The organism is Sandarakinorhabdus sp. (assembly GCF_032115815.1).
GTDB lineage: Bacteria > Pseudomonadota > Alphaproteobacteria > Sphingomonadales > Sphingomonadaceae > Sandarakinorhabdus.
Window position 1 is genome coordinate 1 of record NZ_JAUMBI010000088.1, and the last position, 52,495, is coordinate 52,495.

Annotated in this window: 55 protein-coding genes; 30 read left to right on the top strand and 25 right to left on the bottom strand. The window is 65.3% G+C overall.

What is annotated here, in order from left to right; translation table 11 throughout:
* On the bottom strand, positions 1-397 hold a 397-nt coding region (locus RT662_RS05340; protein ID WP_409530140.1), incomplete at its 3' end, for a twin-arginine translocation signal domain-containing protein.
* Between the two features lie 93 nt (positions 398-490).
* On the opposite strand from RT662_RS05340, the gene RT662_RS05345 reads away from it, so the two are divergent.
* On the top strand, positions 491-1,039 hold the full coding sequence (locus RT662_RS05345; protein ID WP_313669673.1) for a TlpA disulfide reductase family protein: 549 nt from the start codon (positions 491-493) through the stop codon (positions 1,037-1,039).
* Between the two features lie 192 nt (positions 1,040-1,231).
* On the opposite strand, the gene rho is transcribed toward RT662_RS05345, so the two are convergent.
* Positions 1,232-2,488 carry a transcription termination factor Rho gene (gene rho, locus RT662_RS05350; RefSeq protein WP_273434825.1) on the bottom strand — a complete coding sequence of 419 codons (1,257 nt, stop codon included), beginning with the start codon at positions 2,486-2,488 and terminating at the stop codon, positions 1,232-1,234.
* Between the two features lie 137 nt (positions 2,489-2,625).
* Positions 2,626-2,946: an alkylphosphonate utilization protein gene (locus tag RT662_RS05355; RefSeq protein WP_313669674.1), complete on the bottom strand. Its 321-nt coding sequence runs from the start codon at positions 2,944-2,946 to the stop codon at positions 2,626-2,628.
* An 81-nt stretch (positions 2,947-3,027) separates the two neighbouring features.
* Here RT662_RS05355 and RT662_RS05360 point away from each other — a divergent pair, with 81 nt between their 5' ends.
* Positions 3,028-3,405, top strand: a complete 378-nt coding sequence (locus RT662_RS05360) for a histidine triad nucleotide-binding protein (RefSeq protein ID WP_313669675.1) — start codon at positions 3,028-3,030, stop codon at positions 3,403-3,405.
* On the opposite strand, the gene RT662_RS05365 is transcribed toward RT662_RS05360, so the two are convergent.
* Together RT662_RS05365 and RT662_RS05370 are read right to left on the bottom strand one after the other, a co-directional pair.
* The gene (locus RT662_RS05365) at positions 3,402-4,781 is read right to left on the bottom strand and encodes a protein adenylyltransferase SelO family protein (protein ID WP_313669676.1); all 1,380 of its coding nucleotides are present in this window, start codon (positions 4,779-4,781) and stop codon (positions 3,402-3,404) included. The two genes, RT662_RS05360 and RT662_RS05365, sit on opposite strands and share 4 nt — an antisense overlap.
* Before the next feature lie 30 nt (positions 4,782-4,811).
* A complete protein-coding gene (locus RT662_RS05370; protein ID WP_313669677.1) occupies positions 4,812-5,423 on the bottom strand; it encodes a TetR/AcrR family transcriptional regulator in 612 nt (203 codons plus the stop codon).
* Positions 5,424-5,588: 165 nt separating this feature from the next.
* On the opposite strand from RT662_RS05370, the gene RT662_RS05375 reads away from it, so the two are divergent.
* From RT662_RS05375 to RT662_RS05385, 3 genes are read left to right on the top strand one after another with little or no spacing between them, the layout of a single operon-like run.
* Entirely contained in the window at positions 5,589-6,512 is a 924-nt protein-coding gene (locus RT662_RS05375) for an alpha/beta hydrolase (protein WP_313669678.1), read from the top strand.
* Positions 6,512-7,519, top strand: a complete 1,008-nt coding sequence (locus RT662_RS05380) for an NADP-dependent oxidoreductase (protein ID WP_313669679.1) — start codon at positions 6,512-6,514, stop codon at positions 7,517-7,519. The genes RT662_RS05375 and RT662_RS05380 overlap by 1 nt, the downstream gene beginning before the upstream one ends.
* On the top strand, positions 7,516-7,878 hold the full coding sequence (locus RT662_RS05385; protein ID WP_313669680.1) for a hypothetical protein: 363 nt from the start codon (positions 7,516-7,518) through the stop codon (positions 7,876-7,878). The genes RT662_RS05380 and RT662_RS05385 overlap by 4 nt, the downstream gene beginning before the upstream one ends.
* A 6-nt stretch (positions 7,879-7,884) precedes the next feature.
* On the opposite strand, the gene RT662_RS05390 is transcribed toward RT662_RS05385, so the two are convergent.
* Positions 7,885-8,355: a vgr related protein gene (locus RT662_RS05390; protein WP_313669681.1), complete on the bottom strand. Its 471-nt coding sequence runs from the start codon at positions 8,353-8,355 to the stop codon at positions 7,885-7,887.
* Between the two features lie 179 nt (positions 8,356-8,534).
* Between RT662_RS05390 and dnaK the strand changes: the two genes are divergently transcribed.
* From dnaK to pgl, 4 genes are all read left to right on the top strand, one after another.
* Positions 8,535-10,436: a molecular chaperone DnaK gene (gene dnaK / locus RT662_RS05395; protein WP_313669682.1), complete on the top strand. Its 1,902-nt coding sequence runs from the start codon at positions 8,535-8,537 to the stop codon at positions 10,434-10,436.
* Positions 10,437-10,506: 70 nt separating this feature from the next.
* Positions 10,507-11,649: a molecular chaperone DnaJ gene (gene dnaJ / locus RT662_RS05400; protein WP_313669683.1), complete on the top strand. Its 1,143-nt coding sequence runs from the start codon at positions 10,507-10,509 to the stop codon at positions 11,647-11,649.
* Positions 11,650-11,688: 39 nt separating this feature from the next.
* Positions 11,689-12,462 (top strand): SDR family oxidoreductase, encoded by a 774-nt coding sequence (locus tag RT662_RS05405; RefSeq protein WP_313669684.1) that lies wholly within the window; start codon positions 11,689-11,691, stop codon positions 12,460-12,462.
* A gap of 3 nt (positions 12,463-12,465) precedes the next feature.
* The gene (gene pgl, locus RT662_RS05410; protein ID WP_313669685.1) at positions 12,466-13,167 is read left to right on the top strand and encodes a 6-phosphogluconolactonase; all 702 of its coding nucleotides are present in this window, start codon (positions 12,466-12,468) and stop codon (positions 13,165-13,167) included.
* A 114-nt stretch (positions 13,168-13,281) separates the two neighbouring features.
* Here the strand turns inward: pgl and pbpC are convergent, their stop codons facing one another.
* Together pbpC and RT662_RS05420 are read right to left on the bottom strand one after the other, a co-directional pair.
* The gene (gene pbpC / locus RT662_RS05415; protein ID WP_313669686.1) at positions 13,282-15,369 is read right to left on the bottom strand and encodes a penicillin-binding protein 1C; all 2,088 of its coding nucleotides are present in this window, start codon (positions 15,367-15,369) and stop codon (positions 13,282-13,284) included.
* Complete coding sequence (locus tag RT662_RS05420; RefSeq protein ID WP_313669687.1) at positions 15,366-20,999, bottom strand: alpha-2-macroglobulin family protein; 5,634 nt, start codon at positions 20,997-20,999, stop codon at positions 15,366-15,368. Before RT662_RS05420 ends, pbpC begins: the two co-directional genes overlap by 4 nt.
* A gap of 127 nt (positions 21,000-21,126) precedes the next feature.
* Here RT662_RS05420 and RT662_RS05425 point away from each other — a divergent pair, with 127 nt between their 5' ends.
* A complete protein-coding gene (locus RT662_RS05425; RefSeq protein ID WP_313669688.1) occupies positions 21,127-22,197 on the top strand; it encodes a glycerophosphodiester phosphodiesterase in 1,071 nt (356 codons plus the stop codon).
* 63 nt (positions 22,198-22,260) lie between these two features.
* Here RT662_RS05425 and RT662_RS05430 read toward each other — a convergent pair whose 3' ends face one another.
* The 12 genes from RT662_RS05430 to RT662_RS05485 form a co-directional block, all read right to left on the bottom strand.
* On the bottom strand, positions 22,261-22,698 hold the full coding sequence (locus RT662_RS05430; RefSeq protein ID WP_313669689.1) for a PaaI family thioesterase: 438 nt from the start codon (positions 22,696-22,698) through the stop codon (positions 22,261-22,263).
* Complete coding sequence (locus RT662_RS05435; RefSeq protein WP_313669690.1) at positions 22,695-23,147, bottom strand: PaaI family thioesterase; 453 nt, start codon at positions 23,145-23,147, stop codon at positions 22,695-22,697. Before RT662_RS05435 ends, RT662_RS05430 begins: the two co-directional genes overlap by 4 nt.
* Entirely contained in the window at positions 23,144-23,566 is a 423-nt protein-coding gene (locus RT662_RS05440; RefSeq protein WP_313669691.1) for a SufE family protein, read from the bottom strand. Before RT662_RS05440 ends, RT662_RS05435 begins: the two co-directional genes overlap by 4 nt.
* Before the next feature lie 49 nt (positions 23,567-23,615).
* A complete protein-coding gene (locus RT662_RS05445) occupies positions 23,616-23,849 on the bottom strand; it encodes a hypothetical protein (RefSeq protein WP_313669692.1) in 234 nt (77 codons plus the stop codon).
* Between the two features lie 17 nt (positions 23,850-23,866).
* Positions 23,867-24,118: a hypothetical protein gene (locus RT662_RS05450; protein WP_313669693.1), complete on the bottom strand. Its 252-nt coding sequence runs from the start codon at positions 24,116-24,118 to the stop codon at positions 23,867-23,869.
* Positions 24,119-24,174: 56 nt separating this feature from the next.
* Positions 24,175-24,501 (bottom strand): hypothetical protein, encoded by a 327-nt coding sequence (locus tag RT662_RS05455; protein ID WP_313669694.1) that lies wholly within the window; start codon positions 24,499-24,501, stop codon positions 24,175-24,177.
* A 13-nt stretch (positions 24,502-24,514) separates the two neighbouring features.
* Positions 24,515-24,793 carry a hypothetical protein gene (locus RT662_RS05460; protein ID WP_313669695.1) on the bottom strand — a complete coding sequence of 93 codons (279 nt, stop codon included), beginning with the start codon at positions 24,791-24,793 and terminating at the stop codon, positions 24,515-24,517.
* 10 nt (positions 24,794-24,803) lie between these two features.
* On the bottom strand, positions 24,804-25,184 hold the full coding sequence (gene pspC / locus RT662_RS05465) for an envelope stress response membrane protein PspC (protein ID WP_313669696.1): 381 nt from the start codon (positions 25,182-25,184) through the stop codon (positions 24,804-24,806).
* A gap of 49 nt (positions 25,185-25,233) precedes the next feature.
* A complete protein-coding gene (locus tag RT662_RS05470) occupies positions 25,234-25,422 on the bottom strand; it encodes a PspC domain-containing protein (RefSeq protein ID WP_313669697.1) in 189 nt (62 codons plus the stop codon).
* A gap of 30 nt (positions 25,423-25,452) precedes the next feature.
* On the bottom strand, positions 25,453-25,716 hold the full coding sequence (pspB, locus tag RT662_RS05475) for an envelope stress response membrane protein PspB (protein WP_313669698.1): 264 nt from the start codon (positions 25,714-25,716) through the stop codon (positions 25,453-25,455).
* Between the two features lie 3 nt (positions 25,717-25,719).
* The gene (pspA, locus tag RT662_RS05480) at positions 25,720-26,397 is read right to left on the bottom strand and encodes a phage shock protein PspA (RefSeq protein WP_313669725.1); all 678 of its coding nucleotides are present in this window, start codon (positions 26,395-26,397) and stop codon (positions 25,720-25,722) included.
* Between the two features lie 113 nt (positions 26,398-26,510).
* On the bottom strand, positions 26,511-26,648 hold the full coding sequence (locus tag RT662_RS05485; protein ID WP_313669699.1) for a hypothetical protein: 138 nt from the start codon (positions 26,646-26,648) through the stop codon (positions 26,511-26,513).
* A gap of 177 nt (positions 26,649-26,825) precedes the next feature.
* Between RT662_RS05485 and pspF the strand changes: the two genes are divergently transcribed.
* Positions 26,826-27,872, top strand: coding sequence for a phage shock protein operon transcriptional activator (gene pspF, locus RT662_RS05490; RefSeq protein WP_313669700.1), 1,047 nt, complete (start codon positions 26,826-26,828; stop codon positions 27,870-27,872).
* Between the two features lie 3 nt (positions 27,873-27,875).
* On the opposite strand, the gene RT662_RS05495 is transcribed toward pspF, so the two are convergent.
* Positions 27,876-28,502, bottom strand: a complete 627-nt coding sequence (locus tag RT662_RS05495; RefSeq protein WP_313669701.1) for an inner membrane-spanning protein YciB — start codon at positions 28,500-28,502, stop codon at positions 27,876-27,878.
* 79 nt (positions 28,503-28,581) lie between these two features.
* On the opposite strand from RT662_RS05495, the gene ccmA reads away from it, so the two are divergent.
* The 3 genes from ccmA to RT662_RS05510 all read left to right on the top strand — a co-directional run bounded on the left by ccmA (position 28,582) and on the right by RT662_RS05510 (position 30,388).
* The gene (gene ccmA / locus RT662_RS05500; RefSeq protein WP_313669702.1) at positions 28,582-29,154 is read left to right on the top strand and encodes a heme ABC exporter ATP-binding protein CcmA; all 573 of its coding nucleotides are present in this window, start codon (positions 28,582-28,584) and stop codon (positions 29,152-29,154) included.
* Positions 29,154-29,780 (top strand): heme exporter protein CcmB, encoded by a 627-nt coding sequence (gene ccmB, locus RT662_RS05505; protein WP_313669703.1) that lies wholly within the window; start codon positions 29,154-29,156, stop codon positions 29,778-29,780. The genes ccmA and ccmB overlap by 1 nt, the downstream gene beginning before the upstream one ends.
* 86 nt (positions 29,781-29,866) lie before the next feature.
* Positions 29,867-30,388: a cytochrome c family protein gene (locus RT662_RS05510; RefSeq protein WP_313669704.1), complete on the top strand. Its 522-nt coding sequence runs from the start codon at positions 29,867-29,869 to the stop codon at positions 30,386-30,388.
* A 36-nt stretch (positions 30,389-30,424) separates the two neighbouring features.
* Here RT662_RS05510 and RT662_RS05515 read toward each other — a convergent pair whose 3' ends face one another.
* From RT662_RS05515 to chlG, 4 genes are read right to left on the bottom strand one after another with little or no spacing between them, the layout of a single operon-like run.
* Positions 30,425-30,916, bottom strand: coding sequence for a TspO/MBR family protein (locus RT662_RS05515; protein ID WP_313669705.1), 492 nt, complete (start codon positions 30,914-30,916; stop codon positions 30,425-30,427).
* Between the two features lie 41 nt (positions 30,917-30,957).
* Entirely contained in the window at positions 30,958-32,205 is a 1,248-nt protein-coding gene (locus RT662_RS05520) for a geranylgeranyl diphosphate reductase (protein ID WP_313669706.1), read from the bottom strand.
* Positions 32,202-33,521 carry a BCD family MFS transporter gene (locus RT662_RS05525; RefSeq protein WP_313669707.1) on the bottom strand — a complete coding sequence of 440 codons (1,320 nt, stop codon included), beginning with the start codon at positions 33,519-33,521 and terminating at the stop codon, positions 32,202-32,204. Before RT662_RS05525 ends, RT662_RS05520 begins: the two co-directional genes overlap by 4 nt.
* Positions 33,518-34,435, bottom strand: coding sequence for a chlorophyll synthase ChlG (gene chlG / locus RT662_RS05530; RefSeq protein WP_313669708.1), 918 nt, complete (start codon positions 34,433-34,435; stop codon positions 33,518-33,520). The genes RT662_RS05525 and chlG overlap by 4 nt, the downstream gene beginning before the upstream one ends.
* Before the next feature lie 375 nt (positions 34,436-34,810).
* Between chlG and bchF the strand changes: the two genes are divergently transcribed.
* The 16 genes from bchF to RT662_RS05610 all read left to right on the top strand — a co-directional run.
* Positions 34,811-35,356, top strand: coding sequence for a 2-vinyl bacteriochlorophyllide hydratase (gene bchF, locus RT662_RS05535; protein ID WP_313669709.1), 546 nt, complete (start codon positions 34,811-34,813; stop codon positions 35,354-35,356).
* Positions 35,353-36,633: a ferredoxin:protochlorophyllide reductase (ATP-dependent) subunit N gene (locus RT662_RS05540; RefSeq protein WP_313669710.1), complete on the top strand. Its 1,281-nt coding sequence runs from the start codon at positions 35,353-35,355 to the stop codon at positions 36,631-36,633. The genes bchF and RT662_RS05540 overlap by 4 nt, the downstream gene beginning before the upstream one ends.
* Positions 36,634-36,636: 3 nt before the next feature.
* Positions 36,637-38,223: a ferredoxin:protochlorophyllide reductase (ATP-dependent) subunit B gene (gene bchB / locus RT662_RS05545; RefSeq protein WP_313669711.1), complete on the top strand. Its 1,587-nt coding sequence runs from the start codon at positions 36,637-36,639 to the stop codon at positions 38,221-38,223.
* Positions 38,213-41,908, top strand: coding sequence for a magnesium chelatase subunit H (locus RT662_RS05550; protein WP_313669712.1), 3,696 nt, complete (start codon positions 38,213-38,215; stop codon positions 41,906-41,908). The genes bchB and RT662_RS05550 overlap by 11 nt, the downstream gene beginning before the upstream one ends.
* An 11-nt stretch (positions 41,909-41,919) precedes the next feature.
* Complete coding sequence (bchL, locus tag RT662_RS05555; RefSeq protein WP_313669713.1) at positions 41,920-42,819, top strand: ferredoxin:protochlorophyllide reductase (ATP-dependent) iron-sulfur ATP-binding protein; 900 nt, start codon at positions 41,920-41,922, stop codon at positions 42,817-42,819.
* Positions 42,816-43,526: a magnesium protoporphyrin IX methyltransferase gene (gene bchM / locus RT662_RS05560; protein WP_313669714.1), complete on the top strand. Its 711-nt coding sequence runs from the start codon at positions 42,816-42,818 to the stop codon at positions 43,524-43,526. The genes bchL and bchM overlap by 4 nt, the downstream gene beginning before the upstream one ends.
* A 229-nt stretch (positions 43,527-43,755) precedes the next feature.
* Positions 43,756-44,535 carry a photosynthetic reaction center subunit H gene (puhA, locus tag RT662_RS05565; protein ID WP_313669715.1) on the top strand — a complete coding sequence of 260 codons (780 nt, stop codon included), beginning with the start codon at positions 43,756-43,758 and terminating at the stop codon, positions 44,533-44,535.
* 43 nt (positions 44,536-44,578) lie between these two features.
* Entirely contained in the window at positions 44,579-45,214 is a 636-nt protein-coding gene (gene puhB / locus RT662_RS05570; protein WP_313669716.1) for a photosynthetic complex putative assembly protein PuhB, read from the top strand.
* Positions 45,211-45,768, top strand: a complete 558-nt coding sequence (gene puhC, locus RT662_RS05575; RefSeq protein ID WP_313669717.1) for a photosynthetic complex assembly protein PuhC — start codon at positions 45,211-45,213, stop codon at positions 45,766-45,768. Before puhB ends, puhC begins: the two co-directional genes overlap by 4 nt.
* Positions 45,768-46,061, top strand: a complete 294-nt coding sequence (locus RT662_RS05580) for a hypothetical protein (RefSeq protein ID WP_313669718.1) — start codon at positions 45,768-45,770, stop codon at positions 46,059-46,061. The genes puhC and RT662_RS05580 overlap by 1 nt, the downstream gene beginning before the upstream one ends.
* Positions 46,061-47,140, top strand: coding sequence for a magnesium-protoporphyrin IX monomethyl ester (oxidative) cyclase (gene acsF / locus RT662_RS05585; RefSeq protein ID WP_313669719.1), 1,080 nt, complete (start codon positions 46,061-46,063; stop codon positions 47,138-47,140). Before RT662_RS05580 ends, acsF begins: the two co-directional genes overlap by 1 nt.
* A 13-nt stretch (positions 47,141-47,153) precedes the next feature.
* Positions 47,154-48,002 (top strand): putative photosynthetic complex assembly protein PuhE, encoded by an 849-nt coding sequence (gene puhE, locus RT662_RS05590; protein WP_313669720.1) that lies wholly within the window; start codon positions 47,154-47,156, stop codon positions 48,000-48,002.
* A gap of 20 nt (positions 48,003-48,022) precedes the next feature.
* Positions 48,023-49,246 (top strand): 5-aminolevulinate synthase, encoded by a 1,224-nt coding sequence (gene hemA, locus RT662_RS05595; RefSeq protein ID WP_313669721.1) that lies wholly within the window; start codon positions 48,023-48,025, stop codon positions 49,244-49,246.
* Positions 49,247-49,380: 134 nt separating this feature from the next.
* Positions 49,381-50,337 carry a sodium-dependent bicarbonate transport family permease gene (locus tag RT662_RS05600; RefSeq protein ID WP_313669722.1) on the top strand — a complete coding sequence of 319 codons (957 nt, stop codon included), beginning with the start codon at positions 49,381-49,383 and terminating at the stop codon, positions 50,335-50,337.
* A complete protein-coding gene (locus RT662_RS05605) occupies positions 50,334-50,648 on the top strand; it encodes a DUF190 domain-containing protein (RefSeq protein WP_313669723.1) in 315 nt (104 codons plus the stop codon). The genes RT662_RS05600 and RT662_RS05605 overlap by 4 nt, the downstream gene beginning before the upstream one ends.
* Positions 50,649-50,782: 134 nt before the next feature.
* Positions 50,783-52,495, top strand: a 1,713-nt coding sequence (locus tag RT662_RS05610) for a TonB-dependent receptor domain-containing protein (RefSeq protein WP_313669724.1), incomplete at its 3' end; no start/stop codon positions are given.

A 52,495-nucleotide genomic window follows, 5' to 3' on the forward strand; every position in this document is an offset into this window, starting at 1 on the left:
CGACGTGGAGGTGGATATCCTCCAGCGCCAGATTCTCCACCAGCTTGCCGGCTTCATATTCGGCAGCGATCTGCTGCAGCCCCTTGTCGATGGCGGCAACATCGTCGGCCGAAACGATGCCTTGTTTGCCCAGCATGGCGACGTGGGCGCGGCTGCCCTGGATGTCCTGGCGCCACAGGCGTTTGTCCACGCCGATGGAGGCGTTGATTTCCTGCATGATCGCCGAAGGGCCGGCGCCGAAGCGGCCGCCCCACAGGCTGTTTGCGGTGCCAGCTGGCGTTGTCGGGTCGCTGCTCATGGTGGTGGCCGATAGTGGATTGCTGCCGCCCCCGCAACCAGCCGCGACCGCGCCGCCCAATGCTGCCAGTTTGATTGCGTCGCGCCGTGAAACCGTCATCGTCTTGTCCCCTTTGCGGGGCTTGGTGCCACAGTGGGTTGGCAGTCGCCACTGCGCTGTTTATCGGGGCGACAACGAATGAAGGACTTTGACATGCGCAAGACCCTGCTGCTGCTCACCACGCTGGCGCTGGCCGGCTGCAACCAGGCGGCCCCCACGGCACCGGAAAAGCCCGCTGCCACCGCTGCAAAGCCGGGCGAAGCGCCGATCAACACCATCGATCGCAGCCACGCCGGCGAACCCGGCCCGGCGGCGGTGACGTGGGAAATGAAGGGCGGCACCAAGCAGCAGCTGGCCGATCACAAGGGCATGAAGATGCTGGTCAATCTGTGGGCGACCTGGTGCGCGCCGTGCATTGCGGAGATGCCGGCGCTCGACAAGCTGGCCGGCGAAGTACCGGTGATGGTGCTGCCGATTTCCGAAGACATGGAAGGCTGGCAGGCGGTCGACAAATTCTGGGGCAAGGACAAGTTCAAGAATATCGAAACCGGGCTGGACCAGCCGGGCAGCTATGCCGAGGCGATCAAGGCCAAGGGGCTGCCGGTGACGATCCTCTATGATGAGGAAGGCAAGGAAATCTGGCGGGTGTCGGGGACGCTGGATTGGGGGTCGGCTGAGGTGCGGAAGGCCATCACTGGCTGACCTTGTCCGTGGGAGCGCGGCCGGCGGCGGAGTCGCCGAGTCCGCTCTGGGCGTCAAGGGAAGTGGAAGGAAGAGCGTGGCGGAGCCACGCCGTCAGACGAATCAAAAAGGGCGGCCTGTTGGGGCCGCCCTTTTGGTTCGCTGGCCGACCGTTCGGCGGGTCTGGAAATAGCTCTGCTATTTCCAGCCGCCTCACTTATTCATCGCATTGAAGAAGTCCGCGTTCGTCACCGAATCCTTCATCTTGTCCATCAAAAACTCGATCGCATCGGTCGAGCCCATCTGCATCAGGATGCGGCGCAGCACCCACATCTTGGACAGCGTCTCCTTGTCCACCAGCAGCTCTTCCTTGCGGGTGCCGCTCTTGCCAATGTCGATGGCCGGGAAGACGCGCTTGTCGGCGATCTTGCGGTCAAGGACGATTTCGGCGTTGCCGGTGCCCTTGAACTCTTCGAAGATCACTTCATCCATGCGGCTGCCGGTGTCGATCAGCGCGGTGGAGATGATGGTGAGGCTGCCGCCTTCCTCGATGTTGCGCGCGGCGCCAAAGAAACGCTTGGGGCGCTGCAGGGCGTTGGCGTCCACACCACCGGTCAGCACCTTGCCGGACGACGGCACGACCGTGTTGTAGGCGCGGCCCAGGCGGGTGATGTTGTCGAGCAGGATCACCACGTCGCGCTTGTGTTCCACCAGGCGCTTGGCCTTCTCGATCGCCATTTCGGCAACCTGCACGTGGCGGGTGGCGGGTTCGTCGAAGGTGGAGGAGATGACCTCGCCCTTCACCGTGCGCTGCATGTCGGTGACTTCTTCGGGGCGCTCGTCGATCAGCAGCACCATCAGGAAACATTCCGGATGGTTGGCGCTGATCGCCTTGGCGATATTCTGCATCATGATCGTCTTGCCGACGCGCGGCGGGGCGACGATCAGGCAGCGCTGGCCCTTGCCCAGTGGCGCGACAATGTCGATCACCCGGCCGGTCTTGTCCTTGGAGGTCGGATCGCCGAGTTCGAGGTTCAATTTCTCATCGGGGTACAGCGGGGTGAGATTGTCGAAATTGACCCGGTGGCGCACGGCCTCGGGATCGTCGAAATTGATCGCCGTCACCTTGTTGAGGCCGAAATAGCGTTCGCCGTTCTTGGGCGAGCTGATCTCGCCTTCCACCGTGTCACCGGTGCGCAGGCCATAACGGCGCACGATCTGCGGGTTGACATAGATGTCGTCGGGGCCGGCGAGATAGCTGGCATCGGCCGAGCGCATGAAGCCGAAGCCATCGGGCATCACTTCGATGGTGCCAGCGCCCATCACTTCGGTGCCGGCTTCGGCGGCGGCTTTCAGGATGCCGAAAATGATATCCTGCTTGCGCAGGGTGGAGGCGTTCTCGACGCCCATTTCCTCGGCCATCGCCACCAGTTCGGCGGGCGGAGTCTTCTTGAGTTCTTGGAGGTGCATGTTGGTCTTTCGGCTTCGCGGCGGCGAGCGCGTGGCTCTGATCGCGGCGAGATGCAAGTGAAGCCTGCCGCACGCCAGGACGGGTGCGAGCAAGGGGTGAATAAGCCCGCCGGGCTGCGGACGCAAGAAATCTCTGATCAGCGCTTCTTGACGAACTCGGCGCGCAGCACGAGGCCCTTGATGCCATCGAACTTGCAGTCGATTTCCTGGGGATCGCCGGTCAGCCGGATCGACTTGATCAGCGTGCCGCGGCGCAGCGTCTGGCCGGCGCCCTTCACGTCGAGATCCTTGATCAACGTCACCTGATCGCCATCGGCCAGCAGATTGCCGACGGAATCGCGCACTTCAACCACGTCGGGATCGGCAGCGGATGCGCGCGCCCGCAGTTCGGCGGCGGGCAGCCATTCGCCGCTGACCTCGTCATAGACATAATCTTCGTCGGATGAGTCGGCGGACATGGGGGTAATCCTTGCGGGCAGGTCTTGCCGGTTGCGGCAGCAGTGATACGAACAGGCGGCAATTGCGTGGGAGCCTTTAACATGCCTGTGGACGCCCTTGGTGCCTATGACGAGAATAATATCTTCGCCCGCATTCTGCGCGGCGAGATCCCGTGCAAGCGCGTCCACGAAACGCCGCACGCGCTGGCCTTTCACGACATCAACCCGCAGGCGCCCACCCATGTGCTGGTGATCCCAAAGGGGCCGTATCGCAGCTGGGCGGATTTTTCGGCCACCGCGAGCGAGGCGGAAATCGCCGGCTTCGTGCGGGCGGTGGGGGAAGTTGCCAAGCTGCTGGGGCTGGAAGAGCCGGGCTATCGCCTGCTCGCCAACGCCGGGGTGAATGCCCACCAGGAAGTGCCGCATCTGCATGTGCACATCTTCGGCGGCAAGGCGCTGGGGCCGATGCTGGCGCGCTAACCCTGCGCGTGCGCCTCGCCCATGCGCCTGATCGCGGTGATCTTGGCGTGGAGCGGCGCCCAGTCGTCACGCTCGGCGATGGGTGCCCACAGGGCTTCCACCTCGTCGATCAGCATGGTGCAGGGCGCGTCGTCGGCCCAATAGTCGTGGGCCGGCGCGCCCACTGCGAAATCTGGGATCAGCGTCAGGAAATTGGTGAAGCCGTCGTGGCTGTAGTGTGGATCGGCGACCGAAGCCCCGCGCCGCACGCCGCCGCGCCAATCGAAGAAGAAGCGGTCCGGGTCCATCTGGGTTGTGACCAGTGCCTTCTGGATAGCTTCCACCAGCACTTCGTCCTCGCTCGGCCCCAGCCGCTTGACGCCCAGCCGGCCCAGCACCGCGTCTGACAGCGCCGCGCGATAGCGTAGCGGGTAGGTTTCGAGCGGGCCTTTCAGCTCATCGGTCTCGGCGATCAGCCGCAACGCGCTCCCCAGCTGATACAGGTTCCATTGCAGGGCTTCGGCCTGGCGGCCAAAGGCATAAAGGCCGGAATGATCGAAATAGGCGGCGGTGAAGCCGGCATCCCAGGCCGGGGCAAAGCGCCAGGGGCCGTAATCGAAGCTCTCGCCGGTTATGTTGATATTATCGGTGTTGAGCACGCCGTGGACGAAGCCGGCGGCCATATACTGCGCCGCCATCCGCGCCGCGCCCTTGACTGCATGATCAACCAGCGCTGCGACCGGGGTGGGGCCGCTGGCTTCGGGCGCGAGGTGGGTGAGGCAATAGTCGACCAGCTTCGTCAGCCCGTCGCGGTTCTGGTGGAAGGCCTGGCGCTGGAAACTGCCATAGCGCACGTGGCTGTGATTGAGGCGCACCAGCACGGCGGCGCGGGTGGGCGAGGGTTCGTCACTGCGGATCAGTTTTTCGCCGGTTTCGATCACGCTGAATGTGCGGCTGGTGGCGACGCCGAACGCCTCCAGCATTTCGGTGGCGAGGATCTCGCGCACCGCACCTTTCAGCGTGAGGCGGCCATCGCCCATCCGGCTCCACGGCGTGGTGCCGCTGCCCTTGGTGCCCAGATCCATCAGCCGGCCGCGATCGTCGCGACACTGCGCGAACAGGAACCCGCGGCCATCGCCGAGATCGGGGTTGTAGGTGCGGAACTGGTGGCCGTGATAGCGCAGCGCCAGTGGCCCGGTCAGGCTGCCCGGCAGCGGCACGAAACGGCCGAAATGCTGCACCCACGCATCGTCACTCAGCCCGGCCAGCCCCACCTGCGCGGCGGCGCGGTCGTTGCGGAAGCGCAGGATGGTCTGCGGAAACGGCGCGGCCTCGACCGGATCAAAAAAATCCGCACCCAGTTCGAGGATTCTGGTTTCAGGGGTGAATTCGGCCATGAGCCTGAACCTATGGCCGCAGCCAGCGCGTCAATCCAGAGGATATCCGCTGGCGGCGCGGATGTAGCGCACGGTCTCGCGTTCAACGCGGTCCGCCTCTTCCGGAGTGGCAGCGCACAGCCAGCGATCGATCGCATCGCCCACCACATGATGGGTGAAGCTGGCGGCAATGTCGATTTCCACGCCGGTCACGCCGCGCTTGGCCAGGGCGGCCTGCATGTGGCGCTTGATCCAGTCGGTCGTGACGGCCTTGGCGGCGTGATAAAAGGGTTCGGCGTCGGGGTTGGAGGCCATCGCTGCCTTTGGCCCGCAATCGGCGCATTCGGCTTCCGCGCCTTCCCAGATCATGTTGTCTCGCACGAAACGCAACACGCGCGGCACGGTGATGCCGGGCTCCAGATCTTCGAGGGTGTAGCCCTCTTCCATTGCGGCGATCATTGCTTCGCCATGGCGGCGGCCCAATTCCTGGAGCAACGCCTTCTTGGAACCGAAATGATAAAAGATGGAGCCTTCCGAAACGTCGGCTTCGCGGGCAATGTCAGCGGTGCCGGTGTTGGCAAAGCCCTGCCGCGAAAACAGCATGTGGGCCGCAGCCAGCACCCGTGCCTTCGTTTCGGTCGGGTCATACCGGCGGGCACGCATGTCGCCCGCGCCTGATGCGGCACGGGGGGCGGCGCGGCTTCCAGTGCGGGCCGTGCCGGCATTGGAGCTGCGGGAATCGAGAGCGCGCGTTGCCACTTTTGCTGTTCTTCCTTACCCCCACGGTAATGGCTTCCTATAACAAGAGAGTTGAGTCAGAGTCAAAACATGGCCGTCGCCCCCCTCTCTGCTCCGGCCTCGCGGCCCGAACCGGCCCCTGGCTGGCAGAAAGGCTATGCGTTTACAGGCGATAGCGTGCGGCTGTGCTGGCGCGAACATCATGATCCCGGCGTGCCGGCCGATCGCCCGGCGCTGCTGTGCCTGGCCGGCCTGACGCGCAACGGTGCCGATTTTGCCCCGCTGGCCGAATCGCTGGGAGCCGATTGGCGCCTGATTGCGCCCGATCTGCGCGGCCGCGGCGAATCGGGCTGGGCGCGCGATTCGCTCACCTATGTGCCGCTCACCTATCTGCGCGATCTGTCGCTGGTGCTGGATGCGGCCGGGGTGGGTCGCTTCGTGGTGATCGGCGCCTCAATGGGCGGCCTGCTGGCCCTGCGGATGACAACCGCGCACCGCGCCCGCATGGCCGGCGTGGTGCTGAACGATATCGGCCCGGCCATCGAGCCGGCGGGCCTCAAGCGCCTGCAGGCCAATGTCGGGCGCGGCGGCAATTGGGATACGTGGGTGCATGCCGCCCGCGATCTGGGGGTGCGCAACGCCACCGTCCATCCCGATTGGGGGCTGCACGAATGGCTGGCCTTTGCCAAGCGCCTGTGCCGGGTCGGACCGCAGGGCCGCATCATCTTCGATTATGATCCGCGCATCGCCGAACCCTTCCGGCTGCCGCATGGTGATGCCGGCGCCGACGATTGGGCCGCGTTCGACAGCCTCAAGGGCCTGCCGGTGTTGTCGTTGCGCGCCGGTCTTTCGGATGTGTTTTCGGCCGCGACCCAAGCCGAAATGCAGGCGCGGCTGGCTGGCCTGACTGCGGTGACGGTGCCGGGCGTTGGCCATGCGCCGACGCTGGCCGAACCGGTGGCGGCAGCTGCACTGCGCGATTTTCTGGACGACATCAAACGGGGAGAAACCTGATGCAACGCAAGGTGTGGAAGCTGGCGCACCGGCCGGTGGGCGATATCGCCGACAGCGACCTGGAACTGGTGAGTGAAACCCTGCCGGAACTGGCCGAAGGCCATTTCCTGCTCGCCGTCATCTACATGTCGCTCGATCCCACCAACCGCATCTGGATGAGCGATCAGGAGCAATATATGCCGCCGGTCGAAATCGGTGCGCCGATGCGCGCTGGTGTGTGCGGGCGGGTGATTGCCAGCCGCAAGGCCGGTGTCGAGGTTGGCCAGATCATGGCCGGGCTCGGTGAATGGGCCGATCATATCGTCTCTGATGGCAGCTTCATGTCGCCGCTGCCGCAGTTGCCCGGTACTTCGCTGGCGGCAGCCTATGGCACTTTGGCGCTCGTTGGCCCCACGGCGTACTTTGGCCTGCTGGATATCGGCCAGCCCAAGCCGGGCGAAACCCTTGTTGTCTCGGCGGCGGCCGGCGGTGTTGGCCAGATCGTCGGCCAGATCGGCAAGATCAAGGGCTGCCGCGTCATCGGCATCGCCGGCGGCAAGGCCAAGTGCGATTATGTCGTGAACGAACTCGGCTTCGATGCCTGCATCGATTACAAGAACGAGGATGTTGGCGCTGCGCTTGATCGGCTGGCGCCCGGCGGCATCGACATCAATTTCGAACAGGTCGGCGGGCCGATCATGGTCGAAGTGATGAAACGCATGAAACTGTTTGGCCGCATTTCGCTGTGCGGGATGATCTCCAGCTACAACGATGTGACGCCCACCGAACCGCCGGGTTTCTGGACGATGATCCTGATGCGGCGCCTGGCGATCCGCGGCTTCATCGTCACCGATTTTGCCCCGCGTTTTGGCGAAAGCGGCATGGCGCTGGCTGGCTGGATGCTGGGCGGCCAACTGAAAACGCGTCAGGACATTCGCCCTGGCCTCGAAAACGCCGTAAGCGCCGTGAAAGAGCTCTACACTGGCGGCAATTTTGGCAAGCTGCTCATCGAGGTATCGAAACCATGACGATCAATCGCACCCTGGACGAAGCCGAACTGGTGGTCGCCCGCAATCTGCTGGCCGAGTTCAGGGCGCGCATTGATGAGGCGGCAGGGGAAGATGAGCGGCTGCGCTTTGCCCTCAACCGCAAGATCTACAAGGAACTGACCTATGACGAGCGCGGCCGGCCCAATGCCCGCCAGTCGCTGAAGGCGCGCACGGCCAAGGCGCAGAACGGCCAGTGCGCCATCTGCGCCAAGCCGCTGCCGGAGCATGACACCGTGCTCGATCGTCTGGCCGCCGAGAAGGGCGATGTGGAAGGCAATGTGCGGGTACTGTGCCGCCCGTGCGATCTGACCATCCAGCGCGACCGCGGCTACGCCTGAAGCGGATCATTCCCAACCGGGAAACGGCAGGATCGGCACCAGCCGCGCCAGCGTGGCGGCATCGCCTTTTGCCCGCGCCCGGAAGGCATGTTCGACAATGCAGGCTTGTTGCTCGATTCCATATCGGTGGAACGGCTTGCCCGTCGTGATGGCATAGCCATAGCGCGCAAAGGGCGGCCGGCGCAGCGCCAGATGCCCGCCGGTCTGCACTTGCCAGACATGCACCAGCTCATGGATGAAATGCGCCTGGCTCGAAACCGGCTCGGCGGCATAATCGGCTGACCAGTTGAAGCCATTGGGATGGCACCAGACATGGCCATCGGGTGCCATCGTCACCCACCACGGGTGCAGCGCCCAAAATTTGGCCCGGCGCACGGTGACGGCAGCCGTATCCAGCGCCGTGCCGAACACGCTGGCTGCCAGTTCGATCTCGGCGCTGGTCAGCGCGCGGATGGTCGCAGGGTGGGGATTCGACATCACCTGTGCAGTTAATCGCATCGTGCCCGTCTTGCAGCCCCGGAATCGCTCCCTATATCGCCCCTACAGCATTCATCGGCCGGGGCACCGGCCAACAGGATCAACCGGGGACGGACCGTGCCGCGCTGCCTTCATGGGGCGCTTGGAGTTCGGGCCCATAGAACAGGAAGTGACAGACCATGGCGAAAGTTATCGGGATCGACTTGGGCACCACCAACAGCTGCGTGGCTGTGATGGAAGGCTCTGCGCCGAAGGTGATCGAAAATGCCGAAGGCGCGCGCACCACGCCGTCGCAAGTCGCCTTCACCAAGGATGGTGAGCGCCTTGTTGGCCAGCCGGCCAAGCGCCAGGCCGTCACCAACCCGTCGAACACCGTGTTTGCGGTGAAGCGCCTGATCGGCCGCCGCTTCGATGATCCGCTGACCACCAAGGACTCCGGCCTGGTGCCCTACACCATCGCGCGTGGCCCCAATGGCGATGCCTGGGTGAATGCCGGTGGCCAGGATTACAGCCCGTCGCAGATTTCCGCCTTCATCCTGCAGAAGATGAAGGAAACCGCCGAGGCCTATCTGGGCGAAACCGTGACCCAGGCCGTCATCACCGTGCCGGCCTATTTCAACGACGCCCAGCGCCAGGCCACCAAGGATGCCGGCAAGATTGCCGGCCTCGAAGTGCTGCGCATCATCAACGAGCCGACGGCCGCCGCACTGGCCTATGGCCTCGACAAGAAGAACGACGCCAAGACCGTTGCCGTTTATGACCTTGGCGGCGGCACCTTCGATATCTCCATCCTCGAACTGGGCGATGGCGTGTTTGAAGTGAAGTCCACCAGTGGTGACACCTTCCTGGGCGGCGAAGACTTTGACGCCAAGCTGGTCGAATTCCTGTCGGCCGACTTCAAGAAGGCCGAAGGCATCGACCTGACCAAGGACAAGCTGGCCCTGCAGCGCCTGAAGGAAGCCGCGGAGAAGGCCAAGATCGAGCTGTCGTCTTCGGCTGCGACCGAAGTGAACCTGCCCTTCATCACCGCCGATCAGAACGGGCCGAAGCACCTCGTCAAGAACCTCACCCGCACCGATCTGGAAAAGCTGGTGCTCGACCTTATCGAGCGCACCCGCAAGCCGTGCCTGGATGCCATCAAGGAAGCCGGCGTGAAGGCCAGCGATCTGGATGAAGTGATCCTGGTGGGCGGCATGACCCGCATGCCGCGTGTGCGCCAGTTCGTGAAGGAATTGTTCGGCAAGGAGCCCAACACCAGCGTGAACCCGGATGAAGTGGTGGCCATGGGCGCCGCCATCCAGGCCGGCGTGCTGCAGGGCGACGTGAAGGACGTGCTGCTGCTCGACGTGACCCCGCTTTCGCTGGGCATCGAAACGCTGGGCGGCGTGTTCACCCGCATGATCGATCGCAACACCACGATCCCGACCAAGAAGAGCCAAGTCTATTCCACCGCCGACGACAATCAGTCGGCCGTGACCATCCGGGTGTTCCAGGGTGAGCGCGAGATGGCGGCGGACAACAAGATCCTTGGCCAGTTCGATCTGGTCGGCATTCCGCCCGCCCCGCGCGGCGTGCCGCAGATCGAGGTGACCTTCGACATCGACGCCAACGGCCTCGTCTCGGTCAACGCCAAGGACAAGGGCACCGGCAAGGAACAGCAGATCCGCATCCAGCCGTCGGGCGGCCTTTCCAAGGACGACATTGATAAAATGGTGCGCGATGCCGAAGCCTTTGCCGAAGAAGACAAGAAGCGCCGCGCTGCCGCCGAAGCCCGCAACCAGGCCGACAGCCTGGTGCATTCGACGGAACGCCAGTTGGCCGACCATGGTGACAAGCTGGCCTCGGACGTGAAGGCCAGCATCGAAGCCGCCGTTGCCGATGTGAAGGCCGTGCTCGATTCGGGTGATGCCGATGCCATCAACGCCAAGGTGCAGGCGCTGGGCCAGGTCGCCATGAAGCTGGGCGAGGCCGTGTATCAGGCCGAGCAGGAGAAGGCCGACGCCTCCGGCAGCGAAGCCAAGCCGGCCAGCGACGACGTGGTGGACGCCGAGTTCACCGATGTGGACGAAAACAAGAAGTAAGTCAGTCGCCGGGGTGCGCTTGCCGCAAGGCAGGCGCACCCCGTGCTTTTGTGTTGGGGGCGACTGAGCCATGGCCACTGAGATCGACTTTTATGAACTGCTGGAGGTGGAGCGCGGCGCCGACGAATCGGTGCTGAAATCCGCCTATCGCCGGCTGGCGATGAAATGGCATCCGGACAAGAACCCCGGCGATGCCGCCGCCGAGCAGAAGTTCAAATCGATCAGCGAAGCCTATGACGTGCTGAAGGATCCGCAGAAGCGCGCGGCCTATGATCGCTTTGGCCATGCCGCCTTCCGGCAGGGCGGCGGCGGTGGCGGCGGCGCCCAGGATTTCGGCGGCTTTGCCGATATCTTCGAAAGCGTGTTCGGCGAATTCATGGGCGGCGGCGGTGGCCGTGGCCGGCGTGGTGGCCCCACAAGGGGTTCCGATCTGCGCTACGATCTCGAAATGACGCTGGAGGAGGCCTATAATGGCCGTCAGGCGACGCTGACCATTGATGTGGCAGCCGCCTGCAAGCCCTGCGGCGGCAACGGTGCCAAGCCCGGCACCAGTGCCCGCGCCTGCACCACCTGCGGCGGCAGTGGCCGGGTTGGCATGCGCCAGGGCCTGTTCATGGTGGAACGCACCTGCCCGGCCTGCCACGGCCAGGGCCAGATCATCGCCGATCCGTGCGACAGCTGTGGCGGTGCCGGCCGGGTGGAGCAGCAGAAGACCATCAACGTCAATGTGCCCAAGGGCGTGGACGACGGCACCCGAATCCGCGTTGCCGGCGAAGGCGAGGCCGGCACGCGTGGCGGCCCGGCGGGCGATCTCTACATCTTCGTGCACCTGAAATCGCACGACGTGTTCAAGCGCGACGGCACCACGCTTTACGCCATCGCACCATTGTCGATCACGCTGGCAGCGTTGGGCGGCGAGATTGATGTGCCCAGCCTCGACAAGCAGCAGACGACCATCAAGATTCCGGCCGGCACCCAGACCGCCAAGCAGTTCCGCGTGCGCGGCAAGGGCATGCCGTCCCTGAATGGCGGCGGCTTTGGCGATCTGGTGATTCAGGTCGAGGTCGAAACCCCGGTCAAGCTCACGGCTCGCCAGCGCGAACTGCTGGAGGAATTCCGTGCCATCGAAGGCACCGAAGGCGGTCGCAACACGCCGAAGAGCCAAGGCTTCTTCGACAAGCTGAAAGGCGTGTGGAGCGAACTGACGGAATAGGGCTGGCCGTCACGCCGCTGGCTGCGCTAAGCCGCCAGCATGAGCCATCGTCTTTCCGCCCGCCGCTATCTCGTCACCGGGGCCGCCCGCGGCATCGGCCTCGCCATCGCCACGCGGCTGGTCGCCGAAGGGGCGCGGGTCATGCTCGCCGATGTGCTGCCGGAAGGCGCGGATCGCGCCGCCGAACTGGGTGACGCCGCCGCCTTCATCCATTGCGACGTGACCAGCCGCGATCAGATCGCCGCCGCCATCACCGCCACCGTCGAGCGCTGGGGCGGACTTGATGGCCTGATCAACAATGCCGGCATCGCGGTGAAGGGCGACATCCTCACCGAAACGCCGGAACAGTTCGACCGGGTGATCGCCACCAATCTCACCGCCGCCTTCCACGCCACGCAACTGGCCGCGCCGCACCTGATCGCGGCTGGCGGCGGCGTGGTCGTCAACATGTCGAGCGTCAACGCGCTGCTCACCATCCCGGCGCTGCTGGCCTACAACGTCGCCAAGGGCGGGCTGAACCAGCTCACCCGCAACACCGCCATCGCGCTGGCGCCGCACAATATCCGCGTGGTTGGCATCGGGCCGGGCACCATCCTCACCGATCTGGCCAAGCAGGCGGTGATGGCCAGCGAGGAGGCGCGCCGCCAGATCATGTCGCGCACGCCGATGGGCCGCGCCGGTGAGCCCGAAGAAATCGCCGCCATCGCCGCCTTCCTGTTGAGCGACGACGCCAGTTACATTACCGGCGAGACCATCTATGCGGACGGCGGCCGGCTCGGCCTCAACTACACCGTGCCCGTTTCTGGAGAATGATGCGTGATTGATGCCGAATGGTGGGAATATGACGACGCCGACGAGATGGCCGAGGCTGTTGCTGGCGACATCGCCTATATCATCGGCCAGGCGCTGGAAGCCCGCGGCCGGGCGCTGGTCGCCTTTCCCGGCGGCGCCACCCCGCTGCCGGCGCTGAAGCTGCTGGCCGACATGAAGATCGAGTGGGCCGATGTGACCATCCTGCCCACAGACGATCGTCTGGTGCCGGTAACCGATCCGCTGTCCAATGCGGGCGCGTTGGCACGGCTGTTCCTGCCCAAGAAAGCCCGCGTGGTGCCGTTGACGGCGGGCGAGAAGGACCCGGTCGCTGCCGGCCGCGCGGCCGATGAACGCATCGCCGATCTCGACTGGCCGTTGGACGTGGCCTGGCTGGGCGTGGGTGAAGACGGCCACACCGCCTCCATCTTCCCCGGTCCAGATTTCGATGCCGCCATCGCTGGCCCCAAGGCCCGCCGTGCGCTGGGCGTGCGCCCCGATCCGCTGCCCACCAACGCCCCGGTGAATCGCGTGACTCTTACGGGCCCCACATTGGTTACGGCCCGCACCGTCACTTTGGTGCTGCAGGGCAAGGCCAAGCGCAAGGTCGTGGAACAGGCGCTGAAGCAAGGCGCGTCGAGCACGCTGCCGATTGGCCGGCTGCTGGCGGAACTGGACATGGACATCGATATTCATTGGTGCCCGTGAGCTAAGCCATTGACGTCACTCCGGCGAAAGCCGGGGCCCATCTCCCGACCTTGGTTGCAGTCGACACGTTGGGGCGATGGATACCGGCGTTCGCCGGGATGACGAAGCTGGGCGCTACCGCACTGTTACCCGCACCCGGTCATAGGTCGTCCGCCCGTCGGTCAGGCTGATCTCGTGCCGGCCTGGCACCGGTGCCCAGCGCGCCGGCAGGTCGGGCAGGCGGCGGCCATCGACGGCGATGAACAGGCCCGGTCGTGCCCCAAGGCTGCGGATCACCAGCAGTTGCCGCGCCGGCGGGATATCAGGATCGAGCGCGATCAGGCTGCCGTCACTGGGCGCGACCAGGCGCGGGGCCTGCTCGGCGGGTGTGGCGAGCGCAAACACCGGCTGCCAGGTGCCGGGCAAGAACAATTCATCGCGCGGCGGTTCGACGGCCGGCTGAAAGCGGACCGGGCGGCGTTCGATGCCCGCAGGCAGCGCCCAGCCGGCCGGCGGCGCGCCATCGTGCAACGCCAGCATGATCGCCGCCCAGGCCGGCGCCGCGCCGCTGGTGCCGGAAACGCCGATCATCGCATCGCCTTCGAAATTCCCTACCCACACCGCAACGGTGAAGCGGCGCGAAAAGCCAATGCACCAATTGTCCCGCATGGCCTTGGACGTGCCGGTCTTCACCGCCGCCGGGAACGGCAGGGTCAGGCCCGATTCCTCACCAAAGCTGGCGCTGCGGGCGGCGGTGTCGGCCAACAGGTCGCGGATGATGGCGGCAGCCTGAGGGTCGATCACCTGCGCGGTTTCCGGCCGCGCCGCTGGATCGAGTGTCAGCGGCCCGCCGCGCCCGTCCAGCGCTAGGGCGCGGAAGGCAGCGGCCTGTTCGAGCAGCGTCACTTCGGCCGAACCCAGCGCCAGGGAGAAGCCATAATAATCCCCTGGCCGGTCGATGCCGCGATAGCCCACATCCTGCAGGCGCTGTCGGAACGGCTCGACCCCGGTGAGCAGCAACGCGCGCACCGCCGGCACATTCAGGCTGTTGCCCAACGCCGTGCGCACAGACACGGCCCCCCGGAAACCGCGATCATAATTCTGCGGGATGTAAAGCCCGGTCGCGGTTTCGAGATCGACAGGGGAATCATCCAACAAAGATGCGGCCGTGAGCAGCCGGCGTTCCAGCGCCAGCGCATACAGCTGCGGCTTCAACGTCGATCCGGCCTGGCGCGGCGCGGTGACGCCATCGACGGCCGCGGCCCGGCTGGCCGCGCCGGCGCTTCCCACCCAGGCCAATATGCGCCCGGTCTCATTATCCACCACCAGGGCGGCGGCATCGCGGACGTTGCGCGCGCCAAGCGCCGCCAGTTGCCGATCGAGTGCCGCGCGCACCAACCGCTGCACATCGGCATCGATGCTGCTGCGAACCACGCCGCGCGTGCCCGGCAGCAGCAGGCGATCGGCCAGATGCGGAGCCAGATCGCCCGTCTCCACGCGCTGGCGCGGCCCCAGCAGGCGAGCGGTGGCCAGCGCGATGGCGGTGCAATCAATATCGGGCGCGGCCCTGCAGGCGCGATTGAGCACCGCGTCTGCCGGGGCAGACGGACGGCGGGCGAGCGCCACCAGCACGGCATTCTCAGCGGGTGCCAACGTCGCCGCCGGCCGCCCGGCGAGCAGGCGTGCGGCGGCATCAATGCCGACCACGTCCCCGCGCAGCGGCAGCAGATTGAGCCAGGCCTCCAATATCTGCGCCTTGCTCCACCGCGCCTCCAGCGCACGGGCGGCGCGCATCTGGGCGAGTTTCTGCAGCGCCCCACGTTGCCCGGCGCGGCCGAGCGCGGGATCGATCAGCGCGGCGACCTGCATCGAAATGGTGGAGGCACCGCGCGCGCCGCGCGCCCGCGCCGCGCCGGCCACGGCCCGCCAGTCCACGCCGTGATGCTGCCAGAAGCGCCGGTCTTCCGCCGCCACCAGTCGGCGGACGAGATCGGGGCTGATGGCGGACAGCTTCAGCCAATCAAGCCGACGCGTTTCGGGATCGGTGCGGCGGCGGGCGAGTTCGCGGCCCTGCCGGTCAAGCAGCACCGCCTCGCTGCCAGGCTGGCTGGCCAGTGCGGCAAAGGCGGGCACATGCGCTGGCTGCGTGCGCCACAGCAACAGGCCGAGCAGTACCAGCAGTACAAGGGGCAAGGCGCGGGCGCGCCGCAATCCGGGCCTCATTTCGGTTCGGCAACCACCAGTGTACCGCCGGGCATCAGAGCGTTGATATCGGGCGCATACATCGCCTCGGCCTGGGCGGGCGGTAGGATGAAGCGGCCGCTGCTGCCCAACCGTATGCGATATTCGACAGTGACCGGCGCAGCGCCCAGTTGCTGCCAATAGGCACGATAATGGCCGGTGCGACGCTCCACCCAGTCGGGCGTCTGGCCGGCGCTGGCTTCGCCTTCGTTCAGCAGTTCAGAGCGGCCACCAAGGCCGCCGCCCAGAATGGTCGCGCCGGCCGGCACCGGATCAGTGAGCGCCACCCAGGCTGTTTGCGCGCGGGCCTGGATAGTGAGGCGCACCGCCAGCACATCGCCCCGGCTCCAGCGGCCGGGAACCGCCTGGCGGACGGGAACGATCTGGCGGCGCAGGCTGAGGCCGTTGGCGACGGGCTTGCTGGCAGGCACCGCGGCACTGATCGACACCATGGCCCACGGCTGGCCGCTGCCGGCGTGGCTGATGGTGAGCGGTGCCGTGGTGGCGGGCAATCGGATGGGGACTGGATTGGGCCACATGGCAACCTGCCGCACCGCGCCCAGCGCAACACTGGTGCGGCCGCTGACTTGGTCCTGCTCGAACCGCGTCGCAAAGCCAGCCAGTGCCAGCCGGCCCAGCGCATTGGCCGGCGTCGTATCCCAATGGCCTTGGCTCTGGCCCTGCACCAGGGCGCGGGCGAGGCGCGGGGCGTCGCCGGCCCAGGCCGGATCGGCGGTGGCGACCAGCAGCAGGCGCGCCAAGGCGGCGTCGCGTCCGCTCATCAGGCTCCATTCGTCGGCCGGCCCGGTGAAGCGCATCACCGTGCCGCGATCATCCAGCCGGGCGCGCAGCCGGGCCAGCACTTGCGCTGCGGCCGGGCCATTGCCGCTGGCCAGCTGCACGGCGCGCCAATCGAGTAGCGCTGACGGCCCCCACTGATCGGGCATAGCGTTGAAGCCGGCGAGCATGCGGCCCACGGCTTCGCCTTCGCCGGCCAGTGCGGCCAGCGCCGCCAGTCGGTCACCGGCGACGCGCCCTTCAGCGACTGGGCGCAGTCCGGCCAGCATTCGCGCCTGCTCGGCAGCCGGCAGCGGCCAGCCGGACAGGCGGGAAAGGCGCAGCACATAGGCGGTGAGATCGACATCGCCGCGCATCCCGGCATTGGGGAAGAAGCGCAACAGGCCGCGATCATCCATCCAGGTGGCAAGGCTGGCGACCTCGCGATCCCACATCGCGCGGTCTCCCAGCGCCACCGCCTTCGACAGACGTTGTTCAATGCAATCATAGGGATAGGCTGCCATATAAGCGCGCATTCCCGAAAGATTGCCGCCCAGCGATGGCGACAGCGCCACCGTGACGAACGCCGAATCCGGCAGTGCACCGGCCGGCACGGCTACGGCGAAGCCAGCGCGGGTGAGGGCGGCAGTGATCACAGCGGGCGGCACGGCGGGTTCGACGATCTGTTCCACCTGCACCGCATCGGTCGCGCCGCCGCCGCTGGCGCCAAGCTTCCACATCAGCTTGCCGGCGGCCGGCGCGGTCGCGGCAAAGGCGATGGTCTGCGCGGCACCGGCGGCCAGGGTGATGGGCTTCGCTGGCCAGCGGGTCGTGTCGGCACTGGCGGTAATGGTGACGGGCAGGCTGCGCGCTGTCGTGTTGCGCACCACCATCGTCGCCACATAGGCATCGCCGGTGCGCACCAGCGGCGGGATGCCGGGCAATATCTGCAGATCCTGCGTCGTGCGGATACTGGCGCTGCCGGTGCCGAACAGGCCAGGGCCGGCGCTGGCGATGGCAACAAGGCGGAAGCCCGACAGGCTATCATTCAGGCGGAACGGCACCCGCGCCTGACCATTGCCATCCAGCTTCACGCGGCCCACCCAGACGATCACCGGCTGGAAATCGCGGCGCTGCATGGCGAGCGCGCCGCCGCCACCGCCAGCTGCCACGGCCTTCGCGCCATAATGGCGCTTGCCCACCACCTGGCCCTGCGCGGTGGCGAGCACGACACCCAGCGGCCGCGGCGCCATCATCGCATCGAGCAGCTTCCAGCTTTCGTTGTCCTTCAGCTGCAGCAGGGCTTCATCGACGGCGGCAAAGGCGATTTCGGCGTCGGCAGGCAGGCGGGTGCCGGCCGCCTGCGGCTTCACGGTCACCAGCGCACTGGCCTGTTCCTTCACCGCATGGGTCTGCTTTTCGGGCACCACCTGCACCGCCAGCCGCCGCGCATCGTGGCCCACTTTCAGCTGCGCCAGCCCGAGCCGGTAACTCGGCTTGGCGAGATCGACGAGCGCTGTGGGGTACGCGCCTTCGCGGCTCAACCACGGCAGGTTCCAGCGCCGCGCCAGATCAGCCAGCCACAGGCGCCAGCCTGCCACGCGGCCACGCACGGCCAGCACGGAGACATAGACATTGGGCGCATATTCGCCCTTCATCTTCACTTCCACCACCGGGTCCTTGCCGGAAAGCGTGGTGACGAAACTCTCCATCACGCCGCCGCGCAGCACGGTCACCAGCGCGGTGGCGGAGCGGAACGGCATGCGCACCTGCAGGCGGGCGGTGCCGTTGGCGGCGACTTCGGGCGCTTCCGGCACCAGGTCCATGCGGTCGCCATTGTCGCCGCCGAACCACCAATCATCATCGCCGGCCAGCCACAGGCTTTGCGTCGCGCGTGCCGTCCGGCCGGCGCTGTCGGTGGTTTCGGCCAGCGCCAGCACTTCGCCCGACACGCCGGCATCGAGCACGCACGTCGCCCGGCCGCGATCATCGCTGCTGGCGCTGCACGTCGCCTTCAGTTCGCGGGTTTCACGCGCATTGTCATAGGCATAGAAGCCGCCAACCAGCCGCTTGCGGGTGGAGAGGATTTCGCGCGCGAACAGGCGCACGCTGATCTTCTGGCCGCGCACCGGCTTGCCGGCTAGATCGAGCACCACCAGTTTCAGCCGCAGATCATCGGCCTTGCTCAGCCAGCCATCCGTGGCGATGCCGATGCGCACGGCGGCTGGATCCAGTTTCAGGCGGGTGACCTTGGTCGCCACTTCGCCATTGGCATCCGGATAATCCATTTCCGCCACCAGCGTGGACGGTGCAGTGATGGCCGGCCAGCTGGTCGCCGTCACCCGCGCCGTGCCAGCCGGCCCCAGCGTCAGCGGCTGTTCGGTGGCGCGCTGGGCGCTGGCGGTCGCCCCGGCTTCATTGCCATCGCCATCCAGCGCGGCGAGGCCCGGCTTCACGGGTTCCGCATCGAACCGCCAGCCGTCATAGCCGGGCATCTCCACGCTGCGCGGTACGACGCGGGTGCGCAGCGTCACCGGCGTGCCGCCGGCACCGCCGCCCGACAGATAGGACAGCGCCAGATCAAGAGGCAGGCTGCGCGGCGCAACCGGGATCGCCTTCGGGCCGCTAACGCCTGCGCGGCTGGTCGGCAGGCGGAAATCCTCGACCTGGAAGCGGCCAACGCTGCGTTCCTCGTCGCCTGCCAGCCGCAGGTCCCAATCGCCGGCCGGCGCGGTTGCTGGCAGATCGACATGGCCGACCGGATCGCTGCTGGCGTCCAGCGTGACGGGCAGCACGGTGTCGCTGGCCCAATGGCGGGCGGTAAGGGTGCGCGGGCCGGCGGGCGCGCGGGCAAAGCCGGTATCGCGGCTTACCCGTTCGAACAATTTCAGGTTGATGCGCTCACCCGGCCGCGCCAGCGTGCGATCCAGCACGGCATGGGCCAGCGCGCCGCCCTGCCAGTCGCCAGTTGGCAGGTTGAAGTCATAACCCTGAATGCCGCGCCCCCAGCTCGACAGGGCAAAGCTGTAATCATCCGCCGTGCGCGCCGAGATGAGCAGCGGCGCCGACTGTCCGCGTTCGCAGCCGGTGTAGCTACTCGGGCGCGGCAGGCCGGCGGGGACCGGGGTACGGCCCCGGCTGTCACTCTTGCCCTGCCACAGCAACTTGCCCGAACAGCCATCGGAAACGCGCACGGCGGCACCGGCCACCGGCGTTGCATCACTCAGCCGCGTCACCCAGGCCAGGCTCGCCCCGTCCCCCCACTGGAAATGCACCGCCATGTTGGTGACCAGCGCACCGGTCGCGACATGGCGTACGTTGCCCGGCCCAAGCAGTGCGTTGCCCAGCAGCGGCGAAGCAATTTCGACGACATGGAAGCCACGGGTTTTCAGCGGGATGCCCACCACCTGCATGGCGCCATCCTTGGCGCGCGCCACGGTGAAACGCCGGGCCAGCTGGCTGGCGGGGATCAGGGGCTGGCTGCGGGTGGTCTCGATGCTGCGGTTGCCACCATCACTCAGCGGCTCGCTGCGGAATGTGCGCTCTTCCGCCCGTTCCAGTTGGCGCAGCCAGCCGGCGATGTCGGCGTCGTTGGTGGTGGTGATGCTGCGGGTCGGCAAGGCCAGCATGCTGGCCGGCAACGGGCTTTCCACGCCGCGCAGGGTGACGGGCAAAACGCCGCCCTCTTCCGCTTCAAGGATGCCGAAGGTGCCGGCAAATTTGGCCAGCGGCGGATAATCGGCGGTGGCGATTGGCAGCGGGAAGCGTTCGGCATTGGCCAATCTGCGCCCGCTGTCATCGGCCAGCGCGGCGGGCAGGGTAATGGTGAAGCTCGTCCGGGCTGGCAGCGGGCCCTTGAAGCGGACTTCCTGCAGCGTGTTGGCGCGGTCCTTCGGCTCTTCCGGCGCAATGGCGCGGCCGCCCTGGACCAACCGCGCCTGCAGGGCGGCCGCGCGCGGCACCGGGGCGGTGAAGCTGATCCGGATCGAATCGAGCGGTGAGCAGGCGGCCCCGGCGTTCACCCGCGTGCATTCGATGCGGGCGGTAAAGGCCTGGCGCACCGTGAAGCGCCGCTGCCAATCACTGCCGGCGGTCAGCCCGTTGGCGGCGGCAACGCCCTTGCCCCACAGGATCGTCACCTTGCCGCCGGGCGGCAGTGGGCGGCGGCAGTGAAGGGCGGTGATCGTGGCGCGGGTGCGCGCCTCACCGTCTTCGCTGGGGCGCCAGCCGGCCTGTTCCAGGAACCAGTTCAGATTCCAGTTGCCGCGCGATCCCTTGAAGATGGCGTCACGCGTTGCATCGGGCAGCGGGTCGAGCGGGATTTTTTCGCCAACGCCTTCGATCAGGCAGGCGGCATGGGTGGCCAGGCTGGCGGGCGTGGGCGGGGCTTCGCTGGCGATCAGGAAAATCTGGTCTTCGGACAATTCTTCATAGTCTGGCGCGATGGCGCGCAGCGATGGCCCCGGCGTGGTGAAACGGAACGGCCCGGCACTGGGCAGCGGGCGGCCGGCAAGATCCTTCAGGCCGGGCGCCAGCGCGAAACTGCACGCCCGCCCGCCCGGCAAGCCCGCCGGCAGATCGATGGCAAAACGCTGCGGATCGAGCCACTGGCCCTTGCCGCCCGCCGCGCAGGCGCCGCTGATGGGCGCGGAAGCAGTGCCGCCCAACGCCACCATCGGGGTTGCAAAACGCACGACGATCTGGCGCGGCGCGGCCATCGTCCCTTCCGGCGAGAAACCCGCAACGCCGGGGCGCGGCAAAGACTGGGCTTGGCCGATCAAGGGCATGGCGGTGAGGCCAAGCAGCAGCCCCGCACCCAACAGGCGCCAGGGCATCCGGAGGGGCGGAGTCGGCATTAGCGGAGCTTGCCGGGAAGCAGGCGGAGCAACAAGCGATAGTCTTGATCTGGCCGCTGCTTGGGCATGCCTTTTTCCTGTCACGCTGGCCAGCTAGGCGTTAGTTATGATGCGTCTGATCCTTGCTCCACTGGTGTTGCTCCTGATGGCTGCTGCCCCCTTGAAACCTGCGCCCCTGCCGGCCGGACCGCCGGCCCCGCCGATCATCATCGCGCATCGCGGTGCCAGCGCCGAACGGCCGGAACACACGCTGGCCGCCTATGAACGCGCCATCGAACAGGGCGCCGATTTCATCGAGCCCGACCTGGTACCGACGAAAGACCATCAGCTGGTGGCCCGGCACGAGAACGAGATCGGCGGTACTACCGATGTGGCGGCCCACCCGGAATTCGCTGGCCGCAAGACGACGAAGACCATCGACGGCGAGGCGATGACCGGCTGGTTCACCGAGGATTTCATCCTGGCCGAACTGAAGACGCTGCGCGCGAAGGAACGCCTGCCGCAGCTGCGCCCGGCCAATGCGGAATTTGATGGCCAGTTCGAAATCCCGACACTGGCCGAAATCATATCGCTGGCCAAATCGGCCTCGGCCCGCACCGGGCGCACCATCGGCATCTATCCCGAAACCAAGCATCCCAGCTATTTCCGCGGGATTGGCCTGCCGCTGGAACCCGTGTTGCTGGCCGAACTGGCGAAGGCCGGCTGGACGACGCGCGATGCGCCGGTGTTCATCCAGAGTTTTGAAGTCGATAATCTCAAGGCGTTGAAAGGCCAGACGGGCGTGCGGTTGATCCAGCTGATGGGATCAACCGGCAAATCGGCTGATGGCTATGATTATGCCACGCTGGCCAGTGCCGAAGGGCTGAAGACGGTGGCGGCTTATGCTGCGGGCATCGGGCCGGAACGGGTGATGATCATTCCGCGCGGGCCCGATGGCCGCTTGGCTCAGCCGACCAGCCTGGTGAGTGATGCCCATGAAGTAGGGCTGGAGGTGCATCCGTGGACCTTCCGGCCGGAGAATTACTTCCTGCCCGAAGGCCTGAAATCCGGCAGCGATCCGCGCGCGCCCGGCGATGTGGACAGTGAAATCCGCACCTATCTCGCCACCGGCATCGACGGCCTGTTCAGCGATTCAACCGCAGCGGCGGTCAAGGCATTGGCCCAGCCCCAACGCTGACCAAATGAAAGTGGGTGCAGGGGCTCAGCCCCTGCCCGCCGGAGGCCTTCTTCTACTGATTTATCAGCGCTCGGGCCAATCCAGCACGAAATTGATGTGCGCCGCCGCGATCGGCTTGTCGCGGCTGCCCTGCCAGGCTTGCGCATGCACATTGACCACGCGGCGGCCCAGCTTGGTGATGCTGGCGGCCGCACGGGTTTCCTGAGTCGCGCCTTCGCGCATGAAATCCACCGTTACTGTCACCGGGCGCACGCGGGGCAAGGCTTCGCCTTCCGGCTGGGCGGCGATCACGGTGAGCAGGCCCGCCAGTTCCAACAGGCCGCCGATGGAACCGCCATGCAGGCGGCCGGGCGAGCCGATCAGGGATTCGGCAAAGGGCATCACCAGCTGCAATTCCTCGCCCACCCGTTCGAACGACAGATCGAGCAGGGCGGCATAGGGCAGCAGATCGAGCCTCCCCGTAGGCTGGCGCAGCAGGGTGGCGAGCGCGGGCGACGTCATTGCCAGCCTCCGGCCAGTTTGGAGGCGGAAAACATGAAGGTGCCCGTCACATGCGCGATCGGATCGGCCGGATCGCCATCATGGGCCAGGCCGCGCACGAAGGCGATCTGGCGGGTCATCCGGTAACATTCGCCGCGCGCCGTCACTGTGGCTTCGGCCTTGGGGCTGCGCACATAATCGGTGCGCAGATCGAGCGTGGCGTGCGGTTCAAAGGCGCCGCGGGTGAGCATGGAGGCCATGCCGACGCAGGTATCCATCAGCGTGATGATCGGCCCGGACGCCCAGATGCCATGATCGGGATCGACCAGCAGATGCGGCGCATAGGGCAGTTGCAGCTCCACCCAGTTGTTCCCGTTGGCGATGAAGCGCAGGCCCAGTTGCTTGTTGTGCGGCACGCGGCCCAGGAACGGCCCCATGAACTGGCTCACCTGATCGGCAAATTCGCTCATGCCGCTGAACCCAAGGAGGCTCGCGCCAATGCATCGATGCGGCCGATCATGGAGGCGAGGCCCTGGGTGCGGTTGGAGGAGAGATGCTTCGACAGGCCGAGGCCATCCAGCCGCGCCTTGATATCGGCGGCGTCAATCGCGGCCGGGCGGCGGCCATCGGCCAGCATCAGCACCAGCGCGACAAGGCCCTTCACGATGGCGGCATCGCTGTCGGCGGCAAAGCGCAGCACGTCGCCCTCGCGCGTGGGGTGGAGCCAGACTTGTGACGCACAACCGCGCACCTTGTTGGCGTCGGTTTTCAGGGCGGGATCCATCGCTGGCAGGGCCTGGCCCAGCGCGATGATCAACCGATAGCGGTCGTCCCAATCGTCGAAGGCTTCGAATTCGGCCTCGACATCATCGAAAGTGGTGATGGCCATGACCGCAGCCCATGAAGGGGCAAATGGGCTGCGGTCAAGACCTGTGACGTTACAGGTCAACACCTGCGGCGATGGCTTCCAGCTTGCGGATGCGTTCCTTCAGGTCGGCAAGATCGATGCGCTGGCCAACGGCGGGCAATTCGGATTGCTGCGGCCGGGCTTCGATCTCGCGCAGCTTTAGGCGCAACCAGCCAGACCAGCCCCAGGCGGCAAGGCCGCCCAGCATGGCCAAGCCCGTCAGGGTGGCGGTGGACAGGATCAGGAGGGAATCAGCCGGGGGCATGGTGTGTCTCCTCTCGCTCAATCGTTTTTCAGGGATTCGATTTCATCGGAAAGCCGCTTGGCCGGATCGGTGGCCAGGCGTTCCAGCACGCGAATGCGGTCGTTCAGCCGGGCGACTTCGGATTGCAGGCGCAGATTCTCGCCGCTGTCGGCAGCCGGCAGTTCGCCCCTTGAGGTGCGGCGCTGGTCCTTGCTGCCGTAGCGGCTCGACAGCACTTTCCCAATCGTGACGATGGCCACGATCAACACCACCATTTCAAACGGATTCATGTGCCTGTTTCCTTGTCTACCGGCCTAAGACTGAGCGGGGGGGCTGGCTGGATTGGTCAATTCAATTGCTTGGTGGCCAGGCTGTCGATTTCGGCGGCCAGCATGCTGGGCTTGTCGGTGGCGATGCGTTCCAGCACGGCCATGCGATCCTTCAGGCTGCCCAGTTCAGCACGCAGCTGGGCGTTTTCCTGGCTGATCAGCCGGATGCGCTCCATCGCTTCGCCACCGCCGTTGGGATACATCGGCTTGCCCCAGCTGTTTTCCAGCGGGTAGCCGTTCTTCACCTTCATCCAGGTGGTGACCACCCAGGCGCCCATGCTGGCGATCACGGCAACCACGCCCACCGGCGCAATTGCTTCGATAATCGAGGGGTCGAGAGCCATGCTATTCAGCCTTTCAATTCAGTTGCTTGGGTGCATCGCGCAGCGCTTCGATCTGCACGGCAAGGCTCTCGTTGCGATCAGTGACGATGCGGTTGAGCACGGCCACCCGTTCCTCCAGAACCGCGATGCGGCCCGCATATTGGGCGGCCTGTTCGGCGGTGGCGTTGGCCGTCACTTCCAGCTGCTTTTCCTTCAGCTTCAGCCATTTGCTGATCGTGTTCGAGGCAATGGCAACGATCGGGATCGAAAAGATCAGGATCGGGATCAGCGCGTAGATGACATCTTCGTCCATGGCTCGATCCTCAACGCAGCTTTTCGATTTCGTCGGCCAGCTGGCGGCTGTCGCTGGTCAGGTGATATTCCAGATCGCGCAGGCGGCGATCGGCATCGCGGAACTGGGCGTTCACATCGCGCAGGGTGCGCTTGGGCGCCACCCGCACGTCGCGCCAGAATTCCACGCGTTCCGGGCTTTGATCATACAGCGTGTTCGGCTTGGCATTGGCGATCCAGCCGATGGCCAGATAGGCCAGGATGGTGGAACCGCCGCCCATGATGGCGCCCAGGGCAAAGCCGATGCGGACGAGCGTGACATCCCAGCCGAAATAATCGGCGATGCCGGCGCAAACGCCCATGATCTTGCCGTTGCGTTTGTCGAGGTAGAAGCGGGTGCGGCTTTCAGACATTTCGAATTTCCCTGTTGGCCGGCGCTGACGAAGGCGCCGGAGTGGCGGGTCAATGGGTGGAGGGCGCGATGAGCGCGATCAGCAGGTACAGGATCACCGGCGAGCCAAAGCCGAACACGGCGGCAGCGACGAACCCAACGCGAACCAGCGTGGCATCCCAGCCGAAATAGTTGGCGATTCCGGCGCACACACCGAGGATCTTGCCTTCGGTCTTGTTGACGAGAAACTGGCGGCTCATTGTTTTGGCCTCCTTGGGCCGGTTGCCGGTTCAGCGCAGCTGGCGGCGTTGATCGGACATGTCGGCGATCCGGCTGTCCTTCCAATTGGGGTTGTCGGCGGCGATGATGCGCTCGACGGTGTCGATGCGCTGGTCGAGCCGGCGGGCGAGATCGTGGAGTTCATCGAGCAGCGCTTCATCCTGGCTGCTGATGCCGGTCTGGCTCTTCCACTTGGTCAGGTAGTGGAGGATCATGCCGGGCAGGCCGATGAACAGCATGCCGACAACGGCGACGGGAACGATGACATCTTCCATGGCTTAGCCCTCCGTTTTGCCGAGCCGCGCCTTCATGGCGGCGATTTCGGCATCCACTTCATCGTTGTCCTGCAACGCGGCGAATTCATCCGACAGGCTGCGGGTGCCGGTGCCATCGGCCAGGCCCAGCGCGTCGGCGCGGCCTTCGGCCATGTCGGCACGGCGTTCCAGCACTTCAAAGCGGCTGAAGGCCTCTTCCACGCGCGGCCCGCGGATCATCTCGCGCAGCTTCGAACGCTGGGTGGCGCTCTCGATGCGGTTGATCAGTGCGTTCTGGCGGTTGCGGGCTTCGCGCAGCTTCGATTCCAGCTTGGCGATATCCGCTTCGTTCAGCGACAGCGTTTCGTTCAAGAGATCGATCTCCACCTGGGTGGTGTCGATGAAGCCCTTGGCCTTGTTCTTTTCGACCAGCGCGGCCTTGGCCAGATCCTCACGACCCTTGGAAAGAGCGAGTTCGGCCTTGTCCTGCCAATCCTGCACGGCCTGCGTGGCCTTGATCATGGCGCGCTTCATTTCCTTCTGATCAGCGATGGTGCGGGCGGCAGACGCGCGAACTTCCACCAGCGTTTCCTCCATCTCCATGATGATCATGCGGATCATCTTGGCCGGGTCTTCAGCCCGGTCGAGAAGGTCGGTCACGTTGGCAGCGATGATATCGCGGGTGCGTGAAAAAATGCCCATTGGTCTGATCTCCAGAAATTCGAACTTGGTCTTCGTCAGCGTCGGGACCGGGGCCGGCTCCACCAGGAGGGGGCGGGCGAGGGGAACCAAGGCCCCGGTCATCGTTGCGCTGTTCACGCAACGATATCGCTGTTCACGGCCGGCGTCACCATGGCAGGGCCAGTGGCGGCGGCGACAAAGCTGGTGCCGATCAGCAGGGCGGCCACCAGGGCCATCATGTTGCTGCCGAAGCTGTTGTAGAAAGCGCTCATTGTTGTTCTCCTGTTGTGTGGCGGCGGGGGGTGCCGCTCATGCCAGATGTACTGCATGGGTCGTGCCAAGTGCCGTTTACACCGCAACATATTGAAATTATTGGATTGAAGAAGGGCGCGCCATTTTTTTGACTAGCGGGAATTGCCAAACATCGGGAAATTGTGCCAACTCATCGCATGGCCGCTCCAGCCCAGATGATTGGCAGCTCCTTGAGCTTCCTCGATGCCGTTGAACGCGCGTCGGCGGCGGCTGCCTTGAACCGCCCGGTGCTGGTGATTGGCGAGCGCGGCACCGGCAAGGAACTGATCGCCGATCGTCTGCACCGCCTCAGCCCACGCTGGTCGCAAACATTGGTGAGTCTCAATTGCGCGGCGCTGCCGGAAAATCTGATCGATGCCGAATTGTTCGGCTATGAACCCGGCGCCTTCACCGGGGCGCAGCGGGCGCGGGCCGGCCGGTTCGAGGATGCCGATGGCGGCACGCTGTTCCTGGATGAAATCGGCACGCTGTCATCCCAGGCGCAGGAACGCCTGCTGCGCGTGGTGGAATATGGCGAGCTGACCCGGCTGGGATCGAACAAGCCGATCAGTGTGGATGTGCGGCTGGTTGGCGCCACCAACGAGGATCTGCCCGGCCTGGTGGCGCGCGGGCGCTTCCGCGCCGATCTGCTCGACCGGCTGAGCTTCGAGGTGATCACCCTGCCGCCCTTGCGGGAACGGGCGGAGGATATCGACATCTTGGCGCTGCATTTCGCCCGCCGCATGGCCGCCGAACTGGGCTGGCCACGCTTTCCCGGCTTCACGTCGAAGGTGCAGGAACAGCTGGCGACCTGGGCCTGGCCGGGTAATGTGCGCGAACTGAAGAATGTGGTGGAACGCGCGCTCTACCGCTGGGGCGATGCCGAAACGCCGGTGGGGCAATTGGTGATCGATCCGTTCGAATCGCCGTGGCGGCCAACCTCCAGTCATGTTCTGCCCCACCCTGCGCCGGCAGCCACCGCTGCGCCCAGTATCAGCCCCGTCGATACCGCCGCCGCCATGCCGGCACCGCGACTGGAGAGCGTCACCGATTTGCGGGGCGCGGTGGCGGCCTATGAAAAGGACATATTGGAGTGCGCGCTTGAAAAGCACCGCCACAACCAACGCCGCACCGCTGCCGCGCTCAACCTCACCTATGACCAACTGCGGCACGCGTTGAAGCGGCACGGGCTGTTGGGGGAGTGAGGGTCAATCCAGTTTCAGGCCATGTTTGGCCAACAAGGGCCCCTGGGCGAGGGTGAAGGCGAAGATCGCCACGGTGACGCCCCACACCTTGAAGCTGAGCCAGTCATCATAGCCGAGCATGCGCCGCGCCGTTTCGTTGGCGATCAGCAGCGCGATGAAGAAGATCGCCCAGTTGCGGGTGAGCAGGCGCCAGCCCGTGTCGGTCAGGCCGGGCAGCGCATCTTCCATCACCAGCTGCAGGGTCGGCCGGCCGGTGGCGAGGCCGCCGAACAGCAGCAGGGCGAACACGCCGTAGATAATGGTGGGCTTCAGCTGGATGAAGGCCTTGTCCTGCAGCCACACGGTCAGCCCGCCGAACAGCACGACGATCACCGTGGTGAAGATCATCGCGGCGGGCAGATGGCGGGTCTTGCCCCAGTGCCAAAGCGCCGCAATGAGCGTGGCGATCACGAACACGCCGGTGCCTACGACGGCGCTGGCCACTTCTGCATCAGCAAGGCCCGGCAACTGGCCCTGCTCGTGCAGCGCCTTGCCCAGTTTGCTGGCGCCAAAGAACAGCAGCAGCGGGCCAAAATTGATGGCCATGCGGGCGGTGGTTGAAAGCTGCGGGCGGTTGGCGGCGGGGGGCATGATGGCAGTGATAGCCAAGAACGCGGCACACGTCACCTGTGGGGGTGACGAAGCGGGGCCAAGCCATTAAGCCGGAGCCGTGGTGAACGCGCTCGTGATCGACAATCTGGCCTGCCGGCGGGGCGGGCGCCTGCTGTTCGACGCCGTGTCGGCGCGGGTGGAGCCGGGCGGTGCGCTGCTGCTCACCGGGCCGAACGGCGCCGGCAAATCCTCGCTGTTGCGGTTATTGGCCGGCTTGCTGCGTGCCGAGGCCGGCAGCGTGTCCGGCGGTGGCCGCCGCGCCTTTGCCGGGCATGAGGTTGCACTGAAACCGCGCCATAGCCTGGGGGCGGAGCTGGACTATTGGGCGCGGCTGGATGGCGGGCGGGATCGCCTGGCCGCGGCGCTAGCGGCGATGAACCTGGCGGGTCTGGTAGATGTGCCGTGCCGGCATCTGTCCTCCGGCCAGAAACGCCGCGCCGCGATTGCGCGGGTGATTGCTGCTGGCGCTGAATGCTGGTTGCTGGACGAGCCCACAGCCGGGCTCGATGCGGCATCCGCCGGCCTGCTGACGGCAGCAATGGCCCAGCATCGGGCAGCAGGCGGCCTCATCGTGGCAGCGGTTCATGGCGATATCGGCCTGGCTGATGCAGCGACACTGCGGCTTGGCTGATGTTTCTCACGCTCCTCCACCGCGATCTCATGGCTATCGCCCGCTCCCCGGCACTGTGGCTGCCGGTGATGTTTTTCGTGCTGGCCGCCGCGCTCTTCCCCTTCGCCGTGGGCCCCGATGCCCGCCTGCTCGCCCGCATCGCGCCCGGCATCATCTGGGTTTCCGCTCTGCTCGCCAGCCTGTTGCCGGTCGAAACCCTGCTGGCCCCCGACGTGGAGGATGGCAGCATCGATCAGCTGATTGCCCGCGGCATCGCGCTGGAGCTGGTGTGCGCCGCGCGCATCCTGGCGCACTGGGTGGGCTTTGCCGTGCCGCTGCTGGCGGCGTTGCCGGTGGCGGGCGTGCTTCTCGGCCTGTCAGCGGATGATGGCACCCGCATCGCCATCGCCCTGGCGCTCGGCACCCCGGCGCTGGCCAGCCTCGCCGTAGTGGCCGCCGCGCTCACCGCCGGACTGAAAGGCGGCGGCGCGCTGGCCGGGCTGATCGTGCTGCCGCTGGCGCTGCCGGTGCTGATCTTCGGTGTTGGCAGCGATGTGGCGGGTGCGTTCCGGCTGCTGGCAGCGGCCAGCCTCGTGGCGCTGGCCGTGGGGCCGTTCGCGGCGGCGGCGGCGCTCCGTCCCGAATAGGCGGCTGCTGGTCGCCATTCATTGGCCGGAAACATGACGTTGTGGTAATGTATTTTCCTCTGCATTTTGCAAAGGAGAATTGCCCCATGCGCGACCTCACCCTGTCCGGCCTCACCCTTTTGGCCCTGCTCACGACGGCCTGCGGCGGCGCTGACAAGCCCGCTGAAACGCCGGCCGCCGAGACGCCGGCGGTGGAAGCTCCGGGCGCACCTGCAGCAGAAGCCCCGGCCGCACCGGCAGCAGAGCCGGCCGCTGTTCCTGCAGCCGCTCCGGCTCCGGCGGCCGTAACCTACGCATCGCTCACCGGCGATGCCGTCAAGGGCGAGAAGGTCTTTGCCCAGTGCAAGGCCTGCCACGTCGCCGAGGCTGGCAAGAACCGTGTTGGCCCGTCGCTGTGGGCCGTGGTCGGCCGCACGGCCGGCAGCATCGCCGGCTTCAACTACAGCAAAGCCAACAAGGACAGTGGCGTGACCTGGAGCGAGGACGTGCTGTTCACCTATCTCGAAGCCCCGGCGAAGTTCATGCCCGGTACCCGCATGGCGTTCGGCGGCCTGAAGCAGGCGCAGGACCGTGCAGACGTGATCGCCTTTTTGAAGACGAAGGCCTGAGTCATCTGGCGGCGGCCCGGTTTCTGGGCCGCCGCTTCAGAACGGTCCGTTCAACTCCACGATCGCCCGATTGAGCATGGCGGCAAAGCTCACCCACGCCAGATAGGGCAGCAGCAGCGCGGCGGCCGGACGCGAGATGCGCCAGAGCACCACGATCAGTGCGGCGATGCTGCTCCACAAGATGCCGACTTCCAGCGCGGCGTAATCCGGCCGGTGCAGGCGGAAGAAGAGGAAGCTCCACAACAGGTTGAGGAAGCCGTTGAGGGCAAACAGGCCGATGATGGCTTCGAACGCACCGGTGCTGCGCGCCGACAGCCAGGCTGTGGTGCCGGAAAAGGTGCACAGCATGAAAATGATGGTCCACGCCGGGCCAAACAGCCAGTTGGGCGGCGCCCACTCGGGTTGCTTCAGCGCCAGATACCACGGGCCGATATCGGTGATAGTGGCACCCACGGCCGCCGTGAAGGTCGCGGCCACCGCGGCAATGGCAGCGGGCAGCACCCAGGGAGATTCTGCAAATCGCGACATCGCTCCCGCCCTTCCCGCGCCGCGCCTGGCGTTCCGGCCGGTCAGACCTGCGCCCGTTTGCCGGCGCTGTCACCCTCGCGCACGCCGCCACCGGACAGGATGCCGGTGATCAGCTGCACGCTGTCCTTCAGGAAGATTTTCAGATGGGCTAGCGGCTTCTTGCGCGCCAGTTCCTTGTTCATATAGGCTTCCCAGGTCAGCTGCTGGATGTCCTTGTCCATGCACAGCTTCACGAACTTCTCGCGCATCGTGTCGCTGCGATACCACCACCACTGCATGATGCCGAGCACGCGGAACACGGTGCCGTGCGCCTTCAGGAAACGCTTGCGGGCCAGGCCCAGCTTGGCCGGATCACCGCTGGCCAGCGCTTCGGCGGCGGCCTTGGCAGCTTCGCGGCCAGCAGTCATCGCATAGAAAATGCCTTCGCCGCTGGCCGGCGCCACGCAGCCGGCGGCGTCACCCGCCACCACGACATCCTTGCCATTGTCCCACTTCTTGCGCGGGCGCAGCGGGATGGGAGCACCTTCCACCCGCACCGTCTTGCAGGTCTCCTCGGTCATGCCCAGTTCTTCGCGCAGCTTGCCGACGGCCTTGCGCAATTCAAAGCCCTGCACGGCGCTGCCGGTGCCGATGCTGGTCTTGGAACCATGCGGGAACACCCAGGCATAGAAATCCGGGCTGTGCTTACCTTGGTAGAAGACGTCGCAGCGGTCGCCGGCAAAGCCCTTGAAGCCTTCGGGCGGGCTGTCCACCACTTCGTGGTAGGCGGCGACGAAGGGCAGTTTCTCATCGGGCAGGGCCGCGCGGGCCACGGCCGAATTGCAGCCATCGCAGCCGATCAGCATTTTCGTCATCACCCGCACCGGCTCGGAACCCCGCGAAGCGCCCTTGGGGCGATACATCACGACGGCGGTGCCATCGGGTTCACGCTCCAGCCCTTCGAAGGTGCCATCGCGGCGATCGGCGCCATTCTTGGCGGCGCGGGCGCGTAGCCATTCATCGAACACGTCGCGATCGACCATGCCGACCCAGCCGCCTTCGCCCACCGGCATGTCCACTTCCCGGCCGGCGGGGCTGATCATGCGGGCGCTGTTGGCGGTGGTGCACAACTGCTCGATCGGCACGTCAAAGTCTTTCAACAGCCGCGGCGGCACCGCGCCGCCACAAGGCTTGATGCGGCCCATGCGATCCAGCAGCATCACCTTGTGCCCGGCCAGGGCCAGATCATTGGCCGCCGTTGCGCCCGATGGGCCGCCGCCAACCACCACAAAGTCGAACATCTCGGTCATGCTACCGCCTCTTCCAAATTCGGCCTGCCCGCCAGGTTGCTTCCCATCCGGTCATTCAACCGGAAAGCGATGATTGCCGCCAGCAGAAACAGCACGGCTTCAGCAGCAAACACCAATTCGAAGGCCGCGCCATCCGTGTGCAGGGCGGCGCGCAGGCGATCAACAGCAAAGGCACCGGCAAATCCACCGATACCGAAGGCTGCTGCTTGCGATGCGCCCCACAGGCCCATGCGGATGCCCTCGTGGCCCGGGCCACCGCGGCCGGCCAGTTCCAGCATCGATCCGATGGCGGCCACTGCGAACATGCCGTTGGCAAAACCCAGGACGGCCACATTGATCGACAGCGGCCAGCCCGGCCCGGCGCCTGCCGCCATGGCCAGCGCCGCCAGCGCCAGCGCCGAGGCGAAACAGCCGGCGACAATCCAGCGCTTCAGCTTCATGCCGGCGCGTCCACCAAAGGCATGGCCGCCCACGCCCACCAGGATCATGCCGGCCAGAACGCCTTGGTGCTGCACGCCCGACAGGCTGGTGGATTGGCCGGGCGTCATGCCGAAGACGAGGCCGGCGAACGGCTCCAGGATAAGATCCTGCATCGAATAGGCCAGCATCGAGAAGAAGACAAAGATGCTGAACAGCCGGGTAAGCGGGTCACCCCAGATGCCGCGCAGCGCCTCGCCAAAGGGGGCGGCTTCGCGCTTTTCCTCCGCTTGCGGCGCACCTTCGACTCCCCATACGGCGAGGCAGGCGACGCAGAAGGCAACGGCGACGACGCCGGCGGCGACCTGCAGCAGGCGCGCCGGCGAGAAGGGATCGAGCAGTGCGCCCGCCGTACCGGCCGAAATGACGATGCCGACGATCATCATGATCCAGGTCAGGCTGGCCGCGGCGGGCCGGCGCGCTTCGGCGGTACGGGTGGCCAGCAAGGCCAGCAGCGACGTGCCGGCCGCGCCGACGCCAATACCGATCATGGCATAGGCCAGCACAAGCGCAGCGAACACCGGCCAGAACGGCCCGGCCAATTGCGTCGTCGCAAAGGTGGCGAGGATGCCGCCGCCGCCCAGCACGGCCATGCCGCCGATGATCCACGGCGTGCGGCGCCAGCCGGCGTCACTGCCATGGCCCCATTTCGGGCGGGAAAGCTGGACGCCGTAATGAAAGGCGACCAGCCCGGCCGGCAGCGCGGCAGCCATGCTGTATTCCACCACCATGATGCGGTTGAGCAGCGACGATGCCAGCATGACGATGGCGCCAAGTGCGCTCTGCACCAGGCCCAGGCGGGCAATGCCGGGCCAGCTGAGTGGAGCCTGCGTGGTCACACGATCACCGACAGACCGAAGGCGCTCGTGAGCATGCCCAGCACATACAGCGTGGTGCCGGTGGCGTTGTAGAAGGGCGCATTGGCCGCCGGCGCGGCCAGCACGCGCTGCATCAGCACCACCTGCATGGCCAACGAAAACGCGACCATCGCCGAGGGCCAGTGCAAGCCCCAACGGGCCAGCAGGATGATCACCACCACCTGCGGCAGCGCCATCGTCCAGCAGGCGATTTCGGCGGCATTGCGTTCGCCCAGCTGCACCGGCAGCGAGTTGACCCCGGACTGGGCATCACCCTTCACCGCCTTGAAATCGTTGAGAACCATGATGCCGTGCGCGCCCAGCGCATACATGCACAGCACCCAGATGATGCGCGTATCGGGCATGCCGCCAGCCATTACCGCAGCGCCGGTGAACCAGCTCACCCCTTCATAGGCCGCCGCACACACCAGCGGGCCCATCCAGCCATCGGCCTTGAAGCGCAGCGGCGGCGCCGAATAGGCCCAGGCCATGGCAACGCCAACGATGGTGGCAAAACCGACCACCGGCCCCAGCGCAAAGCCGACGGCAAGGCTGATGATCGAGCCGATGCAGGCGATCGCCAGCCCCCAGCGGCCTGGAATGCGGCCCGACGGGATCGGGCGTTGCGGTTCGTTGATGGCGTCGACATGGCGATCGAACCAGTCGTTGATGGCCTGGCTGTTGCCGCACACCAACGGGCCGGCCAGCATCATGCCGGCGATCAGCAGCCCCCAGCGATCCGCCATCGGCACGCCAGACGAGACCACCCCGCACATGAAGGCCCACATTGGCGGGAACCAGGTGACCGGCTTCAACAGCTCTAGCACATCGCGTGGCCGCAGCACGGCGCGCGGCGGCAATGGCTGGGCGGCCACGGGTGGGGGGACATGTTCCATGTTGTGCAAACTAGTCGTGACCCATGAAGGGCGTCAACGCCGGCCCGCCCGCCCGATGCCCTGTCCAGCCAGCTTCTACCGCATTACCGGGCTGCATCGGCCATCCGATTGCGACACCCTGCCACAGGCCAGGCCAAGGCGATGGGCCGCGCCGTTGCCTGGCCGCGGCCTTCGTCGCCGGTTTTGCACTGGTGCGGCCATGCCGCGAACCTGAACGCTGCGCCTGCGGCCGACCCGGTTTTGGCTGAGCCGTTGATTGGCAAGGCCGATTGCTACGCTGGGCTCGCAGAGTTCCTCCGCCGTTGCCCCTGTCGCGGGTTGACTTGAAGAGGCCGGATGTTAGGGTTTTTACCTAGATTTTTGGGGATCGCGGGCTTGGTCGCAGAAACGTCAGATGGGTCATCGCGCCCGCTCTACACGCCGGAAGAGCGGGTGCGGCGCGACAGTTCGAAATGGACGCTGGTGCAGGGCCTGTTGGCCCCGGTGCAGTTCCTGATCTTTGGCGTCAGCCTGTATCTCGTGCTGGACTATCTCAACACCGGCCGCAACTACGAATGGGCGGTCTGGTCGGTCGTGGTCAAGACGATCGCACTTTACACCATCATGATCACTGGCGCGATCTGGGAGAAGGTCGTGTTCGGCCAGTATCTTTTCCACGACAGCTTCTTCTGGGAAGACGTGTTCTCGATGCTGGTGATCGTGCTGCATAGCCTCTATCTGTTCGGCCTGTTTACTGGCATCGCCGATGAAGGCGTGCTGTTTGCAACCGCATTGGCGGCCTATGTCGCCTATGTGATCAACGCCGGGCAGTTCGTGTGGAAATTGCGCCAGGCAAGGCTGTCGGCGCCTGCGGCACAACCGGCTGCGACAACCGAATCGGATGCGGAGATGGTTGAAACTTTGGTGGCACAGGCAGCATGAGCAGCGCCGGTCCCGCCTCAGGCTGTGATGCGCCGCCAGTAGGCGTCGATGGCATTTTGCGCGAACGCGGCCAGCGCGAGGTGTTCTGCGGGCTGACCGGCATCATCTGGCTGCACCGCAAGATCCAGGATGCGTTCTTCCTCGTCATCGGCAGCCGCACCTGCGCGCACCTGCTGCAATCGGCAGCCGGCGTGATGGTGTTTGCCGAGCCGCGCTTCGGCACGGCCATCATCGAGGAGAAAGACCTCGCCGGCCTGGCTGATGCCAATGAGGAACTGGACCGAGTGGTCAACCGCCTGCTGGCGCGCCGGCCCGATATCAAACTGTTGTTCCTCGTCGGCTCCTGCCCGTCGGAAGTGATCAAGCTTGACCTGTCACGCGCCGCGCAGCGACTGAACGGCCGCTTTTCGCCCAATGTGCGCGTGCTCAACTATTCGGGCAGCGGGATCGAAACGACCTTCACGCAAGGCGAAGACGCCTGCCTGTCGGCGCTGGTGCCCGATCTGGCGTTCAGCGATGAAAAGCAGTTGATGATCGTCGGCAGCCTGCCCGACATCGTGGAAGATCAGCTCACCCGCCTGCTTGGCGATCTTGGCATCAGCAAGGTGGTGTCGCTGCCAGCGCGCAAGGCCGGGCAGATGCCGGGCGTGGGCCCCAACACCAAATATCTGCTGGCCCAGCCGTTCCTGGCCGAAACCGGTACCGCTCTCGACAAGCGTGGGGCGGAGCATCTGCCGGCGCTGTTCCCGTTCGGCGCCGAAGGCACCACCGCCTGGCTGCATGCGGCAGCGCAGGCATTCGGCGTGTCGGAAGCCCGCTTTGAACAGGTGATCGCCGGTCCGCGCGAACGTGCCCGCAAGGGGCTGGCGCTCTATCGCGAGAAGCTGGCCGGCAAGCGCATCTTCTTCATGCCCGATAGCCAGCTGGAAGTGCCGCTGGCGCGCTTCCTGGCCGGCGAACTCGGCATGGAACTGGTCGAGGTCGGCACGCCCTATCTGCACAAGGGCCATCTGATCGACGAACTCGCTGCGCTGCCGCCGGGCACGATGATTTCCGAAGGCCAGGATGTGGACAAGCAACTGGACCGCGTGCGCGCCGCCCGGCCTGATCTGACGGTGTGTGGCCTCGGCCTCGCCAATCCGCTGGAAAAGGAAGGCCTTTCGACCAAGTGGGCGATCGAACTCGTCTTCTCGCCGATTCACGGTTACGAACAGGCTGGCGATCTCGCCGAACTGTTCTCGCGGCCGCTCCATCGCCGTGATCTGTTGAGGGTCTGACCGATGCAATTGACGGTCTGGACATATGAAGGCCCGCCCCACGTGGGGGCAATGCGCGTGGCCACCGGCATGCGCGATCTGCATTATGTGCTGCACGCGCCGCAGGGCGACACCTATGCCGATCTGCTGTTCACCATGATCGAGCGGCGGGATCATCGCCCGCCCGTCACCTACACCACCTTCCAGGCCCGCGATCTGGGCAAGGATACGGCCGAACTGTTCAAGACTGCCGCGCGCGACGCTTACGATCGCTTCAAGCCGCAGGCGATGATCGTCGGTTCGAGTTGCACCGCCGAACTGATCCAGGATGATCCGCACGGCCTGTCGCTGACGATGGGGCTGGAATGCCCGGTCATCCCGCTCGAACTGCCCAGCTACAGCCGCAAGGAAAACTGGGGCGCGTCCGAAACCTTCTATCAGATCGTGCGCACCCTGGCGGACAAGGAGCGCAAGCCGCTGCCGGCCGTTGGTGAAAACGGCCCGCGCCGCCCCCGCGCCAACCTGCTGGGACCCACTGCGCTGGGTTTCCGCCATCGCGATGATGTCGTCGAAATCACCCGGCTGCTGGCCGACCTCGGCATTGATGTGAATATGGTGGCGCCGATGGGCTCCAGCCCGGCCGATATCGTGCGCATTGGCGAGGCGGACTTCAACATCTGCCTCTATCCCGAAATCGCCGCGCAGGCGTGCAGCTGGCTTGAACGCACCTTCCGTCAGAAGACGGTGAAGACCGTGCCGATTGGACTCAACGCAACGCGCGAGTTCGTTGCCGAGGTCTGCACCGTTGCCGGCTTGCCCGTGCCGGCTGATCTTGATCAGGGACGCATGGGCTGGTGGTCGCGCTCGATCGATTCGACCTATCTCACCGGCAAGCGGGTCTTCATCTTTGGCGATGGCACCCATGCCGTCGCCGCCGCCCGCGTGGCCAGCGAAGAACTGGGTTTCAAGGTCGTCGGCCTCGGCTGCTACAACCGTGAATTTGCCCGCGAAGTGCGCGCCGCCGCCGAAAAATATGGTGTCGAACCGCTGATCAGCGATGATTATCTGGCGGTGGAAGAGGCTATTGAAGCGGCCGCGCCGGAACTGGTGCTCGGCACCCAGATGGAGCGCCACATCGCCAAGCGCCTGCGGCTGCCCTGTGCGGTGATTTCGGCGCCCGTCCACGTTCAGGATTTCCCCGCCCGACACAGCCCGCAGATGGGTTTTGAAGGCGCCAACGTGTTGTTCGATACCTGGGTCCACCCGCTGGTGATGGGCCTGGAGGAGCATCTGCTCACCATGTTCCGCGAGGATTTCGAATTCTCCGATGCGGCCGGGCCCAGCCACCTTGGCCATGCGTCAGCACCGGCCGCCCATGCTGCGCCGGCTGCCGAACAGGCAGAGGGCGAAGTCGCCACCATTGCAGAGCCAGCACCGGCGCCGGCTGATGAAGGCGGCTGGACGGCGGAAGCGCTTGCGGAATTGGGAAAAATCCCGTTCTTTGTGCGCGGCAAAGCCCGCCGCAACACTGAACGCTATGCTGCTGAGCATGGCGTGACCACTATCACCCGCGATACGCTGTACGAGGCAAAATCCCATTATGCGCGCTGATACCCCGCCATCGAAACAGGATCGGCCGGATCATTGCCATGTCGTGATCGTCACGCTCGACAATCATCTGTCGGGGGCGGTTGATCGGGCGCGCGTGCGCTTCCAGAAAATGGGCCTGCCGGTCTCCATCGGTTTCCATGCCGCCGCAGATTGGGACAAGGACGGCAAGTTGGATGCCACCCGCGCCGACATCGCGCGTGCTGATATCGTCATCGTCACCATGCTGTTCCTTGATGAGCAGATCCGCATGATCAAGGATGCGCTCACTGCGCGTCGTGAAGAGTGCGACGCGATGGTGTGCCTGATGAGCCAGTCCGACGTCGTGAAGATGACGCGGATGGGCGATTATCGCATGGATGCGCCACCAAAAGGCCCGCTGGGCTGGCTGAAGAAGCTGCGCGGCTCCTCCAAGGAAGGGGCACCGAACAGCGGCGCTGCCCAGCTTGCCGTGCTACGCCGCCTGCCCAAGCTGCTTAAGTTCGTGCCCGGCACCGCGCAGGATGTGCGCGCCTATTTTCTTACCCTGCAATATTGGCTGGCTGGCAGCGACGACAACGCCTTCCAGATGATCCAGGCGCTGGTCGATCGCTATGCCGATGGCCCGCGCAAGGGCCTGCGCGGCAAGGCCAAGGTGGAAGCGCCGCAGGAATATCCGGAAGTCGGCGTTTATCACCCCGATCTGCCGCAGCGCATGTCGGAGAAGCTGACCGATCTGCCGTGGAATAAGGATGCGGTTGGTACCGTTGGCGTGCTGATGCTGCGGTCGTACGTGCTCGGCAAGGACAGCAATCATTATGACGGCGTCATCCGCGCGCTGCAGAGCCGTGGCCTGAACGTCATTCCGGCGTTTGCGGGTGGTCTGGACCAGCGCCCGGCGATTGAAACGCTGATGATGAAGGACGGCAAGGCGACGGTTGATGCCGTCATCAACCTGACCGGCTTCTCCCTTGTCGGCGGCCCGGCGTACAGCGACGCCAAGGCAGCCGAGGAGATCCTCACCAAGTTGGACCGGCCCTATATCTCCGCCCATCCGGTGGAATTCCAGACGCTGCAGCAATGGGGCGCCAACCGCCAGGGCCTGCTGCCGCTGGAATCGACGATCATGATCGCCATTCCCGAACTGGATGGCGGCACCCAGCCGATGGTGTTCGGTGGCCGCAGCGATGCCGGCGGCGAAGCCTGCACCGGCTGTTCGCGCGCCTGTACGTGGGCGGCATCCGATGGCGTGCGCGCCATGCAGTCGTGCCCGGAACGCGCCGAGGCGATGGCCGACAAGATGCTGAAGCTGGTGCAATTGCGCCAAGCCGCCAACAAGGACCGTAAGCTGGCGGTCGTGCTGTTCAACTTCCCGCCCAACGGTGGCGCGGCCGGCACGGCGCAATTCCTTGCGGTGTTCGATTCGCTGCACCGTACGCTGATCCGGCTGAAGGCCGAAGGCTATGACGTGGAAGTGCCGGAGAATTCGGACGAAGTGCGCCGCCGGGTGATCGAAGGCAACGCCATGCAATATGGCCAGGAAGCCAATGTGCACGCCTTCGTGCCCGCCGATCGCATCGTCGCGACCGAGCCTTACCTGGCTGAGATCGAGCAGGAATGGGGCCCGGCGCCGGGCAAGTTCCAGTCTGACGGCAAGAATGTGCTGATCACCGGTGCGCAGTTCGGAAACATGTTCGTCGGCATCCAGCCGGCCAACGGTTACGAATCCGATCCGATGCGCCTGCTGTTTGATGGTCGTTTCGCGCCGACCCACGCTTTCATGGCCTTCTATCGCTGGATCCGGAATGATTTCGGCGCCCACACCGTGATCCATTGGGGCACGCACGGCAGCCTGGAGTTCATGCCCGGCAAGCAGACCGGCATGACCATGAGCTGCTGGCCGGAACGCATCATCCAGGATCTGCCCAACATCTATCTCTATGCCGCCAACAACCCATCCGAAGGCGTGCTGGCCAAGCGGCGTTCGGGCGCCACTTTGGTGTCGTACCTCACCCCGGCACTGACCAACTCGGGACTCTACAAGGGGCTTTCCGACATCAAGGCCAGTGTTGACCGCTGGCGTTCGACCGAGCCGGGCAGCCCGGAACTGCCGGGGTTGGAAGAGATCATCCGCGAGCAGGCCGAGGCAATGGACCTTGATGGCAGCGATGTCTCCAAGCTCGCCGCCAAGCTGTATGAGATCGAGCAGGAACTGATCCCGCAGGGCCTGCACGTGTTCGGTGATGCCGAAAGCGAGGAAGCCCGCATCGACATGCTGTCGGCCAGCGCCCAGGCGCGCGGTGAGATCATCGATCGCGACACCATCGAACTTCTCATTCACGGCCGCATCGTGCCCAACACGCCGGTGCTGCGCGAGATGGCCAATCTCAACGCCGCCCTGTCGGTCAATCACGAGATGAACGGCCTGATCCGCGCGCTCGACGGCCGCTATGTGCCGCCGGTCGCTGGTGGCGACATCTTGCGAGATCCGGAAATCCTGCCGACGGGCCGCAACATCCACGGTTTCGATCCGTTCCGCCTGCCGTCGGCCTATGCCTGCAAGGATGGCACGGCCCAGGCCCAGCGCATCCTTGATCGCGCCCTGGAAGACGCCGGCAAGCTGCCGGAAACCGTCGCCATGGTGCTGTGGGGCACGGACAATCTGAAGAGCGAAGGCGCGCAGGTGGCTCAGGCCATGGCGCTGATGGGCGCCAAGCCGCGGTTCGACAGCTACAACCGCCTCGCCGGTGCCGAGCTGATCCCGCTTGAGCAATTGGGCCGCCCGCGCGTCGACGTGCTTGTGACTCTGTCAGGCGTGTTCCGCGATCTGTTACCGCTGCAGACCAAGATGCTGGCCGAAGCCGCGCTGCTCGCGTCTGAAGCCGATGAACCGCTGGAGATGAACTTCATCCGCAAGCACAGCCTGACCTATCTGGAAGAGCATGGCTGCGACATGGCCACCGCCAGTTTGCGCGTCTATTCCAACGCCGAAGGCAGCTATGGCGCCAACGTCAACCTGCTGATCGACAGCGGCGGCTGGACGGATCCCAACGAACTGGCGGACACCTACGAAAAGCAGAAGGGCTATGCCTATGGCGTCGACGGCAAGCCCAAGCGCCAGCCCGGCCTGCTCGCCAGCGCACTGAAGACGGTCGATTGCGCCTATCAGAACCTGGAAAGCGTCGAACTCGGCATCACCACGATCGACCAGTACGTCGACACGCTGGGCGGCATCAGTCGCGCCGTCACCCGCGCCAGGGGCGGCGAGTCCGCACCGGTCTATATCGGTGACCAGACGCAAGGCAGCGGCAAGGTGCGCAGCCTGCAGGAACAGGTGGCGCTGGAAACCCGCACGCGCACGCTCAACCCGGTGTGGATCGAAGCGCAGCTGAAGTACGGCTATGAAGGCGTGCGCCAGGTCGAAGCGGCGGTGACCACCACCACCGGTTGGTCGGCGACCACCGGTCAGGTCGATTCCTGGGTCTATCAGCGCATCAGCGAAACCTATGTGCTCGATGAAACCATGCGCCAGCGCATTGCCGAAATGAACCCGCGCGCGGCTGCCAAGATTGCCAACCGCCTGATCGAAGCGGCGGACCGCAATTTCTGGCAGCCCGATGCCGAGACAATGGCGGCCCTGCAAGCCGCGACCGACGCGATTGAAGATCAACTTGAAGGCGTAGCCCCCGCCGGTTCCCTGGCGGCGTAAGGAGAAGCGCAATGACGCTCATCATCGACAAGACCCGCAAACTGGGCCCCGGCGACGGCGAAGGCAGCGTGCAGGTCGCGCTGGATCCGAGCCAGAAGATCGAGGGCGCCAAGGTGTTCGCGGTCTATGGCAAGGGCGGCATCGGCAAGTCCACCACCTCGTCCAACCTGTCGGCGGCCTTCTCGCTGCTCGGCCAGCGCGTGCTGCAGATCGGCTGCGATCCCAAGCACGACAGCACCTTCACGCTGACCAAGAAACTGATGCCGACCGTGATCGACGTGCTGGAGCAGCATGAGTTCCACCACGAGGAGCTGCGCCCCGAGGACTATATGTTCGAAGGCTTCAACGGCGTGATGTGCGTCGAAGCCGGCGGGCCGCCGGCCGGCACTGGCTGCGGCGGCTATGTCGTTGGCCAGACGGTGAAATTGCTCAAGCAGCATCATCTGCTGGAAGACACCGATGTGGTGATCTTCGACGTGCTGGGCGACGTGGTGTGCGGCGGTTTTGCGGCGCCCTTGCAGCATGCCGAACGCGCCATCGTGGTGACCGCCAATGATTTCGACAGCATCTTCGCGATGAACCGGATCATGGCCGCCATCCAGGCCAAATCGAAGAATTATGAAGTGCGCCTCGCTGGCTGCATCGCCAACCGTTCGGCCAATACCGACGAGATTGACCGGTTCAGCGCCGCCACCGGCATCGACCGGTTGGCCCAGTTCCCCGATCTCGACGCCATCCGTCGTAGCCGCCTGAAGAAGTGCACCATCTTCGAAATGGAAGACACGCCGGAAATCATCGCGGCGCAGAATGAGTACAAGCGCCTTGCCGCGCTGCTGTGGGCCGGAGTTGAACCCTGCAAGGCGGTGCCGATGAAGGATCGCGAGATCTTTGACTTCCTGGGGTTTGAATGAACGCCCACACGCCCAAGCAGGCGGCCGGCTGGGACGCCAAGCGCTCCAAGCTGGAAACCTATTTCGACCGCACGGCGCTGGATGCCTGGGCGGCGATGACCAGCGATGCGCCGGTGTCGAAGATCCGCGCCACGGTGCGAGCGGGCCGGCAGGAAATGCGCGACACGCTGCTCAGCTGGCTGCCGCAGGATCTGAGTGGTCGCCGCATCCTCGATGCCGGCTGCGGCACCGGCATGCTGGCCATCGAAGCCGCCCGCCGCGGCGCCGACGTGGTGGGCATCGATGTGTCGCCGCAGCTGATCGAAATCGGCAAGGAACGGCTGCCCGACGACGTCAGGGCCAAGGTCTCGCTCCACGCCGGCGACATGCTGGATGCGAGCTTTGGCAATTTCGATCACATCGTCTCGATGGACGTGCTGATCCATTATGAAAGCGACCAGATCGCGGCAGCCACGGCAAAGCTGGCCGAACGCGCCCGTCATTCGCTGGTCTTCACCTTCGCGCCCGGCACGCCGCTGCTGCGCACGGCGCGCGCTATCGGCCAGTTCTTTCCCAAGAGCGACCGTTCGCCCAGCATCATTCCGGTGGCCCATGATCTGTTGAAAGCCCGGCTTTCGCGCAGTGTGCCGCAAGCAAAGCTTGGCCGCGATCAGCGCATCAGCCGGGGTTTCTACACCAGCCACGCCCAGGAGGTGCTGCTGGGATGACCAGCCGGGGAAAGAGCAGGGGGGAATCTCCCGCTTGGACGACAGCAAAGCATTGCATTGCTGTTAGCTTCTGCTCTACCCACGGCGGTGGCCGGCATGCTATGACGCTCCTTCGGGAGTCATTTGCCAACCCGCAGGCGCGGCGGGGTTCGGTATCGTTGTTTCGCGCTAGTTCGCTGCAGATTGGGCATATTGTGGCGAACAGCATCTTTGAGGGGAGACGCCTCGCATGACGAATGTGCATCTGGTTGGTGGCTTGGATATCGCCGAGCTTACCTTTTTCGCCTTCTTCCTGTTTTTCTTAGGGCTCGTCTGGTATCTGCGTGGCGAAGATCGCCGCGAAGGTTATCCGGTGGAGGATGATCTGACCGGTGCTGGCCATGGCGGCACCGACACGGATTCGCTGTTCTTCAAGCCGCCGAAAACGTTCAAGCTGCCGCACGGCCTGGGCCAGGTGACGACCCCGACCGCCAACGATCGTGATGAACTGCCGGCCAACGTGCTGCCGCGCGCTTGGCCGGGTGAGCCGCTCGACGTGACTGGTGACAAGCTCACCTCCGGCCTCGGCCCGGCGTCGATCGCCCAGCGCGCTGATCGCCCCGATCTCGACATGCATGGCGAACCGCGCATCGTGCCGTTGCGCATGATCACGCACCCGGTCGACGTGCATGCCAACGATGTCGATCCGCGTGGCCTGCCGGTTTATGGTCTCGATTCGGGCAAGGCTGGCACGGTCAAGGAACTGTGGATGGACCGCGCCGAATCCTGCCTGCGCTATCTGGAAGTGGATCTGGCTGGCGGCGCCGGCACTGTGCTGATGCCGATCACCATGGTCCGCGTGTCGCGCGGTGGTGTCGTGACCGATGCCATCACCGGCGCGCAGATCGCCGGTGTGCCGCGCACCAAGTCGGCCGATCAGGTCACCTTGCTCGAGGAAGAGAAGATCCAGGCCTATTATGGCGCTGGTTATCTGTGGGCGACCCCTGATCGGGCCGAACCGCTGATCTGATCCGGTTCCCGGCCGAAGGGGTCTGGGCCGGCACTGGAACAGAATGACGGAGCGTTTTTTCGTGTCGATGGAATATGAAAACGAGCCGATCCCGGGGCTGCCCGGCCGGCTGCCGCCGGGGGAGACGATCCTCTGGCAGGGCACGCCCGATTGGCGCGGCGTGGCGCGAGGTGTCTTTCACACGCGCCTCGTCACCGTTTGGTTCCTAATCGTTGCCGGCTTTGCCTTCGTGTCCGGCGGCACTGGCGTGGTGGGAGCGCTCACCACGCTGGCCGTGGCGTTGCTGGGTCTCGCTGTGCTGGCCGTGCTGGCGCGGGCGCAGGCCAAATCCACCATCTACACGCTCACCAACAAGCGCGTCGTGCTGCGTTTCGGCGTGGCGCTGCCGAAATGCGTGAACGTACCGCTGTCACTGGTGGGCAAGGCCGATGTCAAGCCGGCCGGCGCCGGCATGGTGGATGTGTCGCTCACGCCCACGGTGCGTTTCCCGCTGGCCTATCTGCAGATGTGGCCGCACGTGCGGCCGTGGAAATTCGGTTCGCCGCAGCCGATGTTGCGCTCCGTCCCGGAAAACTTCGTGCCGCAGTTGGCCGAAGCGCTGGCCAAGGCCGATCCGGCCCGCGCTGCGGCAAACACGGATGCTGATCCGGCCCCGGCCATGGTAGGGGCGGCGGCATGAGTGGTGAATTCACCAACGAACGCTTCCCCAAGTCGGCGCTCTATGCCGCCGGCGCCTTGATTGCCGTGTCGATCGTGACAGTGGGCAGCATCCGGCTGGGTGTGCTGCCGGCGCCGGAAACCGCCCCGCAATCGCGGGAACGGCGGCAAGTGGCGGTGCAGGTCACCCGCGAATTCCGTTTCGAAGACCGCGCTGATGGCGCGTTGCTGGTCACCGATGTGGCGGCCGGCAAGTTGGTGTTCATCTTCCCGCCGGGGAGCAACACCGGTTTCATCCGCGGCGTCATGCGCGGCCTGATGCGCGAACGCCGCCTGAAGCAGGTTGATCGCGCCGGATCGGTGACAGTAGCGCAATGGGCCGATGGCGCCCTCACGCTGACCGACACGTCCACTGGGCGCATCCTTGAACTGGGCAGTTTCGGCAGCACCAACCGCGCAGCCTTCGCGCAGTTGCTGGTGCCGTATCAGCCGGGCGGCAGCGGTGTGCCGGATCAGCCGATCACACCAGCAGCCCCGGCCCAATCGTCGATGCCATTTCTGGCGGGGGGTGCCTGATGGGCCTCTTCACCCGCGATCGTCTTGATACCCAGTGCACGATCGAGATCGAGCACACGTTCGACAATCTGCATGCGCATGTTGAACTGGATGGCGGTATCGAACTGGGCCCGGGTGATCAGGTGAAGGTGCATGGTGCCGCGGTGAAATTGCCTTTTGGTGAACGCCTCACCCTGCGCCGACCCGTGACGGTGTGGAAAGCCACCCCCTTTGGCCGACTGTGGACCAAGATGAAGGCCCAGTTGGAATTGACCGAACTCTACGAAATCACCTTCAGCTCGGAGAAGCCGTGATGAACGCAGTCACCCCGATCAAGGCCGGTGCGGAGATCACCAAGGAAGACGCGCTGGCAATCGCGCGTCAGGAAACCGTGCTCAGCCCGCGTTTCTACACCACCGATTATGACGCGATGGACAAGATCGACGTGTCGGGTGTGCGCGCCGAGTGGGACAGCCTGATCGACGAGATGAACGCCGATCCCAACAAGAAGCATTTCAAGCGCACGCCGGAATTCGATGGCGTGATCGCTGCCATGGATCCGGAACTGAAGCCGGAATTCATCGATTTCCTGGTCTCGTCGATGACGTCGGAATTCTCCGGCTGCATCCTCTATGCCGAGATCACCAAGCGCATGAAGAACCCGGATGCCAAGGCGCTGTTCAAGCTGATGGCCCGCGATGAAAGCCGCCACGCCGGTTTCATCAACGACAGCTTGAAGGACGCCGGCATCGGCATCGATCTGGGCTTCCTGACCAAGACCAAGAAATACACGTATTTCCGGCCGAAGTTCATCTTCTACGCCACCTATCTGTCGGAAAAGATTGGCTACGCCCGCTATATCACCATCCACCGGCACCTCGAGGCGCACCCCGAAAAGCGTTTCCACCCGATCTTCAAGTGGTTCCAGGAATGGTGCAACGATGAATATCGCCATGGCGAAGCGTTTGCGTTGCTGATGCGGTCCGACCCCAAGCTCACCTCGGGCCTCAACGTGCTGTGGATCCGCTTCTTCCTGAATGCGGTCTATGCCACCATGTATGTGCGCGATCACAAGCGGCCGGCGCTGTACAACGCCTTCGGCATCAACCCGACCGACTTCGGTTTCAAGGTGTTCCGCATCACCACCGACATCACCCGCCAGGTGTTCCCGATCGGCGTGCAGAGCGATGCGCCGACCTATCGTGCCCTTTTGGAATCGATGCGCGAGACCAGCGACGCCATCGATGCTGCCGTGGCGCAGGGCGGCATCATGGGCGGCATCAAGCGCGTCGGCCTGTCGCTGAAGGCGGCCGCGACCTTCGCCCGCCTCTATCTCCATCCGGTGGACAAAATGGCGGTCACCCCGAACGTGCGCATGGCGCCGGTCTGGTAAGCGCGGGCGGGTCGTGACCGAATTTGCACTGCCTCTGCTGTTTGCCACCGTGCTGTGGTTTGTCGCCACTGGCTTCGTGCTGTGGCTCGACAAATTGCCCAGCCACACCTGGCCGGTGAGCATCACGCTGGCGTCGGTCGCGTCGGGCTTTGCCATGGGCGGCATCATCGCCACGGCGGAGGAGACCAGCGCCTGGGCGGCCTATGTGGCCTTTGCCTGTGCCCTTGTGCTGTGGGGCTGGCACGAATTGTCCTTCCTGATGGGCTTTGTCACCGGGCCCAACCGCAATCCCTGCCCGCCCGATGCACGCGGCTGGCGGCGCTTCCGCCTGGCGGCCGCGACGCTGATCTATCATGAAGTGGCGATGTTCGTGTGTCTGCTGGTGATGGCGGCCGCCACTTGGGGCAAGCCGAACCAGACCGCGACGCTCACCTTCATGCTGCTTTTTGTCATGCGCCTTTCGGCCAAGTTCAATATCTTTGCCGGCGTGCCCCATCTGTCGACCGAGATGATGCCCGACCACATGCGCTATCTGGCCAGCTATTTCCGTATCGCACCGCCGCGTTGGGTCTTCATTCTTTCGGTGTCGGGCATTGCCGTGCTGGCGGCGTGGCTGGCCGATCTGGCACTGAGCAGCCGCGGCGGTCTTGCCACTGGCTATGCGCTCGCGTTCGCCCTAGTTGCGCTGGCCTTCCTGGAACATGGATTCCTGGTGGTGCCGTGGCAGGACACGGCAATTTTCCGCTGGGCAATGCCTGAGCAGGCCCGCCAGCGGGCGATACAAACCCGTCAGGAAGCCGTCACAATGACGGCCCAATCTGACACGAATCCGCTTGCGGTGCGACAAAACGCCGTGCAATGAACGGTGCCGGGAGACGATGAATGGACTTTGAAGCTCACTTCCAGGCAGCGCTGGACGGCTTGAAAGAACGCGGCAATTACCGCGTGTTTGCCGAATTGCAGCGGCACCAGGGCGATTATCCGCACGCCACCCGCTATCTGGACGATGGCCGCACCCAGGATGTGACGGTGTGGTGTTCCAACGATTATCTCGGCATGGGTCAGCACCCGGACGTGCTTGCCGCCATGCATGATGAGCTGGACCGGTCGGGCGCCGGCGCCGGCGGCACCCGCAACATCTCCGGCACCATGCACGTGCACCGCCAGCTCGAACTGGAACTGGCCGATCTGCACGGCAAGGAAGACGCGCTGCTGTTCACCTCGGGCTATGTCTCGAACTGGGCGGCGCTCTCCACGCTGGCGTCCAAGATTCCGGGCTGCGTCGTCTTCTCCGACGCGCTGAACCACGCCTCGATGATCGAAGGCATCCGCCACAGCCGCGCCAAGTGCCACGTGTTCAAGCACAACGACGCCGAGGATCTGGACCGGCTGCTGAGCCAGTATGGCCCCGAAGTTCCCAAGCTGGTGGCGTTTGAAAGCGTCTATTCCATGGATGGCGACATCGCCCCCATCAAGGACATCTGCGACGTCGCCAAGAAGCATGGCGCGATGACCTACATCGACGAAGTCCATGCCGTTGGCATGTATGGCCCGCGCGGCGGCGGTGTTGCCGAACGCGAAGGCCTGATGGACGAGCTGACCGTGATCGAAGGCACGCTGGCCAAGGCCTACGGGGTCGTTGGCGGCTATATCGCGGCATCCAAGGCGCTGTGTGATTTCGTGCGCAGCTTCGCCTCCGGCTTCATCTTCACCACGGCGCTGCCGCCGGCCATTGCCGCAGGTGCGCTGGCCTCGGTCAAGCACCTCAAGGAAAGCCCGTTCGAGCGCAAGCGCCAGCAGGAGCGCGTCGCCAAGGTGCGCGCCGCCCTGCGCGCCACCGGTATCCCGCAGCTCGACAATCCCAGCCATATCATCCCGGTGATGGTGGGTGATGCCAAGAAGGCCAAGATGATCAGCGACTGGCTGATGGAACATCACGGCATTTATGTGCAGCCGATCAACTATCCCACCGTGCCGGTTGGCACCGAACGCCTGCGCATCACGCCCAGCCCGGTGCACAGCGACGACGATATCGAGCGGCTGGTGAAGGCGCTTTCGGATATCTGGGGCCAGTGCGCGCTACACCGGGTTGAAGCGGCCGCCTGAGGCGCCTGCGAAACCGGAATATGAATGGCCCGGCGGTATCCCCGCCGGGCTTTTTCGTGGGGCAAATGTCTCTCTTGCCCAGCGGCGCAACAAAGATTACGGCGCCTTCATGTTGAATCGCCGGGAACCGCACCTTGGCCGTTGATGCCCTGTTGCAGCCCGTCGTGCTGTTCTTCCTGCTGGGCGCGCTGGCAGCCCTCGCGCGATCTGATCTCGCCATTCCGGAAGCGATGGCCAAGGGCATCTCGCTTTACCTGATGATGTCGATCGGCTTGCGCGGCGGTGGTGAGGTGGCAGAATCGGGCTTCACCCACGACATGGTGCTGGCGGGCGGTGCTGGCCTTGCCCTGAGCTTCCTGTTGCCGCTGCCGGCCTTCTGGCTGCTCAGGACCCTGGGTCAATTGGACCGCACCAATGCGGCGGCGGTGGCGGCGCATTATGGCTCTGTCAGCGTCGTCACCTTCGCCACCGGTTCCGAAATCCTGCGCCAGGCGGGAATGGCGCCGGCCGGCTTCATGGTCGGCGTGCTGGCGGTGATGGAAACCCCGGCGATCATCAGCGGGCTGCTGCTGGCGCGCACGGCAGGCAAGGACAGCCTCGCCCCGCGCGGCGGCCTGCTGCACGAAACCTTCCTCAACGGATCTGTGATCCTGCTGCTCGGCAGCTTCCTGATTGGCCTGATCGACGGCAAGGAGGGGCTGAAAGCTGTCGCCCCGGTGTTCGACGTGCCGTTCCGCGGCATGTTGTGCATCTTCCTGCTCGACATGGGCCTGATTGCTGCTCGCCGCCTGATGGACCGGCGCGCACTGACCTTGCGCACCGTCTTGCTGGCGCTGGCACTCCCGGTAACGAACGGATCGCTTGGCGTGGTGCTGGGCACAGCACTGGGGCTCGATCCCGGCTCGGCCGCCGCGCTTGGTATATTGGCCGGCAGCGCCAGCTATATCGCAGTGCCGGCGGTCATGCGCCTGGCCCTGCCGGCCGCCGATCCCGGCCTGTATCTGGGCATGAGCCTGGCCGTCACCTTCCCGTTCAACCTCACGCTGGGCATTGCCTTCTATGGCTGGCTCGCAGCACTGTTGGCCCCATGACCGAAACCATCCACCGCCGCCGCATCGAGGTGCTCGCCGATGAACCGCTGATCCCCGCCATTGTGGCGTTGGCGGCCGAGGCCGGCATCATTCATTACACGCTGCTGCCCACGGCGGGCGGTGCAGGCGCGCATGGCCGATGGCGTGATGATCAATTGTCGGGCGCCACGGCCAAGGTGATGCTGCTGGCCATCACCAGCCAGGATCATGCCGCCGCCTTCATTGACCGGCTGGCGCCGTTGCTGGAAAGCCATCATCTGCTGCTGATGAGCAGCGATGTCGAAGTGGTGCGCGGCCGCAAGTTCGACTGACAATCACTGTTGCCTTCGGGCCACGTCATCAACTTGCCACCTGACTGCAATCATGCCGTCACCGCATTGGCATCGCAGCGCAACATTCACCTGTCACGGGCTGCCCGGCATTCATCAACCGGGGAACCCAGATCATGCGCCGTTCGCTCCACCGTTTCGCCCTTCTCGCCAGCGCGGCTCTCGCCGCGCCGGTGTTCGCCCAGCCCGCAATTGTCACCGCCGCTGCCGAGACTGCTGAGGCCGCCGGTGCTGATGCCGTGGTCGAGGATGCCGAGATCGTCGTGTACGGCAAGGGTGAAGTGCGTCAGGTCAGCGAGATCAGCGGCGCCGACATCAAGCTGACCGTGGCCGGCGGCAGCCCCTTTGTGGCCATCCAGAAACTGCCCGGCGTCAATTTCCAGTCGGCTGATCCGTTCGGCGTCTATGAATGGTCGACCCGCATCACCCTGCGCGGCTTCAACCAGAACCAGCTCGGCTTCACGCTGGATGGCGTGCCGCTGGGCGACATGAGCTATGGCAACACCAACGGCCTTCACATCAGCCGCGCCATCATCGCCGACAATATCGGCCGCACCCGCGTGTCGCAGGGCGCTGGCGCGCTCGGCACGGCGTCGGTGTCCAACCTGGGCGGCACCATCGAATTCTTCAGCCGCGCGCCGCAGGACAAGGCCGGCATCGCCGCCAACGCCACTTATGGTGACAGCAACACGCTGCGCCTGTTCGGCACGCTCGACACCGGCGATATCGGCGGCTTCAAGGCCTATATCAGCGCGGCGCACATCGATGCCGAAAAGTGGAAGGGCTTTGGCACCCAGCGTTCGACGCAGGTGAACGCCAAGGGCGTGCTTGATCTCGGCGGCAAGGGCAGCTTCACCGCCTTCGTCAACTTCTCCGACCGCAAGGAGAATGACTATCACGACTTCAGCAAGGAAATGCTCGGCCGCCTCGGTCCGTTCTGGGACAATATCTCCAACAATTTCCCACTGGCTGTCCAGATTGCCAGCATCGGCGCCAACCGCGGCGATACCGGCGTGACCCCGCCGCCCAACACGCTGGGCACGGTGTTTCCGGCGCCGTTCCGCAGCGTGGACGATGCCTATTATGATGCCGCCGGTCTGCGCCGCGACTTTCTGGCCGGCGCCCGCCTGGAAGGCGAGCTGACCACCGGGATCAAGGCCGGCCTCCAAGGCTATTATCACAACAACAAGGGCCAGGGTTCATGGATCACGCCCTATCGCGCCAGCCCCGGCGGCGTACCGCTGAGCTTCCGCACCACCGAATATACCGTCGATCGCTGGGGCATCATCGGCGACATCAGCGCCGATATCGCGACCCACAATGTGAAGCTGACGGCGTGGTACGAGCAGAATGATTTCGAACAGGCCCGCCGCTTCTACACGATGGGCACCAGCGCCACCGTGCCGGCGACCAGCGCGCTCACCTACCAGAGCAACCCGTTCTTCACCCAGTGGAACAACCGCTATCGCACCCACATCTTCCAGTATTCGGTGCAGGACACGTTTGCAGTCGGCAGCGATGTGTCGATCAGCTGGGGCTTCAAGGGCCAGAGCGTCTCGCTGACCGCCAACGCCCTCAACCCGGTGCCTGGGCCGCTGGCGCTCGGCCAGATCAAGTCGGAAGATCTGTTCCTGCCGCAGGTCGGCATCCTGTGGAAGATCGACGACAACAATGAATTCTTCGCCGGCTTTACCGAAAATCAGCGCGGGTTCGTCGGTGCGGCCACCACCGGGCCCTTCGCGTCGTCAGCGGCCGGCTTTGCCGTGCTGCGCGACCAGCTGAAGCCGGAAAAGAGCAACACCTTCGAAGCCGGTTTCCGCTTTGGCCAG

Coding starts and splice junctions, on each gene's coding strand:
- RT662_RS05420 (WP_313669687.1), bottom strand. CDS start 20,999: ATGCCCTGGCGCCTGTTGGGTGCGGGGCTGCTGCTTGGCCTCACCGCC.
- RT662_RS05470 (WP_313669697.1), bottom strand. CDS start 25,422: ATGAGCCGCCAGTTTCTCGTCAACAAGACCGAAGGCAAGATCCTCGGT.
- bchB (WP_313669711.1), top strand. CDS start 36,637: ATGCAATTGACGGTCTGGACATATGAAGGCCCGCCCCACGTGGGGGCA.
- rho (WP_273434825.1), bottom strand. CDS start 2,488: ATGCACCTCCAAGAACTCAAGAAGACTCCGCCCGCCGAACTGGTGGCG.
- RT662_RS05390 (WP_313669681.1), bottom strand. CDS start 8,355: ATGTCGAATCCCCACCCTGCGACCATCCGCGCGCTGACCAGCGCCGAG.
- RT662_RS05580 (WP_313669718.1), top strand. CDS start 45,768: ATGGGCCTCTTCACCCGCGATCGTCTTGATACCCAGTGCACGATCGAG.
- ccmB (WP_313669703.1), top strand. CDS start 29,154: ATGTTTCTCACGCTCCTCCACCGCGATCTCATGGCTATCGCCCGCTCC.
- RT662_RS05405 (WP_313669684.1), top strand. CDS start 11,689: ATGAGCCATCGTCTTTCCGCCCGCCGCTATCTCGTCACCGGGGCCGCC.
- bchL (WP_313669713.1), top strand. CDS start 41,920: ATGACGCTCATCATCGACAAGACCCGCAAACTGGGCCCCGGCGACGGC.
- RT662_RS05385 (WP_313669680.1), top strand. CDS start 7,516: ATGACGATCAATCGCACCCTGGACGAAGCCGAACTGGTGGTCGCCCGC.
- chlG (WP_313669708.1), bottom strand. CDS start 34,435: ATGGAACATGTCCCCCCACCCGTGGCCGCCCAGCCATTGCCGCCGCGC.
- dnaJ (WP_313669683.1), top strand. CDS start 10,507: ATGGCCACTGAGATCGACTTTTATGAACTGCTGGAGGTGGAGCGCGGC.
- puhA (WP_313669715.1), top strand. CDS start 43,756: ATGACGAATGTGCATCTGGTTGGTGGCTTGGATATCGCCGAGCTTACC.
- bchM (WP_313669714.1), top strand. CDS start 42,816: ATGAACGCCCACACGCCCAAGCAGGCGGCCGGCTGGGACGCCAAGCGC.
- hemA (WP_313669721.1), top strand. CDS start 48,023: ATGGACTTTGAAGCTCACTTCCAGGCAGCGCTGGACGGCTTGAAAGAA.
- dnaK (WP_313669682.1), top strand. CDS start 8,535: ATGGCGAAAGTTATCGGGATCGACTTGGGCACCACCAACAGCTGCGTG.
- RT662_RS05355 (WP_313669674.1), bottom strand. CDS start 2,946: ATGTCCGCCGACTCATCCGACGAAGATTATGTCTATGACGAGGTCAGC.
- RT662_RS05430 (WP_313669689.1), bottom strand. CDS start 22,698: ATGACGTCGCCCGCGCTCGCCACCCTGCTGCGCCAGCCTACGGGGAGG.
- RT662_RS05370 (WP_313669677.1), bottom strand. CDS start 5,423: ATGCGTGCCCGCCGGTATGACCCGACCGAAACGAAGGCACGGGTGCTG.
- RT662_RS05425 (WP_313669688.1), top strand. CDS start 21,127: ATGATGCGTCTGATCCTTGCTCCACTGGTGTTGCTCCTGATGGCTGCT.
- RT662_RS05375 (WP_313669678.1), top strand. CDS start 5,589: ATGGCCGTCGCCCCCCTCTCTGCTCCGGCCTCGCGGCCCGAACCGGCC.
- RT662_RS05495 (WP_313669701.1), bottom strand. CDS start 28,502: ATGCCCCCCGCCGCCAACCGCCCGCAGCTTTCAACCACCGCCCGCATG.
- RT662_RS05515 (WP_313669705.1), bottom strand. CDS start 30,916: ATGTCGCGATTTGCAGAATCTCCCTGGGTGCTGCCCGCTGCCATTGCC.
- RT662_RS05450 (WP_313669693.1), bottom strand. CDS start 24,118: ATGAATCCGTTTGAAATGGTGGTGTTGATCGTGGCCATCGTCACGATT.
- RT662_RS05540 (WP_313669710.1), top strand. CDS start 35,353: ATGAGCAGCGCCGGTCCCGCCTCAGGCTGTGATGCGCCGCCAGTAGGC.
- pspB (WP_313669698.1), bottom strand. CDS start 25,716: ATGGAAGATGTCATCGTTCCCGTCGCCGTTGTCGGCATGCTGTTCATC.
- pspC (WP_313669696.1), bottom strand. CDS start 25,184: ATGTCTGAAAGCCGCACCCGCTTCTACCTCGACAAACGCAACGGCAAG.
- RT662_RS05435 (WP_313669690.1), bottom strand. CDS start 23,147: ATGAGCGAATTTGCCGATCAGGTGAGCCAGTTCATGGGGCCGTTCCTG.
- RT662_RS05460 (WP_313669695.1), bottom strand. CDS start 24,793: ATGGACGAAGATGTCATCTACGCGCTGATCCCGATCCTGATCTTTTCG.
- RT662_RS05455 (WP_313669694.1), bottom strand. CDS start 24,501: ATGGCTCTCGACCCCTCGATTATCGAAGCAATTGCGCCGGTGGGCGTG.
- puhC (WP_313669717.1), top strand. CDS start 45,211: ATGAGTGGTGAATTCACCAACGAACGCTTCCCCAAGTCGGCGCTCTAT.
- RT662_RS05365 (WP_313669676.1), bottom strand. CDS start 4,781: ATGGCCGAATTCACCCCTGAAACCAGAATCCTCGAACTGGGTGCGGAT.
- acsF (WP_313669719.1), top strand. CDS start 46,061: ATGAACGCAGTCACCCCGATCAAGGCCGGTGCGGAGATCACCAAGGAA.
- RT662_RS05520 (WP_313669706.1), bottom strand. CDS start 32,205: ATGACCGAGATGTTCGACTTTGTGGTGGTTGGCGGCGGCCCATCGGGC.
- puhB (WP_313669716.1), top strand. CDS start 44,579: ATGACGGAGCGTTTTTTCGTGTCGATGGAATATGAAAACGAGCCGATC.
- RT662_RS05445 (WP_313669692.1), bottom strand. CDS start 23,849: ATGCCCCCGGCTGATTCCCTCCTGATCCTGTCCACCGCCACCCTGACG.
- pbpC (WP_313669686.1), bottom strand. CDS start 15,369: ATGAGGCCCGGATTGCGGCGCGCCCGCGCCTTGCCCCTTGTACTGCTG.
- RT662_RS05345 (WP_313669673.1), top strand. CDS start 491: ATGCGCAAGACCCTGCTGCTGCTCACCACGCTGGCGCTGGCCGGCTGC.
- RT662_RS05360 (WP_313669675.1), top strand. CDS start 3,028: ATGCCTGTGGACGCCCTTGGTGCCTATGACGAGAATAATATCTTCGCC.
- RT662_RS05380 (WP_313669679.1), top strand. CDS start 6,512: ATGCAACGCAAGGTGTGGAAGCTGGCGCACCGGCCGGTGGGCGATATC.
- RT662_RS05605 (WP_313669723.1), top strand. CDS start 50,334: ATGACCGAAACCATCCACCGCCGCCGCATCGAGGTGCTCGCCGATGAA.
- RT662_RS05510 (WP_313669704.1), top strand. CDS start 29,867: ATGCGCGACCTCACCCTGTCCGGCCTCACCCTTTTGGCCCTGCTCACG.
- pspF (WP_313669700.1), top strand. CDS start 26,826: ATGGCCGCTCCAGCCCAGATGATTGGCAGCTCCTTGAGCTTCCTCGAT.
- RT662_RS05440 (WP_313669691.1), bottom strand. CDS start 23,566: ATGGCCATCACCACTTTCGATGATGTCGAGGCCGAATTCGAAGCCTTC.
- pspA (WP_313669725.1), bottom strand. CDS start 26,397: ATGGGCATTTTTTCACGCACCCGCGATATCATCGCTGCCAACGTGACC.
- RT662_RS05485 (WP_313669699.1), bottom strand. CDS start 26,648: ATGAGCGCTTTCTACAACAGCTTCGGCAGCAACATGATGGCCCTGGTG.
- RT662_RS05550 (WP_313669712.1), top strand. CDS start 38,213: ATGCGCGCTGATACCCCGCCATCGAAACAGGATCGGCCGGATCATTGC.